Genomic DNA, 57671 nt, shown 5'->3' on the forward strand with positions numbered 1-57671 from the left:
CCACCCCACGGGGCACGGCCGGCCAGGACCTCATGGCTCCGAACCGCCACTGGGCTGCTGTCTTAAGCAAGGCGGCCCTGGACCCACTGCCGGATCCGCACGTCGCGAGTGCGGCCGCGGTCATCGACGGAGTCACGTACTGCTCGTCCATCCTGCCGTGGCGAAGTTCCGGCGGTGAGCCGACGTGGCCCGGCGCGGAACCTCCTCGCAATTTGCATGCGGGGCGGACGAAGTACGCGCTCAAGACGCTGCTCGGCGACCTGCCTAGTGGCGACCTGGTCTGGGGAGGGGACTGGAATCACTCGATGACCGGTCCCGAGAACGCCGGTTCACTCGGTGGGCGCAAGCACCTGCTGGCCGCCGTCGCGGAGCTCGGTCTGCAAGTGCCCACCGCGGACCTACCGCACCGCCTGGATGGGCTGTTGACCATCGACCACGTCGGTGTCCCGGTGTCGTGGAAGGTGGTCGACGCCCGGCGGCTCGATGCGACCGGGCTCAGCGACCACGACTGCTACGTCGTCGACGTCGAGGTGCCGGCGCCGTGAGCACCGACGACGGCGGCCTGCTGCCGCCTAGAGCGCAGTTGCTGACGGGGGACGAGCCGATCCGGGGCACGCCCGCACGGATTCGCGACTTCTGGGCGTGGGTGCTGTCCGACCTGCGCGGCAACACCGTGCGGCCGATGATGGCCGAGTTCCTCGTCGCGCAGGCGCTCGACGCCGTCGGTCGACCGCGCGTCGAGTGGGAGGCGTATGACGTCGTGACGCCGGATGGCATCCGCGTGGAGGTGAAGTCGAGCGCCTACGTGCAGGCGTGGGCGCAGGCCCGTCCGTCGGAGATCAGGTTCGGCGGCCTCAACGGGCGGACCTGGGACGCAGCCGGATATGCCTCTGGGTCGAGCTATAACGCCGATGTCTACGTCTTCGCGTTGGAGACTGCGCCGGACCACGAGTCCTACGACCCGTTGGATCTCGATCAGTGGAAGTTCTGGGTGCTTCCGCGGCGAGCCGTGGAAGGGACCGGCCAGAAGGGCTTGGCGCTGTCCCGCGTCGAGGCCATGGCAGGTGAGCCCGTTCCATACAGCGGCCTCAGAGACGCCGTCCGTGCCGCGGCGGCGATGGCGCAGTCGCCGGTGGAGGGAGTCGACCTGCGAGGCCGCGTCGTGCGCGTGGCAGCGGCGCAGGAGGCACTGCCGGCGGAAGGGGACTGGCCCGCAGCGGCCCGACGTCCCGAGCCACACTTCGTAGCCGAGTGGCCGGCAACCACATACGGGGGACGACCGGGCAATCGACTTTGCGTCGCTCGCTCGCTGCGTTGCTCCATGAGCGCGAGGGGTGGCGAAGCCGCTTCACCGACCGCCCCCTGCTCCTGCCCGAGGATGAGTTGCGGCTCAACGACTGGATGCAGGAGCACCTGGCGCTGAGCTGGGCCGTGCACGAGCAGCCGTGGACCGTCGAGTCGCAGGTGATCGCGGAGCTCAGGCCGCCGCTCAACCAGTCAGCGAACTCCTCCCACCCGCTGTACCGCGTAGTCCAGGAGGCCCGCCGCCGTTGGCGGACAGCTGCGGAAGATGCTGCAACGTAGGCAGACGGCTGGCGTGGCAGGACAGCCGTGTCGGCGCCGGCGACAGCGCGGGAAGTCCTTCCCGCTTCGGATCGCTGCCGCCCTCACCTCGGAACGAGTGGGAAGCATGGCGGTGGCTGCGGCTGTGGTGTTCCGAGAGGGAGAAGTGGCATGGCCTCGACCGAGCGGCGTCCGTTCGGCGCCGCAGAACGTGCTTACGGTCCCCGCCGTGGTCGACGACGTGCAGTACGAGTTCACATCGGTTCAGGCAGTGCGGGGCACTGAAACTAAGACGATCGCGAAGTGGCAGAAGGACGGCTGGCAGATCTTCAGCCGCAACCAGGGCTTGCTGCGCACGGAACTGACCTTCCGCCGCGTCAAGCCAAAGACGGTCGGCACCAGGTTGCTCGCCGCCTTCCGAGGCCTCGAGTCGAGGACGCAGCGGGCTCTACTGGCCGGCGCGTCTGCAATGGTCCTGCTCTTGGTCGCCGTCGGCGTCATCGTTGGCATGCAGAGCGGAGGCAGCGCTACCGAGTCAGCGGCATCAGCGACCGAGGTCGAGGCGGTCGAGCCGAGTAGCGAGCCGGAAGAGGTTTCAACACCCACGTCATCGGCACCCACTTCGTCGGCTTCCGCACCCACGACTCCCGCTCCGGAAGCAACACTCACGGTCGAGAACAACGCTGATCTCGCGGCGCTTGTAGCGCTTCGGGACCCGGGCGCGGCCGAAGTCGGAGAGTTCGCCGCGAAGTATCGCGGGCGAACCATTGAGTTCGACGGAAACATCACAGCCCTCGCGAATCACGGCAGTTACACGACGAGGTATGACCTTCTGATCAACACCGGGGACTACAGCACGACGAGCTCGTTGGGACCCAGCTTCAAATTCGAGGACGTCAACATCACGAACGACCTCCACCTGACGGGCCCGGACATCCCGGACGCCATCGGTGTCGGAGACAACCTTCGAATCATTGCGCGAGTGGTCGAGTACAACAGCAATTCGCAACTCTTCCTTCTCAAGCCGGTATCTACCCAGGTCAGGTGATCGGTCGGTGCGGTGACCCGAACGGGTCTCCAGCTCCTTTCTCGCCGTGGCCTCATACCCGCAGACTCCATGAGACCTGTCAGTGCCGTTTGATTCGATCCAGGGCGAGGCCACATCAAGGCCTAGGACCACGGCCGACGGAGGCAGGCGATGCAGAGACTCGACGGGCGGCTGGTGCTCAGCCCCACTGACCTCACGCATCACCAGGAGTGCGCGCACCTGACCCGGCTCGACCTCGGCGTCACCACGGGGGAGTGGGCGGCCTACTCGCACGAGACCCCGGATGACGTCCAGTTCGTCTTCGACCGCGGGATGGAGCACGAGAAGAAGTACCTCGCCTCGCTCGTGGCTGCCGGGAAGTCCGTTGTCGAAATCGGAGCGGCATACGACTTGGACGGCCGCCGGCGCGCGGAGGCCGAGACCGTGGAGGCGATGCGCAGCGGTGCCGACGTCGTCTACCAGGGGACGTTCTTCGACGGTGCCTGGGGCGGGCAGGCCGACTTCCTGCTGCGGGTGGACAGGCCGTCCCCGGTCTTCGGCGACTGGTCGTACGAGATCGCCGACACCAAGCTCGCGCGGAAGCTCAAGGTCGCCGCGCTGCTGCAGATGGCCACGTACGCCGAGCGCCTGACGGAGCTCCAGGGCGTGGCTCCCGAGCGGCTGATCGTGGTGACCGGCGACGGCGAGGAGCGCCCATGGCGGCTGGTCGACGTCGCCGCCTACGCGCGGCGGGCGCGGGCCCGGCTGGAGGCGTTCGTCGCCGCACCGTCGCCGACCGGCCCGTCGCCGATCGGCTACTGCAACCAGTGCTCGTGGGCCGAGCGGTGCAACGCCGAGCTGCGGGCCGCCGACGACCTCGGTCTGGTTGCGTTCATGCGCGGCGACCAGCGGGACGCGCTGAAGGCCGTCGGCATCTCGACGCTCCGCGAGCTCGCCGAGGCATCCCCGGAGCAGCTGAAGAAGTCCGGCATCGGGGCGGACGCACGTGTGCGGTTGCAGCAGCAGGCGGCCGAGCAGCTGCACGAGCGCCACACCGGCATGCCTTCGCGGACGCTGCTCGCCCCGGTTCCCGGCATGGGCCTGCTGCGGCTGCCGCCGCCGTCGCCGGGCGACCTGTACCTCGACTTCGAGGGCGACCCGTGGTTCGAGGATGGCAAGGGCATCGAGTACCTCGCCGGGCTGGGCGACCGGTCAGACGGCTTCACTCCGCTGTGGGCGCACGACCGGGACGCCGAGCGGCAGATGGTCACCGACCTCATCGACCGGATCGTGGTGGCGGCGCAGGCCGACCCGGGCATGCACGTCTACCACTACGCGCCGTACGAGGTGACCGCGCTCAAGCGACTGACCGGCACCTACGGCGTCCGCGAGGCGGAGCTCGACCAGCTGCTGCGCGAGGAGCGGTTCGTCGACCTCTATCCCGTCGTCCGGCAGTCGATGCGGATCAGCAAGGAGTCGTACTCGATCAAGAAGGTCGAGGCGTTCTACGGGCGGGCGCACGAGGGCTCCGTCGCCAGCGGTCTGGGCAGCGTGCTGGTCTACGAGCAGTGGCTGCTCGACCAGGACCAGCAGAAGCTCGACGACATCGAGTCGTACAACAAGGACGACGTCGACTCCACCCGCGAGCTGCACGACTGGCTGGAGACCCAGCGCGCCGAGCTCGAGGCGCTGCACGGTCCGCTCGCGCGGCCGGCGGTGACCGTGGTTGCGCCGGACGCGAAGGTGACCGAGGCGCAGGCCGCCGAGGAGGAGCTGGCCGCGCGGCTGCGCGACGCAGGGCACGACGTCCTCGGTGACCTGGTCGGCTGGCACCGCCGCGAGGACCGGCCCGACTGGTGGGAGGTCTACCGGCTGCAGGACCTGGACACCGAGGAACTGGAGCGCGACGGGACCGCGCTGGGCGGGCTGACCTACGTCGGTTACCAGGGGCCGGTGAAGAAGAGCCACCTGTACGAGTACTCGTTCCCGGCGCAGGACACCAAGGTGTCGGCCGGCGAAGACGCGCTCGACGTGGACACCGCGAAGCGGGCCGGCACGGTGGTCGAGCTCGACATCGCGACATGTCGACTCGTCCTCAAGACGACCGCCACGGAGCCGCCCCACCTGCGCGGCCTGGGCCCGGCCGGGCCGCTGAACACCGGCGGGCTGCGGGCGGCGATCGCCGCGACCGGCGACGACGTGCTGGCCGGCCGCGACTGCCTGGGCCAGGCGCCGGTGGAGCGACGCGTTCCCGCGGGAACGCGGCTGCGGCCCGGTGAAACGACGACCGACGCGATCCTGCGGCTCGGCCTGGCGCTCGATGGTGAGGTGCTGGCCATCCAGGGCCCGCCCGGAAGCGGCAAGACGACGGCGGCGGCCGCGCTGATCCGGAAGCTGCTGGACGCCAGCAAGAAGGTCGGGGTCACGGCGACCTCGCACGCGGTGATTGGCAACCTCCTCAAAGCGGTGGGGCGGCCGGCGCTGCAGAAGTGCAAGGAGGACCAGCACTGCGGTTCGGACCACGTGGCGTGGTCCGACGACAACGACGACGTGACGCGCCGGCTGACGGGTGGCGACGTTCAGCTGGTGGGCGGGACGGCGTGGTTCTGGACCCGGCAGACGTCCCCGAGGCGGTCGATGTGCTGGTGGTCGACGAGGCGGGGCAGTTCTCGCTGGCCAACGCGGTCGCGGTGGCGCGGGGTGCGCGGTCGATGGTGCTGCTCGGGGATCCCCAGCAGCTGGCACAGCCTTCGCAGGCGGTGCACCCGGGCGGCTCGGGCGCCTCGGCGCTGGAGCACCTGCTGGACGGGCACCCGACGATCCCGGAAGACCGAGGGGTGTTCCTCGACCGGTCCTACCGGATGCACCCGGACCTGACTGCGTTCGTCTCGGAGCTCGCGTATGAGGGCCGACTCGACCCGGCAGATTGCCGTGAGCGGGTGGCGGTGCTGGGGGAGGGGCCGCTGTCGGGCAGTGGGCTGCGAGCGGTGCTGCTCGAGCATCAGCTGACCTGCTCGGACAAGAGCCAGCAGGAGGCCGACGAGGTCGCGCGGCTGTGGCGATCGATCCAGGACTCGACGTGGCGCAATCACCTGGGCGAGGAGGCCCCGATCGGTCCGTCGGACGTGCTGGTGGTGGCGCCGTACAACGCGCAGGTCGCGCTGATCAAGTCGGCGTTGCCGGCGGGTGCCCGCGTGGGGACCGTGGACAAGTTCCAGGGCCAGGAGGCGCCGATCGTCCTCTACTCGATGACCAGCACGAGTGCTGACGAGGCGCCACGAGGCGTATCGTTCCTGTACGACCTGAACCGGCTGAACGTGGCGGTGTCGCGGGCGCAGGCGTTGGCGGTGGTGGTGTTGAGCCCGGAGCTGCTGGACGCGCCGGTGCGGACCCCGGAGCAGCTGCGCCGAGTGAACGCGCTGTGCCGGCTCGTGCAGTCGGCGACCGCCGTCTGACCGGGTCGCGCGGGGCAGCGCAGCGCGTGGTCTGATGCCTGTCAGGTGTTTGTGGCCGGCGTCGGGGCCGGTCCGCTCGGCAGGAAGGTGGGCTCGTGGCCGGATCCGGTGAAGTGCTGCTCGAGGTGGACGGCGGCGTCGCGATCGTGACGCTCAATGCCCCGGACCGGCGCAACGCGCTCACGCCTGGGATGGCCGACGAGCTGATCGCGACCTTCGACGAGGTGGACGCCAAGCCGGAGGTCGGCGCGCTGGTGGTACGGGCGGTCGGCAAGTCGTTCTGCGCGGGCGGCGACATCGCGACGCTGACGAACGCCGGCAAGGACCCGGCGACGCCCGACGCCTACGAGGGCATGGGCAAGATCTACGACTCCTTCTACCGACTGGGGCAGGTGAAGGTGCCGACGGTGGCGGCGGTGCGTGGCTCGGCCGTGGGGGCCGGCATGAACATGCTGCTGGCGGCGGACCTGCGGGTCGTCGCGAAGGACGCCCGGCTGCTGGCAGGCTTCCTCCGGCGCGGCATGCACCCGGGCGGCGGGCACTTCGTGATCCTTTCGCGGCTAATCGGCCGCGAGGCCGCGGCGGCGATGGCGCTGTTCGGCGAGGAGATCAACGGCGACAAGGCCGTCGAGCTCGGTCTGGCCTGGGAGTCCCTGGATGACGCCGCGGTCGAGGGCCGGGCGATCGAGTTGGCTCAGCGCGTGGCCGCCGACCCGGAGCTGGCGCGCGTGGCCGTAGGCAATTTCCGTAGGGAGGTTGTCAACGGGGCCGTAGCGTGGGATGTCGCCATGCAATCCGAGCGTCCAGCCCAGATGTGGTCCATGCGCCGCTCGGCTCGGTAGCTCACCCGACCCGCCTTGGGCCAGCAGGACACCGCGTCCGCCTATCTGCCTCGGGCGGCGAGGCAATCGCTCGGCACTGATGGACTTGCCGCCGGCATGTGCTGTGCTCCGTCAGGGACGGGACTCCGCGCTGCCCTCGTGTCAGCGCGGAGCCCCGTCCCCGGGTGACCAGCGTGGTCAGGCGGCGCCGCTGGCTTCGTTCACCTGGCTGTCGGCCCCGGCTGCGTCCAGAGCGGCGAGCGCCAAATCGAGGGAGCGCCGAATCCCGGTGGAGACCTTGGCGCAGTCCCCCTCGATGGCCAGCCCGCTCTTCTGGATTCCGCTGGCGGCCTTCTTGATGTTGTCGATGACGCTCAGCTGCGCCGTAGCTGCTGCGATGTGCTCTGTCGCCGTCGCGACCTCCGAAGAGCCGGTTCGCGCGCTGACGGCCAGCGCCGCGGTCCTGAGCAACTGCACGACAGTGCGCAGCAGGTCGGGCTGGTCGTGCTCGGGGTCGAACGCCAATACCACCCGACGCGGGCCCAGCACTCTGATGTGCTGCCCGCCGTTCTGCTCTGGGGTGCGGACGACACCGAGCGCGGCCTGCGCGTTGCGGTTCCTCTCTGCCTCGTCCAGGTAGGGCCCCCACGCGCGCGCCGGGGAGTCGCTCATCTCGATCACCAGCCGGGCAGAACTCCCGCTGATGTGCAGTACGCCATCCCCACGCTTGCTTCGCGGCAGCAGTCCGACCGTGGACCCCGTGGGCTCATACTCGTCGCCCAACCCGGCGGCGAACTCGTGCATCAGCTCGCCGATCGAGTCCTCGTAGGCCCGTCCCTTCAGCGGGGTCATCTTCACGACGTTGGACCGCTCCCGGCCAATCTTGACCACGGTTGCCAGCTCGGTAACCGCGGCGGTCAGCTCGGAGTGGTTCTTGTCCAGCCGGGCGGTGACGACTTCCTGCTGCTGTGCAAGTGCGGTGCTCAGCTTTGCCACCGGGGACGTCGGGTCAGCCGGGTCGAACTGCTTGACCGCCTGCCGAAGCAGCGCGTCGGTGGCCGCCCGCGCGGACTCGCTCACCGTGGTGCCAAAGCTGTCCAGCAGGGGCCTCAACCGTTCCACCAGGGCGGGGTTCTCCCCGCCGAGGGTGCGCTGCATCTCCGCGACGATGGCCCTCTGCGCGGCATCCACTGCCGCGGTCAGCTCTCTGCGGCTGCGCTCTTCGGCCTCGGTGATCGATCGCTTGGCCGCTGCGGTCGCCTTGTCCATTGTCTCTACAGCAGCCGACACGGTGCGCTGGGTCAGCTGAGCGGCCTCACCCGTGGCAGAGGCCGTCTTCTCCCCGACCTCCCGCAGCATCGCCTCGACGGCACGGGACTCACCGGAGTGTCCCATCGCCGCCAGGGCCCGCGACCCGAGCACCACGGCCTCGGTCAGGAACACCGACAAGTCGGCGGTTGGGCTTACGTCCTCGACTGCCGGCCCGCGCCGGCCCGTCGTCCAGTGCCGCGCCTCCCGGACCACGACCTCGTCCGTCAGGCACATGGCTCGGATGACGAGCGAGGGCCCGCGTAGGTCCAGGTGGACGTTGGGCTCGTACTGCTCGGGCTGGTTCATGGCGCGGCTCCTAGCAGGTGGGGCCACCCGGCGGGCGACCTGGGCAAACCGTCCAAAACAGCGCCGCACCAGTCGACAAGAATCCCTGATAACCCGGCTTATCGCGATTCATTGGGTGGCCGACGCTGCCCAGTCCGGTACGGTCTCGCCACCGATGCCAGCCAAGGAGGTGCCCGATGTCGACGTCCGACGCAGCGCGCCTGCTCACCCTGCCTGACATCGCGGCCCTGGCCGGCGTGCAACGCCCGGTGGTATCGATGTGGCGTACCCGGACCTCCGTCCGCGGTGTCGCCGTCTCGTTCCCGGCCGCTGTCGACGTCATCGACGGTGTCGAGTACTTCGCGATGGACGCCGTCCTCGCCTATCTGGCCGCCACCGGCCGAGGCCGCAACCCGGAGTCCGCGCTGGACGCCGCGACGTTCACCGCGCCGGTTGATGCCGACCACATTTCGGCGGAGACGCTGCTGACGCTGGCTCTGCTCACCGACGAGGACCTGACCGGCGCCGACCTGACCGCCCTGGCCACCGCAATCGACCCGGACGACGAATTCTTGCTCACCGAGGTACGAGAGGGAGACTGGGCTGCTGAGCTCGCGAGCTACATCGACGAGCTGGTCGCGGCCTCCTTTGGCCCCGAGGACGCGCTGAACCGCCTGGACGGTGGCCGTCTCGCCCGTAGGGTCGGCGCCCGCGGCTGTACCAAGGATCTGGTCGACCTGGTCGCCAGTGTTGCCGCCGCTGGGCGAAGCGACGCCGTCCTCGACCCGAGCGGTGACCCGTTGCTGGACCGAGCGCTGGCGCCGCTCTTCACCGCTCTGCTAGCTGATGACCGTCGGATTCGCCGCCACGCCGCCATCCTGGGTTGGGCCGTAGCGGACGGCGGGACCGCCAGCCCTGTTGTCCGGGTGCGGTCGCTGCTCGGTCAGTCGAGGGACGACGTCCTGGATGCCTTGGACCGCTTGACGGTGAGCCTCGGGCCCGAGGATGTCGCCGTCGCGCTCGGACCCGCGGCGACCATGACCGACGCGCTGACCGGAGAGGCCGAGAAGCTACGCGCCCACACCTTGCGCCCCGGGCCGTTGGTTGCTGCGCTTCGCCTCCCTCGAGGGATGTGGCGCACCGCCCATCGGCAGAGTCCGGCGGTCTGGGTCCTGAGCGGAGGCGACGGTCGCAAGGAGGTTTGTCTGGCAGACCTGGACAACGGCGGCGGTATCGATCTGACCGACCTGTCCGCCGACACCGCTCAGGCGGTGACGCCGATGGGCAGCGGCAGGACCGAGGCCCGCGCCTACCGTTACCTGCGCCCTCGCGAACTCAAGCAGGTGCTGGCCGGTGGCTCGTTGGTGCCGCGCGGCACCCGGGCTCAGCACTTGTCTGTCGAGGACGGAGTGCTGGACCGTGCGTACGCCGCGGCGAGTGTGCTGGTCGAGCCGCTGCCCGAGGTCACGACGTCGCTGACGGCCGGGAGCGAGCGCCCGGTCGTGAGTTCCGTGTCGCTGGGTGAGCTCGTCGCCGCCAAGAGACTCAGGCTGCGTCAGGGGCGCCGGATAGCGCTCGGGGACGGTCACCCCGCCGGCACGGTCGATGTCGTTACCGCTGACGGCAGCCTAGACGGCGTCCTGCTCGACCCATTCGATGCCCGCGTCCGCAGCGGCGGCTGGACGGAGCCAGGCGACGTCGTCTTCCTGGAGAAGCCCCAGCCCCGAGCTGTGGTAGACAGCCGCGGCGGCAACCTGGTTGGTACGCCAAGTCGCATCCTGCGCCTGGCCGAGAACGCGCCGGTCAGTGCACACGTACTGGCCGAGCGGATCAACCAGGCCCGGCCGGGCACTGAGTGGCGGACCTGGGAGGTGCCCGCGCTTCCCCGCGCCGAGGCTGAGTCACTAGGCACCCGGCTGGCCGAGGTCAACCGGTATCGCACCGAACTCCGTCGGCGGGAACAGGCCCTGAACGCCTGGGCCGACGCGCTTGTTACCGGGGTCGCGGCGGGTTCGCTCGCTATCCCCGACGCCACTACAACTCTCGAGAACAGGTGAGCCCCATGCCTCCCCGTGCCAAGCAGTCTTCGGCTCCTTCGACGATGAAGGAGCTCAAGGACACCCTGTGGAAGGCCGCTGACAAACTGCGCGGCTCGTTGTCGGCGCACCAGTACAAGGACGTCATCCTCGGGCTGGTGTTCCTGAAGTACGTGTCCGACGCCTACGACGAGCGGCGCGAGCAGATCCGCGCCGAGGCCGAGGCCGACGGGTGGACCGAGGACCAGATCGCCGGGCTGATCGACGATCGGGACGAGTACCAGGGGTACGGGGTGTTTGTTGTCCCGCCGGTGGCGCGGTGGGCTTACCTGGCGCAGTACGCCAAGGGCAAGCCGGCCGAGGGCCACGAACCCGATCGCACGATCGGTGAGCTGGTCGTGGCGGCGATGGACGCGCTCATGGTGGCCAACGAGAACCTGCGCGGCACGCTGCCCCGGCTCTACAACAACGACAACATCGACCAGCGCCGCCTGGGCGAGCTGATCGACCTGTTCAACAGCGCCAGGTTCAGCCGGCAGGGCGAGCACCGGGCCCGGGACCTGATGGGCGAGGTCTACGAGTATTTCCTGGGCAATTTCGCGCGGGCGGAGGGCAAGCGCGGCGGGGAGTTCTTCACCCCGCCGTCGGTGGTGAAGGTGCTGGTTGAGGTGCTGGAGCCGACCAAGGGCCGGGTCTATGACCCGTGCTGCGGGTCGGGCGGCATGTTCGTGCAGACGACGAAGTTCCTGCGCGAGCACGACGGCGACCCGAGCGAGGTGGCGATCTTCGGTCAGGAGTCCATCGAGGAGACCTGGCGGATGGCCAAGATGAACCTGGCCATCCACGGCATCGAGAACAAGGGCCTCGGTGCGCGGTGGGGTGACACCTTCGCGCGCGACCAACACGGCGATGTGCAGATGGACTACGTGCTCGCCAACCCGCCCTTCAACGTGAAGGACTGGACGCGCAGCACTGACGACCCGCGCTGGGTATATGGGGTGCCGCCGGCGAGCAACGCCAACTACGCGTGGATCCAGCACATCCTGTCCAAGCTGGCGCCGGGCGGTCAGGCCGGCGTGGTGATGGCCAACGGGTCGATGTCCTCGCAGAGCAACGGTGAGGGCGAGATCCGGGCGGCGATTGTCGAGGCCGACTTGGTGTCGTGCATGGTGGCGCTGCCGACGCAGCTGTTCCGCTCGACCGGGATTCCGGTGTGCCTGTGGTTCTTCGCCCGCGACAAGGGCGCCCGCGCAGGCGAGGTGCTGTTCATCGACGCCCGAGAGCTGGGCTACATGGTCGACCGCGCCGAGCGGGCGCTCACCGACGAGGAGATCGTGCGGATCGGCGACACCTTCCACGCCTGGCGCGGCTCGCCATCGGCGGCGACCAAGGGCCTGTCGTACGAGGACGTGCCCGGCTTCTGCCGCTCGGTGCCATTGGCCGAGATCAAGGAAGCCGACTACGCGCTGACACCCGGCCGGTACGTCGGCTCCGCCGCAGCCGAAGACGACGGCGAACCACTCGACGCGAAAATCGAACGGCTGCGCGGCGAGCTCCTGGCCGCCTTCGACGAGTCGAACCGCCTCGAACAGCTCGTCCGCAACCAGCTGGAGCGCCTCCATGCCTGACTGGCTGACTGCCCCCCTACACGAGGTACTCGAGTTTCGAGAGGGCCCGGGAATCATGGCGGTTGATTTCCGCAGCCACGGAGTGCCGCTGATTCGTCTCGCTGGCTTGAAGCGAGGCAGCGACTTGCTCACGGGGTGCAACTATCTCGACCCCGTCGAGGTTGAGCGTCGCTGGAAGCAGTTCCGGGTCAAGGAGGGCGATGTCCTTCTCAGCACGTCGGCCTCACTTGGCGAAGTTGCTGTGGCGGGGAAGAGTCACGAGGGGGCAGTGCCCTATACGGGCATAATCGCTTTCCGCCCCCGGGACGAGCGAATTCTGCCGGAATTCATACCTCACATGCTCACGAACGTCACGTTTGTGCAGCAGATACAGGCCATGGGTGTGGGCTCCGTCATGAAGCACTTCGGTCCATCGCATTTGCGCAAGATGACTGTGACGTTTCCCGCAAGCGTCCGCGACCAGCGGGCGATCGCGGAAGTGCTGGCCGCCCTCGACGACAAGATCGCCGCGAACGCGCTCGTGGCCAACGCGGCCACGTCCTTAGCGGCGGCGCACTACGAGGCGTTGGCAGAAAGGTCGACGGATGTCCGCGCCCTAGGCGAGGTGGCTTCTACGGCGCTCGGCGGAACACCGAGTCGCTCGGTGCCTGAATTCTGGGTCCATGGCACAGTCCCATGGCTGGCGTCAGGGAAAGCAAACGAACCCAGGGTTCTAACGCCTACTGCTTGGATCACGGCAGAGGCGTTGGCTTCTAGTGCCTCCAAAATGATGCCCAAAGGGGCCACGCTGCTCGCGATCACTGGAGCGACTCTTGGTCAGGTTGCCCGGCTCGAGATCGACGCCTGTGGGAATCAGTCCCTCATTGGGATCTGGCACGAGGATCAAGGGATGAATGATTGGTTGTACTTCGCCGTCCAGCAGCAACTTCCTGAGCTGCTGAAGCATGCAACCGGCGCAGCGCAGCAGCATGTCAACAAGCAAAATGTCGAGCGGCTGCTAGTCCCATTACCCGCAACTGACGTTCTCGAGTTGTGGGGCCAAGTCGCCCGGCCTCTTCTGGACACAGCTGCAGCAATGGATCAGCAGGCGTTACACCTGGCGCAAACGCGGGACGAACTGCTGCCCCTGCTGATGTGTGATCGGATCACCGTCCGCGGTGTCGAAGACAGCGCGGCGGCCATGACATGACCCGGACCGACCGCCCGCTGGATCCCAGTACGCCTGACCCCACGGTCGCAAGCCCTCGATAGGGCGCCTTATCGGCCAATGAATGCCTGCGCCGCGAGCTCGCAAGGCACGATCAGAACAGACACCGCTACCGTCCACGGGGAGCCGAAATGACCTTCAGCGAGTCTGACTGGGAGATCATCGCGATCGAGCAGTTCGCCGAGCACGGCTGGGCCCCGCTCAGCGGCGCCGCCATCGCGCCGGGCACGGAGGACGGCCGGTCTAGCTGGGCCGACCTCTTCTGCCGGGGGCGCCTGCTGGCCGCGGTCCATCGGCTCAATCCGCACGTGCCGCTGGAGTACCGCGAGCAGGCCGTCGCCGACATCCTGGCGCCGAAGTCGGCGGATGCGATCGCCGAGAACTACCGGATGCACCAGATCATGGTGGGCGGCTTCCGTGGTCTGACCTACACCGACTCCGCCGGTGTCGAGCAGAACCCAACCATCCGGGTGGTTGGCCATCGGGTCGAGGACAACGACTACTTCGTCGCGTCACAGGTCACCATTCGCGATCACGACATCGAACGACGATTCGACGTCGTCGGTTACCTGAACGGCATCCCCGTCCTGATTGTCGAACTCAAGCGGGCCGACGGCGACCTGTCCCAGGCTTACGGCCAGCTGGCCACCTACCTGCGCGAGTTCCCGTTGGCCTTCCGTGGCTGCGCGCTCACCATCATCAGCGACGGTCTGACCGCGGCGTACGGCACGCCGTTCACGCCCCTCAACCACTACGCACCATGGAACGTCGACGATGACGGAGCCGTCGTCGCCACAGGCAGCAACCCGGCGGATGTCGACGTCCAGATCGCCCTCGATGTGCTGATCGCCGGGCTGGGAAACCAGGAGCGGTTCGGGCAGCTGCTGCGCAACTTCATCGCCTTCGACGAGCTCGGGGACGGTTGGCTCAAGCGGGTCGCCAAGCCGCACCAGTACTTCGCCGTCACTAAGGCCGTCGGGAGCACGGTGGACGCTGTGCGGACCGACGGACGGGCCGGCGTTGTCTGGCACACGCAGGGCTCAGGCAAGTCGATGGAGATGGAGCTCTACGCCCACGCTGTGGCGGACCATCCGGCGCTGGGCAACCCCACCCTTGTCGTCGTAACCGACCGAACCGAACTCGACGACCAGTTGTTCACCGGTTTCGCCGTTTCACGGCTGCTCCGCGAAAGCCCCGTACAAGTCAGCAGCCGCGAGGAACTGCGTACCGCACTCGCCGATCGCAACACCGGCGGCATCTACTTCACCACGCTGCAGAAGTTCGGCCGCACCGATGCCGAGCGTTCCGGCGGGCAGGCCCATCCACTGCTGTCGGACCGGCGGAACATCATCGTGATCGTCGACGAGGCGCACCGCAGCCACTACGACGACCTCGACGGTTTTGCCCGGCACATTCGTGACGCCCTTCCGCACGCCACGTTCATCGCTTTCACCGGAACCCCGATCGCACTCGCTGACCGCAACACGGCGGAGGTGTTCGGGCCGGTCATCGACACCTACGACCTGACCCGTGCAGTCGCCGATGGCGCGACCGTGCCGGTCATGTTCGAGCCCCGGTTGATCACCGTTGAGCGCACCGAGGACCTCACTGCAGAGCAGCTCGACGCCGCCGCCGACGAGGCGACCACGGGCCTGGACGATGTCGAGCGCGCCCGAGTCGAATCCGCCGTCGCCGTCCTGAATGCTGTGTACGGCGCGCCCGCACGGTTGAAGGCGCTGGCGGCTGACATCGTCGAGCACTGGGAGCGCCGTCGAGAAGCTGTCCGGCCGTTCCTCGGTTGGTCCGGACGGGCCATGATCGTCGGAGCCACCCGTGAGATCTGTGCCCGGCTCTATGACGAGATCGTCGCGCTCAAGCCCGAGTGGGAGTCCGACGCGCTCGATGCCGGCGTGATCAAGGTCGTGTACTCCGGGACGGCAAGCGACCAGCCCCCGATCTCCAACCACGTGCGGCGGCAGTCCCAGAACAAGGTCATCCAGGCCCGGCTCAAGGAGGAGTCTGGCGCAGATCCGCTCGAGCTGGTGATCGTGCAGAACATGATGCTGACCGGCTTCGACGCACCACCGCTGCACACCCTCTATCTGGATCGCCCGCTCCGTGGAGCGCTGCTCATGCAGACTCTCGCCCGGGTCAACCGCACCTTCCGGGCCAAGGACGCCGGCCTGCTGGTCGCCTACGCACCGATCACCCAGAACCTCGCCGCCGCGCTGGCCGAGTACACGGAGCGGGACCAGGATGAGAAGCCGGTCGGCCGCGATGTCGCCGAGTCCGTGCAGCTGACCCGCGATCTGATCGGCCAGCTGGACGACCTGTGCGCCGGGTTCGATTGGCGCTCCAAGCTCACTGGCGACGCCCGGAGCTACCGCGATGCCCTGCTCGGACTCACCAACTGGGTTCGCTCACCCACGACACCCGGCAATCAGGTCGGCGACAACGAGAAGCCACTCGTCGACAGGTTCAGGGAGCTGACCAACAACCTGTCCCGAGCCTGGGCGCTGTCCGCCGGCGGGACGAACCTCCCGGAGTTGCGCGCCCCTGCGCAGTTCTACGAGGAGGTGCGGGTGTGGATGGGCAAGTTCGACGCCGCTGCCCGCCAGGCCGAGGGTCGCCCCGTGCCGGCGGAGATCGAGCTGATGCTGGCCGGGCTCGTCGCGTCGGCGACGGTCACCGGAGAGATCGTGGACATCTACGAGGCGGCCGGGATGGAGCGGCCCAAGCTGACCGATCTGACCCCTGAGTACACGGCCTCGGTGCAGCAGGCACCAAACCCGCACCTGGCCATCGAGGCTCTGCGTGACCTGCTGGTCAGTGAGTCGGCCATGGTCACGCAGCACAACCTCGTGCGTCAGCGGGCGTTCTCGGCCCGGCTTCAGGAGCTGATGAATAAGTACACCAACCAGCAGTTGACGTCGGCCGAGATCATCGCGGCGATGATCGAGATGGCCCGCGATGTCGCGGCGGAGGCTGCGCGTGGCGCCACCTTCGATCCGCCGCTGAGCTCGGACGAGCTGGCCTTCTACGACGCGGTCAACACCAATGAGTCGGCCGTCGAGTTGCACGGCCACGACGTCCTCGCACAGATCGCTCGTGAACTCGTTGCGGTCATGCGTCGCGACGTCAAGACCGACTGGACGGTGCGTGACGACGTCCGGGCAAAGCTTCGGTCGTCCATCAAGCGGCTGTTGATCAGCTACAAGTACCCGCCGGACCAGCAGCCTGAGGCTATTCGGTTGGTGATCGAGCAGATGGAGGCGATGGCTCCGCGATTCGCCGGCTGAGCGAAGTCATGAATGACAGCGTTCCGGGCATTCCGTGACGCCACCACAAGTCGGATTCTGCGCGTCCGCGTCCGCGTGCGCCACGACAACTTGCCTAGGCCGGGGACGCAGGTCGAGACATGAGGCTCCTTCGGGGTCGGTATACCGGAGTCCGTGGACCAAGAGCGACTCGGGCGAGCTGGGGCGGTGACCCACTCCTCGGAATGAGTCGCATCCGACGAGAGTGATCCGGGTCGCCTTCTGTGATTTCCTGAGCGCAGTCTGTAAACGGGGAGCGAAGAGGATTGTTCGGGTACACGGCGGAGCAGGTCAGGGCGAGTTGCGGGTACCACCCCGAAGTCGCCGACGCTGCCGCTCTCGCTGCAGCTGTTCCTGGTGTCCAAGCGCTCTTTGTCGGGCCCGCCCGGCTGGAGCACCGAGACATCTTCGGCGAGGTCCGCCAACTCGCGGACCCCGAAGTGGAACTGCCCGAAGGCGTGTACTGGTTCTCTGAACCCGCGCAGACCCGCGCCATGGTCGTGTCGCGGGGGGCGTCAGCCGGTATGAGCCAGTTCGTAGAGAACAGCACGCTCCCCGACGACCACTCCTTGCGGGACGCAGAGGCATGGATGGACCACCTCTGGGCCCTAGGAGCTGACGTCCCTGCCCCGAAATTTGCGATCAACGACGACGCAGTCGTCATCAGTACCGGCCGCGACCACCCGGTCCGAGGCCGCCGCTTCTCCGCCGGAAAGTGGATCTACGAACTCCGCGTAGATGGGCGGATGGTCAGCTTTGGCGAGGACATGCTGACCGGCCTGCACTTCAGTGACACAGTGCACGACTGGATCAAGCAGTCGCCCGATACTGCTCGTCGGCTGAGTGCGACCCTGACGAGAGAGAAGCTCGCCGGCGCCTTCACCGACACCCTCTTCTCGTTCCGGGCTACGCGCACCATCTTCCGGGCCTACCAGTTCCGCCCGGTCATCCGCATGCTCGAATCGGGCAAGTCCCGCATCCTCATCGCTGACGAGGTGGGCCTCGGAAAGACCATCGAGGCGGGCCTCGTGTGGACGGAGCTCGAGGCGCGGAAGTCCGCTGACCGGGTGCTCGTCGTCTGCCCGGCGTCGCTGGTGGCCAAGTGGCGCCGGGAGATGGAGGACAGGTTCGGATTCCAGCTCGTCGAGCTATCGGGCTCAACCGCCACGGACTTCGAGCAGCGAGCGCGGGAACAGCGGCTCCCACGCCGGTTCGCGTACGTCGTCAGCCTCGAGCGGTTCCGCATGTGGGAGTCGATGGACGAGTTGTCCAGCCTGATAGGGCCATTGAGCCTGGCCATCGTCGACGAGGCGCACAACATGCGGAACGCGAGCACGGCGTCCCACCAGGCAGGCGCGCTGCTCAGCGACTGGGCTGAAGCGCTGGTCCTGCTCACGGCGACCCCGATCAACCTGCGCAACGAGGACCTCTACAACCTCCTGGAGCTCCTTGCGCCGGGCGACTTCGGTGACGTGGGGTCGTTGGAGCTGCAACTGGCGCCCAACGTCGTCCTGAATCGCGTCGGTAGCCTCCTCACAGCGCCCGGCGCGTCCGGCGCGGCTCGGCAGCGCGCCCTGGACGAGATGCGTTCCCTTTCCATGGGACGCCCGCTCATCAGGCGGAGCGAATTCGCGTCACTGCGCGAGCTGGTCGGCCGTGACCAGTTGAGTGCACGGCAGATCGTGCAGGCACGCCGGTACCTGAACGAGCTCAACGTCCTTTCCTCGGTCTTCACCCGCACCCGACGTATGGAGGTGGATGAGAAAAAGGCAGTGCGGCAGGCCACGGACGCCCAAGTGGTGTGGACACCGGCGGAGTCCCGGTTCTACGACGAGTACGTCACGTGGTGCCGGAACCGAGCCGCGGCCGCTGGTCAGCCGGCCGGCTTCGCGATGCAAATGCCACTTCGTCTGGCCTCGGCCTGCCTTCCGGCCGCCAGAGATGCCGTCCTGCGGTGGAGCACTCCGGAGGAGGTCACCGACGAGGACTCGACCGCCGTCCCGCTAGCCACCGCGAAGCCGCCGATACTCCGACCCCACGTCGAACTGTTGAAGGCAGCGGAGGCGATCGCCGGTGTCGACAGCAAGTTCGACACTGTGGTCCCAAAGCTGCTGGAGGTCATCGACTCTGGGCGTCAAGCCCTTCTCTTCACCTTCTCTCGGCCGACGCTCGCTTACCTCGAAGCTCGCCTTCGCGACCGCTGCCGGGTCGCAGTCCTCCACGGTGGGATCGACCGCGACCGCAGGAACCAGGTCATTGCCGACTTCCGTGCTGGTCTGTACGACCTCGTGCTTGCCAACAAGGTGGCCAGCGAGGGCTTGGACTTCGAGTTCTGCTCCGTGATCGTGAACTACGACTTGCCGTGGAATCCAATGGAGGTCGAGCAGCGCATCGGACGGATCGACCGTATCGGGCAAGCGGAGGAGAGGATCTCGATCCTCAACGTGTGGTGCCGTGCCGCGCTGGACGACCGCATCAAGCAGCGACTTCTCGACCGGATCGGCGTCTTCGAGGGGAGCATCGGCGCGCTGGAACCGATCGTCACAGGTCAGCTCAAGGCACTCCAGGACGTCGTCTTCGACTTCGAATTGAGCGACGAGCAGCGGGCGGCCAAAGCGGACTACGCGCTCGCCGCGATCGAGGAGCAGCGCAGCAGTCTCGAGGATCTGGCGACGGCGACACCGTTCTTGCTCGGCGCGTCGACGGATGACGTCGCCGGTCTAGAGCGGAACCTCATCGCCTCCGGGCGGTATGTCGGCGCCGCAGAACTCCGGCACCTTCTCGAGGACTGGGCCACGCTGTGCCAGGCGCCCTCTCCGGTTGTGGTGGACGGTGGCGCGGGGCTGCGCTTCCGCGGTAACCGCGACATGGCCGACCGGCTGTACCGCCTGGTCGTCGATGAACGGCTGAGCCGCGAAGAGGCGGCTCCTTACGAGCGCGCGCTCCGGAACGAGGAGGAGCTGCACCTGGTGCTGGACCAGGAGACCGCGCGGACGAGCCAGACGATGGATCTGCTGTCGGCGCGGCACCCGCTCGTGCTGGCCGCTGCCAACGTGCCTGAACACCGTCGAGCCCGCTTTGCCGTTGTTCGGGTGACGGCTCAGGGAGAGCTGCCCCCGGGCACCTTCGTCGTCCAGCTCGCGGTGGCGCGATGGCAAGCCCCCCGCCCCGGGCAGGAGATCTGGGGGACCGCAGTCAACGCAGAGGGCCGTCTCGTGGGGGACGAGTACGTGGACGCGCTGCTCGCACGGCTGGCGGCCGGAGAGCTGGCAGAGGGGCGCCAGCCGTTGCCTCAGTCGCTCGACAGGTGCGTACACACCTTGCAGGAGCTGATGGACGACCGCATGCTGCGCGAGAACGAGCGCCGGCGAAACGAGATCTCCTCGCTGATCGAGTCCCGCCGAGTCCTGCTGGAGAATCAGCACGAGAGGGCGCGTGCGTCGATTCGGGCCCGCCGTCGGACCGCCCTTGAGCGCGGGAAGACGCGAGGTGTCCAGCTCTTCGACAGTCAGCTGGCGCGCCGCGAAGAGGCCCACCGGCAGACGATGCGCGACCTCGACAGGACCGCGGCGCCGGACGTGAGCGTCTCGCCGCTCGCCGTGTGCGTGCTCGAGGTGAGCGAGTGAGCGCTCAAGACCCGGCTGTGTTGGCCGACGAGCGGGCCCGCAACAAGCGGTACGTGCAGACGCTCACGGACAAGGCCAACCGGGCGGTACGGACAGCGAAGCCACGTGTTTCGGTACCGGTCCGGGGCAGAAAGGGTGTCCCTCAGCTCGAACGCCCGGTCCCGCAACCCTTCGTCGGGCGCATGGCGCTGGCCAAACCTCACGAACTGCTCGACACCGACGACGTCTACATCGGGCAATGGTTCGCCCGCGAGCGAGACTTCGTCGTCATCAGCTGGGCCGCGCCTGCGGCCGATGCGTTCTACGGCCATGGAGCAGACGCGGACCTGCTAGGTGACGTCCAAGTCACCCGTGCGTTCACGGCGCGCGGCGACGACATCGTGGGCTATGACGACGAACGCCGGGACTCGGGCGAAGGTGAGACCGCTTTCGACCGCAAAGTTGCTCTGGTGGTACCGCGACCGCCACAGAGAGCCGTAAGGGCGCAGAGCAACGGCGGACAACCGGCGGTGCCTGCGCCTCGGGGGGCATCCAGCTTCAAGCCACCCCAGCCGCGGAGCGCGGAACCCGAGCCCGGCGGAGCCGTGACGAGGGCGATCGCGAAGCCGAGCGGTCCCCGCCCCTCGGATGCGGCGGCCTTGAGGCACAAGAATGCGCTGCTCCGAACGCTGGCCCAACCTCGCCGGGCAGGCTTGGACCAGGTCCTCGCCACACTGCAGCCACGCCAGCACGACCTCGTCAAGTGGGATGCCGCCCGGCCGCTCGTGGTGCAAGGGCATCCTGGCGCTGGGAAGACGATCGTCGCCGTCCACCGAGCTGCCTACCTGGTCCATCCGGACCGAGAAGGCGCAGCGATCAGGGGGCAGGTGCTCCTCCTCGGCCCTACCGACAACTACGTGCAGCACACGGCGCGTGCGGTCCACGATCTGGCGCCCCGGGGCGGCGTCATCGTGCGCAGCCTCGACCAGGTGTTCAGGAGGCTGATCCCGGAGCTGGATGTTCGGGGTGGGGCTGGGGATGGCCGTCCTGAGACGTATCGGGACTTCGACCTGGGGCTGGTCGAGCTGGTCGAGTCGGCTACCGACATGGTGCGCAGGCGCGGCGCGCTCGCCGGCGTCCAGACGAGGACAGAAGCCGCCCGCGTCATCTACCAGGAGATGGTCGGTAAGGCGCTCGTTGCCCCATCGGATTGGGTCCCGTACTTGCGGTCGCTTCCCGACTGGGGCACGGCGCTTCGCACCCAGCGCCTGTGGCCGCTGCTGGCCTACTGCGCGCTTGCGTCCGGGATGCACCGCTTCGCGCCGCCAGGGCACGTCATCGTCGACGAGGCGCAAGACGTGCGACCGATCGAATGGCGGATCTTGCGCCACTTGGTGCGCGAGGAGGCCGGCTGGACCCTCGTCGGTGACATGAACCAGCGCCGCTCGGACCACAGCAGCATGTCCTGGCAGCAGAGTCTCGAGCTTCTGGAGCTCCCCACCGACACGCACGTCGAGGACTACAGGAGCGTCTTCCGTTCGACGTCGGCCATCCACCGGTTCGCGAGCTTCCTCCTACCTCGTCACGAGCGGGACCGCATGACCGTGCAGGAAGAGGGGAGCAAGCCGGTCACCTGGAGGGTTCGTCCGGCCGACGTGGCGGCGGCCGCTGTCACAGAGGGAGCCAAGCTGGCGCGAGACCACCGAGGCGGGACGGTGGCCGTGATCGGCGTGGGGGTGGGCCCCATCCGGTCGGCATTCGCGATGCAAGGCTGGCGGGCTCGCGCTGCGGGGAGCGACGAGTTCTCGGACGGGGAACTGACGGTGCGGGTGCTCGCGGCGGATGCGGCACGGGGATTGGAGTTCGACGGCGTCGTCGTGGTCGAGCCAAGCGACTTCCCGAAGAACTTGGGCCGCCACGGGCTCTTGTACACCAGCCTGACCCGAGCCAACCGCTCTCTAGCAGTGGTCCATTCGAAGGCGCTGCCCGACGAGCTGCGTCGCGCCCCGGCCGACCGGCTCGACCAGTAAGGCTCCCAGTCGGATCGTCGCCATCTGGTGCCGGTGACCTCGCGAGGCTGCCGAGCAAGCAGACGCCTCAGAAGCCTCGGACGAGGAAACGGAGCGTGGCGGTTCCTCTCTGTCGGTGGGCCGTGGCAGTCTGCGGCGGCGGTGAAGCAACTGGTGCGAAGGAGCTGTTGATTGTCTGCGGTGCTCGTATTCCTGCACGGGGTCGGCGATGGCGATCCGACCGGATCCTGGCTCAAGGCGCTGAACGACGGCCTTGTGGAGGCAGGGTACGAGCCGCTCGACAAGTCGCAGACAATTGCGCCGCGGTATAGCGACCTACTGGAGACCGACGGGATCCGTGCCTCGTTGCCGGCGCGGACGTATTCGGCAAAGGACGAGGACGCTCGCCGACGGGACTACGAACGCCGGCAAGCGCGGGTGAGTCGGCTCATCGGCCACGATCCTGACGCCTGGGCAACTGGGCTCGAGGCGGTGCCCGAGGTCGTCGTCGACGTGGTGCAGAGGACCATCGTCGACCGGCGGCTCGCCCAACTCGGCCAGGTCGATCGGTACATCGACAACGAGGGGCTTCGCGGCGCGATCCTCCGTCGCGTCCTGGAAGCGCTCCCCGCTGAGGGCGAGATCGTGATCGTCGGTCACAGCCTCGGATCGGTTGTGGCGATCGACCTGCTCGACCACCTGCCGCCGACCCTGCGGGTGCGGCGCTTGATCACTCTGGGAAGCCCGGCAGGGTCGAGCTTCATTCACAACAAGTGCGAGAGGCTCCTGAAGCGCTTCCCGTACGGCATCGTCGAGGACTGGGCCAATGTCTATGGGCGCGGAGACGTCGTGACGGCAGGGCGAGGCCTCGCCGGCACTTTCCCCGCCGCACAGGACTTCGTCGTCGCGGTCGGGCCGAGGCACTACGCGAAGGCGTACTTCGAGCACCCGTCGGTCCGCACCCTCGTCGGCGAGGCGATGCACGGGTTCCAGGACAAGAGCGTCGTGCCGGTCGAGCGCAGCGTCGAACTGCGCATCCCGGCGCCGGTCGAGCAGGCGGTCTTCTTCCTCGCGTTCGCGCACCACGTCCGCCGCAAGATCGACGACCGCAAGGTTGCCGAGCGCTACGAGCAGGCACTTTCCCTCGTGCAGGAGGACATGGCCAATCGGCTCAAGGTGATGCTGGTCAACGAGGGGAGGCCGGTTCCACCCCTCGTCGACACCTTGGGTGACGGGAAGCCGCCGCGTTCGCACCGTGACTGGGACCTGGATTCGGCGATCGATCCCCTGGTCCTCTGCGCGCTGTCCAACCTGGTGCAGCCCTACGACATCAACCCTGGCAAGGCCCCCACCGCGGCGCTTCGGGACATGGCTATCGAGGTCGGCATCCAGCCCGAAAGCGGGACGACGATCGGGAAGGCGATCCAGGAAGTCCGGGGAGTCCTCGAGGCCAGCTCCGGAGTCCCTTGGACGCGCATCGCCGTCGGTCTCGGGGGCGTCGCTCTCCTCGCGGCCGGCCCTCTGGGCATCGCCCTCGCAGCGCCCGTCGGGTTGTCGGGAGCGGCCGCGATCACCAGCGCTCTTGCCACCTTCGGGCCAGGAGGCATGGTGGGTGGAATCGCCCTGCTGGGCGGGCTGGCGTCGACAGGAGCTGCCGTCACCACTGGGGCGGTGGCCGCGGGGGCGGGTGACGCCCCCCTCGAGCAGATCGTCATCGACCTCACCGCCCGCATCTCCGCCGCCCGCGCCCGCCAGTTGCTGGATCTGTCGATCGATCCGATCCTCTGGTTCCACGTCGTCGCGCTTGAGGCAGAGCTAGCAGCCGAACTCAATCGACTCGAGCCGTTGAGCGACAGCAACTCACCACGGCTCAAGGACCTGCGCCGCAAGCGTGATGTCGTTCGTCGTGCGCTCTCATACATGACGTCGAAGAACATGCAGCCTCGGCAACTGGAGTCGGGCATAGAGGCAGAGCCGGCTGCCTGATGTCTGGACTGGCGTGGCTCGACTTCTCCGCCGAAGACCAGAGGCGCACCCGCGAGATCCTCCGCTTGTTCGAGGAGACGGAGAGCCGGGACGAACTGGGCATCGGCCAGGTGCGCGACGCCTTCTCCGACCTCCTCTTCCCCGGGACGTCGGTGCTGCTCACCCGGGCTCGGTACTTCTTGATCGTGCCCTGGTGCGCTCAACATGCCGAAAAGACCGCGCATCGGGCGAACCCGCTCACGATGGATGCCGTCGAGCGAAGTGCACTGGTGGCCCTTAAGGCGTCCGCACCGGACGAGCTGGGGATCATCGGCGCACGAGCAGGCGCGGCGGTGAAGAACCTGCCTTCTGTGATCTATGCGAATGCGTTGGAGACGTACGGCATCGCCCGCAGTCCTGTCGAGTTCGTCGCCGATGACGAGGAGCAGGGCGAACACGTCACTCGGCAAGCCCTGGGTAGCTGGGTGTCCTCCTTGCCGCCCGCGCCCGTCGGCTTCCCGAAGACCGTCGAAGGAGGGGTGCGCCTCACCCGTGAGGAGGCCGCGTGGCTGTCGGAGCAGATCGCGTCGAGCACTCCCGGCAGTTACTTCACCCACCTGCTGCAATCCAGGCTTCCTGTCGACGACGTCGACTGGCCGTGGACCCACCCGGCTCTCGCGACGGCTGCACCGCAGACGCGTGTTCTCGTCCACGACGCCGAGCTGTTCTCGCTGGCCATGCATGGCGCCGCGCTCCTCTACAACCTCCTCATCGCCGAGTGGTACGAGAAGGAGGAGCTGACCCGCGTACCGGAGCCGGTGCAGACGTACCGCGAAGCGCTCGACGTCTGGGAAGTAGAGGTGGCGTCGCACTCGCGCCGCAGTTCGTGGGACACGAGTGCGATGTGGCAGCGCGTCATCGAGCAGAACCCACGCATCACGGCGAACGTGCGAGCGCGTCGGTTCATCAGCGACTGGCTCGACGCCTTCGTCCATGAGGAGCTCCGAGAAGTGGCGGACAGCAAAGCGCTGCGTCTCTTGGTCGCTGAGCGCGAGCGTGCGGTGAAGGGAGCGCAGTCGAGACTTCGCAACGAGAAGCTCTTGCGGAATTGGGCCGGCGCGTCGGGCAGCCGACGATTGGCCTACCGATGGGGCAACGTCGCCACGCTGATCCGCGACATCCACGTAGGTCTGGGGGAGACCAGTGCTGGAGCCTGACGGTCGCACGCTGCTGCTGGATGCACTTCGGGCGCCGGACGGTTACGAACTCGACTACGCGGTTGCCACGACGTTCACGCTGCACCTCGACACCGCTCTGTCCGTGCCCCTCTCGTTCCTGCCGCGCCGGCTGGCCGAGTCGGGCGACCCGATCGCGCTCATGGAAGCAGTCCGTTCCGCAGCCGATCGGCTCGACGTCTTCCACCAGGCTGGCATGGTGTCGATGCCGCCGTCGCGGTCGCCGATCTTCTCCTTCCTCGAGCCGGTCCTCCACGCCGTACGCCGCCCAAAGGCCGGCCACCTCTTTCATCCGAAGCTGTGGTTGCTCCGCTACACCGCGCCGGAGAGCGATGACGTCCACATGCGGCTCCTCGTCCCCAGCCGCAATCTCACGGCGGATCGGAGCTGGGACCTCTGCCTGCAGCTCGACGGCTGGATCGGTAACCAGCCGAACGCCCGGAACAAGCCGCTCGTAGACCTGATCCGCGTCCTTCCCGGGATGAGCCTGACGGCGCTGCCACGGGAGCGCGCCACTCGACTGGAGGGACTCACCGACGACCTCCGCCGCACCCAGTGGGAATTCCCGGAGAACGTCGACGAGGTGTCCTTCGACGTCCTGGGGCTCGGGAAGCGGCTTCCGGACGACTTCTTCGTGGGCGACAACCACGTCGTCATCTCGCCGTTCTGCACGGAGGCGGGCCTCGCGACCGTCTCAGGTGGTCGCCGGGCCACCCTGATCAGCCGGCAGGAAACCTTGGATGCCCTTCCGTCAGGCACGCTCGCCGAGCACAAGGCGTTCGTGCTCGACCCGCTCACCAGCGAGGTGGTGGACCGAGGCGAAGATGCGGGGCCGACGGCCACGGGACTCAGCGGCTTGCACGCCAAGTGCTACGTCCTCACCTACAACCGGAGGGCGTGGATCCGCGTGGGATCGCCCAACGCGACGGAGGCGGCCTTCGGCGGCAACGTCGAGCTACTGGTCTCTCTGGTCGGCTCGGCCGCCAAGCTCGGCGTCGCCGGGTTGACGGCTGAGGACGGCGGTCTGCGAAGCATCCTCAGTGAGTACTCGCCACAACCGGCAGTCGAGGAGGATGACGTCGGGAAGCGACTCGACCACCTGCTCATCGACCTGGCGTCGCAACCCTTCACCGCCACGGTGGAGAACGAAGGTGAGCGGTACCGAGTCGTCCTCGATGGGCCGGTCGTCGTCGCCGCACCGCAGGGCACGCGCATCACCGTCGGACTAGTGACGGTTCCGCAGCTCACCGCCGACGTCCCGGCCGGGGAAGCCGTCCGAGCCACCTTCCGCCCGCTCAGCATCGACGACATCTGCGCCTTCGTGGTGATCACCGCAACCGCGGGCGATGTCACGGCGACCGCCGTCGTCCTGGCCGACTTGATCGGCGCTCCCGCCGACCGCCTCGACGAGATCGTCGCCCGGCAGGTGGACTCCCCGGAGAAGTTCCTACACTTCCTCGCCCTGCTGCTGGGGATGGGACAGCCCGCCTGGGCACTGGCTTCCGGTCAAGGCGCTGGTGCCCAACAGCGGCCCGGCTCGACGTTCGAGGCGCCGGGCCTCCTGGAGCTGCTCATGCGCGCCCTCGTCGAGCACCCCGAGCGGCTCGACGACCTCGCGCGCCTGGTCGAGAGGCTCCAGCAAGGGGCCGGAGCCACGGTCCTGCCGCCGGGCTTCAGCGAGGTCTGGACCGTGGTCGACGCCGTCCGCAGGGAGATCGCCGCGTGACACGCTTCGACGCCGCCCCGGTGCTGGCCGGGCTGAAGGACTTCCAGCGCGCCACCGTGGAGCACGTCACCCGGAGGTTCTTCGTTGATCCCTCGCCGACGCGGCGGTTCCTGGTCGCGGACGAGACAGGCCTCGGCAAGAGCGTGGTGGCTCGCGGGGTCATCGCCAAGACGTTGGAACACCTTCAGGACGACGACTCGGTCGATCGGATCGACATCGTCTACATCTGCTCCAACGCCGACATCGCGCGGCAGAACCTGGCCCGCTTGGAGGTCACGGGGAGCCGAGCCACTCAGATGTCGACCCGGCTCACGATGCTCGCTCGGCATTCCGCGACGTTGAAGGCCACGGCACCTGACGCACTCGACAAGCCGGTGAACCTGGTGGCATTCACCCCCGGCACCAGCTTCGAGAGCGGTTGGCGCACCGGGCAGGCGGAGGAACGGGCATTGATCTTCCTCCTGCTGGAGCAGGAGTGGGGCCTGTCCGGCTGGGGGCGACGCAGCGCTCTGCGCGCGCTCCAGGCGACCACGCGGTCGTTCCACCGCTTCCAGGACGTCGTCTCCTGGGTGCGCGCTTCACTAAAGGGCGACCTCGATCCTGTGATCGCAGCATCCTTCGCCGAAGCGCTGAGAGTGACGGGGGTGGAGGAGCGCGCACGGCGGCTCTTCGACGACATCGGTCGCAGGGAGCAGTTACCCCACGATCTCAAGGAAAGGTCGACGAAGCTGATCGGGGAGTTGCGCAGCGCGCTAGCGAAGGCCTCGATCGATTCGCTGCAGCCCGACCTAGTCATCCTCGACGAGTTCCAGCGCTTCCGGAATCTGCTCTCCGTCGAAGACGGCGGAGAAAGCGCCGAGCTGGCCCGCGAGCTCTTCGACCACGGCCAGTCCAAGGTCCTTCTCCTGTCCGCGACGCCGTACAAGCCCTTCACCCTCGACCAGGAGACGATCACGGCGGGGGAGAGCCACCACAAAGACTTCCTGGAGACCCTGCGGTTCCTGAACGGTGATCCGGACTGGCTCAAGACAGTGCAGGACGCTTTGACGGCTTACCGCGGCGCACTGACCCGCGGTCGCTCGGCCGCCGATGCGGCGGCACGTGTCCGCGAGCTGCTGACCACCGTCATGACTCGGGCCGAGCGCCCTCGGCTACGCGCCGGCGAAATGGTGCAGGAGCGACGTCTGGACATCACCCACCTGCAGACCGACGACGTCCGCGGGTATCTTCGGCTCCGCGAGCTCGCCTCAGCGGTCGATGCCAACGCCACGCTCGAGTACTGGAAGTCAGCGCCGTACTTCGTCAACTTCACCGATGGTTACCAGCTCGGAGAGAAGCTGAAGAAGGCGCTGGGCGACGGCGGGGCACATGACCTGCGCACGCTAGTGGCGCGGACGCAGCACATCGACGCGACAGCACTCGCCAGGTTCGGCGAGATCGACATGGGCAATCCCCGGCTCCGGCAGTTGGCCGAGGAGACGGTGGGGCAGGGCTGGTGGCAGCTGCTCTGGCTGCCACCGTCGATGCCGTACTTCCAGCTGGGGGCGCCGTTCGTCGAGCACGCCGGAATCACGAAGCGGCTGGTCTTCTCTTCATGGTCCGCCACGCCCACCGCCATTGCTGGGCTGCTGAGCTACGAGGCCGAGCGCCGGCTCGTCGACGGTCGGCTCCGCGAGAACTCGGCCCCTGCCCGCGCAGCGGTGGCAAGCCGTCTCGACTACCGCGTCGATGGCGAACGTCCCGCCGCGATGAGTGCGCTCGCCTTGTTCTGGCCGCACCCTGCGTTTGCCGAGCTGGGCGACCCGCTCGCTGTCGCGCGGAGCCGTCCTGACGAGACGCTCCGACGCGAAGACGTCGAGGAGAACGTCCACGAACGGCTCGTGAGCCGCGCCCCCGACCACCTTGCTCAGTCGAGCGACCGGGAATCAGCGGCCTGGACGACCGTCTTCGGTTGGCCGGGCGCCGTTCCCGACATGTCTCGAGACGACATGCTCGGGGCGCTGGCCGGGGGAGCGGAGGCTCAGGACGACGTCGACCGCCCGGCCGCCGAGGGCCACACCGGCTTGGCGGCGCATCTTGACCTCGCTCTCGCCACGGCAGTCGGGACGATGACACCGCGTTTGCCGCGCGGGGATGCCCTCCACGACATCGTGCGGATCGCCGTCCATTCCCCAGGCAATATCGCCTGGCGGGCGGTGTCACGGATCCTGCGGGATGGGGACGCCATCAACCCGCGCGAGCACTGGCGCGCAGCGGCGCACCTCGCTGCCCACCTCCGAGGGCTGTTCAACCGGCTGGAGACGACCCTCCTCCTCGACCGCGGCGGGGACGACCACGCCTACTGGCGCCTCGTCCTCGACTACTGTGCCGCCGGCAATCTGCAGGCGGTGCTCGACGAATACCTCCACCACTTGCGGAGCTCCGTCTCGGATGTGCCGCTGAGCGGTCAGGGCCTCATGGCCCTCGTGGACGACGTGGTGCGAGCGGTCGGCCTCCGACCGGCTTCCTACGCGCCTTACTACCCGTTGGACGAGGACGGTCCCCGCCTACGCAGCCGGTTTGCGCTTCGCTACGGCTCACCCCGTGGTGTTGCCACAGACGCCGCCGAGGGGGTCCAGATCCGACAGCAAGATGTCCGGACGGCGTTCAACAGCCCGTTCTGGCCATTCGTGCTGACGACCACTTCGGCCGGTCAGGAGGGCATCGACTTCCACTGGTGGTGCTCGGCGATCGTCCACTGGAACACGCCGGCGAACCCGGTGGACTTCGAACAGCGGGAGGGGCGTGTGCACCGCTTCGGCGGCCACGCTGTCCGTCGGAACGTCGCCGCCGCCCATCGGGCAGACGCCCTGCGCGCTGAGGATGCCGACCTGTGGAAGGCGGCCTACGACGCCGCCGATGCCGCGACGAAGGACCAGGGCGACTTCGTGCCGTACTGGGTCTACGGCGGGGAGGCGAAGATCGAGCGTCACGTCTACCCGTACGCACTGAGTCTCGACGGTCCGCGGTACGAGCGGCTCAAGCGCGACCTCGCGATGTACCGGTTGGCGTTCGGTCAACCGCGGCAGGAGGACCTGTTGAAGCTCCTCGACCGCAGGACCAACGAGGAGATCGACCGCGCCGACGTCATCGATCTGCAGCCGCCGATCTATTGACGGACGCCCGCGATGGCTATACAGCGCCCGCCAGGCGCCGGAGATCATCGGCACGAAGCCGCTGAGCGGGGTCGGCCGCGCCGTTGGTGAAACGGACGCCCTCCTCTGCCAGCACCTCCTCGACCGACTTCGTGAAGCCCGGGTCCGACCAGTTGAAGCCGGGGGAGGGGCGGCCCGTGCTGGCCAGAACGCGGTAGGCGTTCGTGCACTCCGGGCACTTCATCACGTGATTGCCGAGAGGTTGGGCGGCGGTGCCCACCAGCTGAGCCAGGTCGCCATAGGTCGTCCAGCGGCCAGCTGGCACGGCGTCCAGCAGCCGGTGCAGGTAAGACCAGTCCTTACGGCCCGAGCCTCCGTCGGCCAGTTCAGCCAGGTCAGCGCCGGCAGAGGTGACCCACCAAGCAGGACCCCGAACGGCCGCATCAACCCCTGCGGCCTCGAGAAGGATGTGCTTGGCCAGCGTTGTCGGGCGCCATGGCTGCCCATCAGCCGCCCACACCAGAGGCGATACCGGATCGTTGCGCCATGTCGCGCGTCCGCGGGCGGGGTCCTCTGCCACCCAATCGGCGATGGCAGCCCGAGTCTGGGCGGTGGTCCCGTGGGTGGGTTGCAGTGTCAAAGCTTCGCCGTTCGAGAGCAGCTCGGCTTCGACGAGTCGTCGCACCGCGTTGGCTGCCCGGTTCCGCTCAGCCGCCTTCTCCGTGGCGACCCGCGCCTCGGCGCGAGCGGGGGCGAGGGTGAACTCCTCGACCTCGGCCGTGGGGTAAACCTTGGTGAATCCGGCCACCAGTCGGTTGTCGACCCGCCACACCGTCACCGAGACCAGCGAGATGTCGACCCCCATCTCCGATAACCACACCGCCGTGTGGGTCACCTGCCGGGGGAACGAACCCGCGATCAGGACGAGGCGTGGCCGACGGAGGACGTCAGGGTCCAGCTCGCCGCCGACATGCTCGGCGATGCGGTCCGCCGCCTCGGAGGTGGTCATCGGATCGCCGCGACGGGTGCGGTACTGCGCATGCGCCTCGGCCAACGTCTCCAGCGTGAACCGGGATACGAGCGCCGCATAGGTGATGGCTTGCAGGTGGACGTCCCCGCCCGAGTCGTCTCTTTTCAGCTCGGCGACAACGAGCCGGCCGGCGGCGTCCAAACCCAGCACGTCGAGCCGGTCGCGTGTGCGAGTGCCGTCGTGGCCCGACCACCGGTCGAACTCCGACGTCACGATGAGCACGTCATCGCCGAGCACCTGCGGCTGGTCGAGCACCCATTCCTGCAGATGGGCCCGTTCATGGAGGCCCATCTCGGTCAGAGAATGCGTCGCGGCGGGGCGCGCGGTGCTGCCGGCGACCTCGAAGAGCATCGTCACGCCTCCATGCTGGGGCAAACGTGGACCCGCCCGGAAGCTGACGGGGCCTTCCGCGTGTCCCGCTCTCCCCTGGAGGCGGGCCCTTCCTTGCCTGTGCCCTCGAGGGCAGCGACGACCTTGCTGACGACGGCGTGGGGATTCTCGTGCTCCCAGACCCGCAGGACGGTCCACCCAAGCCCGGCCAGCTGCTCGTTGACCGCCGCATCGCGAGCCTTGTTCATGGCGATCTTCCGGGTCCACCAGCCGGCATTGGCCTTCGGGAGGTGGGCATGCTCGGGACAGCCATGCCAGAAGCACCCGTCGATGTAGATCGCGAAACGCGCCCCCACGAACGCGATGTCGATCGTCCTGCGTCGCTGGCCGGGCACCCGGAAGCAAACGCGGTAGCGCAAGCCTCGCGCGTAGAGCAGCCTTCTGACCGCCATCTCGGGCTTGTTGTTGCGTCGACGCAGCTTGCTCATGCGACGGGCAACCGCCGAGCTTCTGGCGCCGGGATGCGGTCCGGGGTCCACGCTCGTTGGGACATCTCTGGTCACGACCGAGCTCATGGGCGGAGACGTACCAGCCACCGCTGACGCTTCGCCGTCCGCGGACCCTGCCGTCTAGAGATCACCCAGCTGCGAGGAATTCGTCGTACCGCTGATCAAGACGGTCGGCGTCGGGACGCGCCGCGCGGTGGCTTGGCACGGTCAGCCGCACGCCGTGCATCGCCTGGATGCCGTGCTTGAGCATCGGCCCATCGATTTCGGTAAGCACGTCGCGTCGCACCTGGACGATGAGATCCGGACGTACCCCGATGATGTTCCGGTCGTACGCCGCATGATGGATCTTGCAAAGGCTTAGCCCGTTAGGCACCACGGGCAGGCCGCCCTCGTCTGAGTCCCTGACGATGTGCGCAGCGTCGAGCAGGTCCGTGTGCTGCAGGCGGCACATGGCGCACTGCTTCTCGTATGCCTGCAGCACCCGGGCGCGGAAAACTGGCTGGTGCAGCCGTGCGCGGACGAGGCGCTCCAGGTATGACCTTCGATCTGGGGTCAACGAGGCCACCAGATCAGGGTCGACGAGCCTTTGACCCTCATCGACGGCTATGAGGAATGCAAGCTCCTCGCGCTGCTCGGCTACCACGTAGACGGGGAACTGGGCTTGGTAGACACCTTTGGCCACGCCGATGAAGTACGCCAGCGGTCGCTCGTCCTGCATCGCGGTACGGAGGGCACGGTTGTCGGAGTGGTTCGGGTCAGTACCGCGGTAGGCGTACTTCACCAAGCCGCCCGGCGCGATGGCGTCCTCATACGGAGGTAGCTGGCTCGGAGGCGTGTAAGTGGTCCGGATCGTGAGGGCCGCCTCCAAGGCCGCGGGCTTCCAGATGCCCGGTTGGACGACAAGCTTCATCGGTTGGCCGGCGACGCTGAACTGGTTGATCTCGGCGGAGGTCACACCCTCGGGATGGAGCGCGCTGACTCGTTCCAGGTGGACGAACATCGCTGCCCGAACCTGCGCGTCGTCCAGCATGTCGCTCCTCGATTCAAAGATCCCGGCCACGCCCGTACGGATCAAGCTATTGGCCGACGAGTCCTGGGCGGCTCACGGCACGCCACGTATCGCCTGGCGGCATCACATCGTGGACGAGACGGCTCGCTCCGGGTGCAGGAAGAGGAGCACCGGGACCGCGTCGTCGCCTGTCGCCGATGTGATGCCGTCGACGTACGCGCGAACCTGCGGGGCGTAGTGCTGAGTACGCGCGGCCACCGCTTCAGCCGGGATGGCGTCCGTCTTGTAGTCGACGATGACCAGCGATCCGTCGTCCTCGCGGTAGACCAGGTCGACGTAGCCCTCCAGCACGGTGCCGTCGTCCTGCACCGTGCCCATGTACATCTCGCGCCAGTGGGGCCGGGTTGCAGCTCGCTGCACCGTCTCGGATGCAAGGGCCGACCGCACGAGATCGGTGACGAGGTCGGCAGCGCCCTCGACCCCTTCGGCGACGCACTGGGCGGTTACAGCCTCTTCTAGGCCGGCGCCGGTAGCGAGGTCGACCGACTGGAGCACCCCGTGCACGGCGCGGCCGATCGCGGTCCCGTACCGACCCTTGGTCCACGCCGGCAACTCGATGTTCAGCGCACCTTTCGCGCCGCCGGCCGTCTCCTCCGAACCCTCAAGCACCACGGAAGGCTCTGTGCCCTCCAACCCCGAAGCCGAGACCGCGGAAGGCTGTCGGCTGGCAGCGCGGACGGACTCCATCGCGGCGCTCCATTCCTCGAAATCCTGCGGGCTCGCCGCCTGCGGGGTCGGGACGGGGGAGAAGGCCCCCGCCGGCGAATCGATGACTGACCACCTCTCCGCAGCCTCCGTCCCGTGACCGTCCTCCGCTAGCAGCTTGGCGCTCGTCACGGTCTTCGATGCCGCCGAGCGGTGCAGCGACACCACGAGGTGGTCCCTGGCCCGCGTCGCCGCGACGTATAGCAGGCGGCGCCGCTCGCGATCGTCCATCTGCTCGTCGATGGGTGCGGCCGCCTCGAAGTCACCGGTCGTGACGCCCTGCTTCAGCGATACGGCGTAGCCGCCCTCGCGGGTCCACAGCACGCGCACCCCGTTGGGTCTGCGCGGCGCCGCGGTCATGCCGCTCATCACCACGATGGGGAACTCCAGGCCCTTGGCGGCGTGCACCGTCATGATGCGCACTGCCTCGGTGTCGGTTTCCGGCAGTGCTGCCTCGACAACCCGGGATGTCTCCTCGCCCTGCTGAGCCGCCCAGGCCAGGTAGGCCCGCAGGCCGCCGTGCTCCGACTCCGACCAGGCGCGTGCCTGATCCACCACGAAGCGCAGCCGGCGCCAGTGATCACGGGCGCGCGGACCCGTGGCGGCGACCTCCAGCATCCGCCGGTCCGCGACGATCGCGGCGAGCACCTCGCTGGGTGCCATCCACCGCGCGGCGTAGTGCAGACGCTGCAGGTAGGCGAGCGAACGGCCGACCGGGTGCTCGGCTGGCTTGTCGTCCAGCGGGGCGATGACGTTGAGCGCTCCGCCAGCCCGCTTCCAGGTCCACAGGTCGTCGTCCCCGCAACCGAACAACGGCGACCGCAAGGCGGTGACCAGCGACAGCTGGTCGCTCGGGTCGGCGACTGCGCGCGCTGCGGCCAGCAAGTCCCGGACCTCCTGCGCCTCGTAGACGAGGGAGCTCGACTCGGCCCGGTACGGGATGCCTGCACGGTCGAGCGCATCCTCGAGAAAGGGAAGGGACGTGCGTGCCGGCACGAGGATCGCCACGTCATCCAGTCGCGCGGCCCGCCACGCGCCGTCTACCTGAACCCGCCACTGCTCATCGATGGCTCGGCGGATCACTCCGGCGACGTCGGCTGCCTCGCGCTCGCGCAGCTCGGCCGCCTTGGGCTTGTCCAGGTGTGCCTCGGCCCCGAGCACGACCACGGGCGGCGACCCAGGCTCCGGTGGCCGGTGCGGGGAAAGAGCCTGAAACGCGGGCTGCCGGTCTTCCTCGAAGGTGATCAGCCGGCCGAACACGTCGTTGACCCAGGAGACGATCGGGTCGACGGTGCGGAAGTTCGTCGTCAGGCTCACGGGCTCTCCGATGACCTGCTGCGAGCGCAGGTAAATCGCGATGTCGGCCCGACGGAAGCGGTAGATCGACTGCTTCGGATCACCCACGACGAACAGCGATCCCGGTGGCACGTCGACGTCCTCCCAGCGCTCCGCGCTGGCCGCGGCGCCGCCCGCGATGCGGACAGCGAGTTCGATTTGGATCGGGTCGGTGTCCTGGAACTCGTCCAGCAGCAGCCGCTGGTAACGCTCCTGGAGCGCTGCCCGCACCAAAGCGCCGTTCTCTCCGCGGAGCAGTTCGCGGGCGAGTACGAGCAAGTCGTGGAACTCGAGCCGACCAGCGGCCCGTCGCTCTTCCGCCGCCTCGAGGACCCGTGCCGCGATCCACCGGCTCAGCGCGCGCAGGGTCGGCTCGAGCACGGCCTTGACCGCGTCGGCGGCCTGCTCCTTCACCTGCAGGCAGTCTTCCTTGAGGGCGTCGAGAACCGCCTTCCCGCCCCAGTTGCCTCCCTGCCCGTAGCTGAACTTCAGGTTGGCTGCCGTCCGAAGCACCTCGAGTTGCTGACCGGGGTCACCTGCGGCGGCGAGCGCGTCAGCCCAGGCGCCGAACTTCTCCAAGTAGGGGAGGAACTTGTCGTCGGAGGACGTGCACTCGTCGGCGCGCGCGACCAGCTCCGTGGTGCGCTGCACCAAATCGTCGATCCCCCGCAGCTCCGCGCGGCCGAGTTCCTCGCCGGTGAGCACCCGGTCGGCTACGAGGTCCCAGTCGGCGGTGAAGAGTTTGGCCAGCGAGCGCAGATGCTTCAGCTCGACGCCGGCAGCCATGGCGAGCAGCAGCGGCTCGGCGATCTCGTCGTCGTCGAGCAACTGTCGTCGCTGCTCGGCCCAGCGCTCCTCGAAGGCGACGGCGGAGCTGAGCTCGTCCGCGACCTCGATGAGCGGCGGAAGCCCCGCTTCGATCGGGTGCTCGGCGAGGATGCGCTGGGCGAACGAGTGCAGCGTGCCGATCGCGGCGCCGTCCAGGTCGTCGAGCGCCTCCTGGGCGCGTTCGCCTTCCTCCTTCTCCAGTGCCTCGCGCAGGCGGTCGCGGAGTTCGGCGCCAGCCTTCTCGGTGAACGTCACCGCGGCGATGCACCGCAGCGGGACGCCGTCTACGATCACCAGTTGTCGGATCCGGTCGACCAGGCTCTTGGTCTTGCCCGACCCGGCGCCGGCCTCGACGAACAGGGTTGCGTCGGTGTCCTCGGTGATCCGCCGCCGCGCCTTGGCGTCGACAAGGCTCGTGCTCATGCAGCACCTCCGTCGGTGTCGGGCAGCGGCTCGATGAGGGCGACCACGTCGGCAAGCCGCGGGTCGGACTTCTTCTGCTCCCAGCGGCGGCGCGCCTCCGCGTGGCCGATGCCGTCTGGATTGCAGTAGGCGCACTGGACGTAGGCGAAATCCGGGTCGACCGGAGACCGGGCCGGGAACAGCCCGCGGCGGATGCCGGTGATGATCGTCTGGAGCGTCTCGGCGTAGGTGCGCTCGACGGCCTCCGTCAGCGGTACCTCGATGCGCCCCTTGTCGCGTCGGACGAACCAGTACGCGGCCTCGACTTCGGCCTCTGGGTCATAGGCGGCCCGCGCCGCGTGCGCATAGACGGGCAGCTGGAGCTTGGTCCCACCTGCGACAGGGTTGGCCTCGTCCAGCTCCTGGAAGTCGCGGGCGCTCCCGCTCTTGATGTCGGTGACGTACAGGCGGCCGTCGACGTCCCGGTCCACCTTGTCTGCGGCCCCCCGCATCAGCACCGTGCCGCCGTCAGGTATCGGGATGGCCACGGGCTCTGCGCCCCGCATGCCGAAGGCCAGCTCGCTGGCGATGACGGCAGCCCGGTGCTCGGCACGCCACTCGTCGTCCGCGATCAGCATGGCCCGCAGGTCGGCCTTGATGCGGCTCAGCGTCTGCTCCCACAGCCGGGGGTGGCCGGTGCGGCCCTCGGCGGCGAAGCGGTCGGCTTCCTCCTGCGCAATCGCGGCCAACCGTTGCTGCTGCGCCTCGGTCCACGGCTCCCCGTAGTCGGGGAGCCGGCCGGCGAACTCGCGCACGAGCCGGTCGAAGCTGTTGTGCATCAACGTCCCGATGTCGGCCGGGCTGATGGTGATCACGTCTTCGGGCAGCTCGATGGGTGCCACCCCGAGCAGCCGCTCGATGAAGTACGCGTGCGGGCACCGGGCGTACTTCTCGAGTGCGGTGGGGGAGATGACCGCAGTCCCGTCCGCGTGGTCGGGCAGGTCATCCACACCGGTGAGGTCGCCGTCATACCGGGTGAACTGAGAGCTGGCGCGCGCCCGCAGCAGTGCGTGCGCCGCCTCGGCCACCGGGTCGGGGGGAGCCGTTCGGGCGTGCGCGGCCTGGGTGCGCCACTCCTGTTCGCTGGCAGGGCGCGGTGTGGTGACCAGCGAGCCGGCGAACGAGGCGGAGGTGAGCATCCAGTCGGTCGGCTGGGCATCCCACTTGGTCGCCGAGAGATCTGGGCGCCCGGAAAGGGCCTTCATCGTCGGCAGCAGCCAGCGGCTGGGCAGGTGCTGGCTCTTCGTCCGTAGGTCGCCGCGCGGGAACGATGCCAGGACATCCGGTGCGGCGGCGAAGGCGGCCAGGAGGTGCCGGTGCTTTTCGTCGAGCCGCTCCCGGTACCCGACGAGTTGGCCTCCAGCCGCCTCGCGAGCACGTTCAGGCAGCAGCGGGTCCTCGCGCAGCCGTCCGGGGAACGTCGCTTCTGCGAGACCGAGCACGAAGACGGCGTCGGCCTCGAGACCGATGGCCGCGGACACGGGGGCGACGAGGACGCCGTCCCCGAATCGTCCGACGCGCGGAAGGGCCGCCTCCAGCTGGCTGGCGACCGTCTCGTGCAGCTCCGTCAAGCCGGCGCGGGCGCCGTCGAAGGAATCAAGGACGGCGACGCCGCGCAGTGCCTGCTCGACGGCCACGGCGGCGTACTGCTCCTCAGGCGGGAGCGCTGTGAGCTCCTCGGCCTGCCCGATGAGCTGGTGCATGAGTTGGAGAGCCCAGTCGCTGAGCTCCCGCCAGCTGGTGAGCCCGCGCGCCGCGGCCAGCCGCTCGCGGAGGTCGGCGACGAAGCTCCTCAGTCGCTCGGCGTTGATGATGCTCGCGTTCAGCCGCGCGACGACGCCGGGGCGCACGTCGTCTCGGGCCTCCTCGTCGGCGAGCCGGTCGCGCTCCTCCTGGAGGAAGACGGTCAGCCGTTTGTCCCAGTCCGGCCCGGAGACAACGCCCGCCGAACGGGACAGCCGTTCCCACCGGGCCACGGGCACGCGCTCACCGTCGCGCGCCCGCATGGGCGCGGTGGCGAGGACGCGGAAGAGGTCACCGCGCGGCACGTCGCGTTCCGGCCCTGTGCCCGCCAGGTCGAGCAGCCCGAGGATCGCGCGGGCGACAGCGCGCTCATGGATGGGGCGGGTGCCCGGGCCGTTGATCGTGATGCCCGCCGCGCCGAGGTGCTCGTGCAGAAGGCGGGCGTACGGGTTCTGGGCTGAGTAGAGGACGACCACTCGGTGGGCGGGGTGCCGGGTCAGCGCCTCGACGACCTCGCGTACGACGCAGCGCACCTCGTCGTCGGCGTCCGAGGCGGTGAGGACCCGGGTGGCCGTAGGGGGACGAGTCGGGGCCGCGGGTGCCGACGCTCCGATGCGGCTCAGCGAGCGGTGCACCGCCGCGTCCGCCTTCGGCTGGCCGGTCAGACCGACGACGTGGACGGTGGAGTCCGCCCCGAGTGCCGCGACGAACGCGGACTCTGCCTGGGTCAAGGACTGCGGGAGGTACAGGACGACGGTGCCGATCTCCGCGGCCTTCTCTGGATGCCTGCGGCAGATCTCTGCCGCCACGTGCAGCAGATCGGTCTGGTCGTACCAACCTGCCGAGAGCTCGGCGACGACCGAGCGGTGGAGGCGCACCAGGTCGCCGCCAAGAGGCTGGACGGCGCCGAGTGCGTCCAGGGCAGCGGCATCCATGTCACGGAGCTCCCGGCCGGCCCGGACCAGCGCCTGCACGGTCGCCGGGTGGTCCTTGACGGAGTGGAAAATCCCGGCGTCCTTCTCCAACGCCGAGCGCCACGCGGCGGCGACCACCGGCCCCGTTGCGGGCCGGCGGTCGTGCAACGAGGGGGCGGCGAGTTGCTCCGCGAGCCGGGCGATGGTCGTCGGGTACAGGGCGGCCACCCCGTGGTGACCGTCGCCCAAGCCGCGGGCGAGAAAGCGTCGCGCCACGATGCCGGCGATGTTGCTCGGCACGAGCACTGTCACCGGCGCCAGTGGATCGCCCTGCTTGGCCTCGCGCACGACGTCGCGAAGCTCCTCGAGCGCCTCCCGCCCGTAACCAGCCATGCCCACCCCCGTGACTCGGACCGGGTCGGACCGTAACAGCGAGGTGTGACACTTCTCGTGCCCCAGCTCACAAATGCGCTCGACGGCCCGGCGTGATCAACGGCGGTGCCTGAAGGCTGAGACCCGGTTCGAGCGTTGCCCCGGCGCGTGAGGACAAGTTGCGTCCTGGGACGGTTGGGGCGGATGCGGGAGGCGTTGGGCTCGGAACCCCGGATATGTCGGCCGGCTGTGGCAGCGTCCGCCGGGCGCCCCCGTTCCGGCGCACCGAGTCCGCAAGTGTGGAGGACGCCCCGTGACAGTTGCCGTCATCGACGTCGAAACAACAGGGCTGTCCCCGCGCACGGACCGCGTCGTCGAGGTGGGCGTGGTGCTTCTCGACGCCCGGGGTGACGTCGAGGCGGAGTTCGAGACGTTGATCAACCCCGGTCGCGACGTTGGGCCAACGGGGCTGCACGGGATCGCCGCCTCCGACGTCGTCGACGCGCCGCCTTTCTCCGAGGTCGCGCCGCATCTGCGCTCACTCTTGGCCGGCCGGGTCGTTGTCGCCCACAACGCCCTGTTCGACCTGCGCTTCCTCGCCCGCGAGTTCGCGCGGTCCGGGTTGCGCTTCGACCTGTTCCCGTCCCTGTGCACCATGCGGCTGGCGCCGTCGTTCTTCGGTTCGGGCACGCGCTCGTTGCAGGCGCTGTGCGGCTTTCTCGACATCCCGCTCGAGCGGGGGCACGCGGCGCTGTACGACGCCCGCGCCACTGCGGAACTGATGCTGTCCATGCTGGCCTCCGACCTCGGCCAGGGTTCCCTGGCAGGAGCCGGCGTCCGTGTCGAGTTTGGTGACGACGGGAGCTACCTTGGCTTCGAGGCCCTCGACGGCGGATGGGCCGATCTCGTCGCGGCCGCCGCCGCCCACGCCGACGACACCCCGGTTGCCCCGTGCCGCAGCCTGCCCCGCGACGCCGCCACTGCGGCGGTGCGCGAGCGTGACGGTTACCTCGGCGGACTCGTCGCCGCGTTGCCGCCGCTGGACGACGCGCCGCCGAGCATGGCTCCCTACCTCACCGTGCTGGATCAGGTTCTCGAGGACCGGTTGGTCAGCGTCACGGAAGCCGATCAACTGATGGCTCTCGCTGAAGAGCTGGGGTGCGGGGGCGACCACGTCTTCGCGGCGCACCGCATCTACCTGGAGGCGCTCGCCACCGCCGCACATGCCGACGGTGTTGTCACCGATGACGAGCGGGCCGACCTCGACCGGGTCGCGGTGCTGCTCGGCATGAGCAGCCGCGACGTCGACCTGGCGCTGTCCGTGGTGCGCAGCGGGGCGCAGGTCTCGCTGCCCCGGCGGGCGGACGTCTTCACGTCCGGAGACAAGGTCGTCTTCACCGGTGCGATGAGCCGCAGCCGGGCCGACCTGGAGCAGGCGGCCCGCGACGCCGGTCTGATTCCGAGCTCGTCGGTCTCGAAGCAGACCGCCGTCCTGGTCTGCGCGGATCCGCACTCTCAGTCGGGCAAGGCCGCCAAGGCCCGCGCACTCGGCGTGCGGGTCATCAGCGAGGCCGTCTTCTGGGAGTCACTTCCGGTCGTAGGCGCACCGGCGTGACGGCGCGCCTCTTCCCGGACGACCCGCGGTTCGGATCCGCCGCCGAGGCGCTCTTCGTCGAGGAGGTGCGCGAGCAGCTGCCGGACGACGTCGTCCTCATCTGCAACCTCCGCTTCAGCGACGGCAGGGAGGACAGGGAAGCGGACCTGATCGTTGCGTGGCCTGGCGTCGGTGTCGCCGTCGTCGAGGTCAAGGGCGGCAGTGTGTCGCTGGACCGAGGGGAGTGGCGGCAGCGCCAGGAGGGCGTCGACCGCGTCATCCACCCGGTCGACCAGGCGGTGGCTTGCAAGTACCTGCTCTGCGACTACTTGGCCAAGCACTCCCGGTGGTCCGGCGGGCGTCCACGCACCGCCCACCTCGTCGCCGCGCCGGCGACGACTCTGCCTGCTGACTTCGTCGCGCCCGGCCTCGCCCGCTGGATGGCACTCGACGTCACCGACGTGCCGCATGCCGCCGCGCGCATCCGGGCGGCGTTGGAGAAGGTCCGCGACGAGCCGGACCCGCCCACCACCGAGGATGTGGAAGAGCTGGTCGACTGCCTGGCGGGGACCGCGATCCCGCAGCAGCACCTCCTGGCCGAACTGGCCGAGCGCGAAGCCGCCTGCGACTTGCTCACCCGAGACCAGGCCAAGGTGCTCGATCTGCTTGGCGAGTACTCCCGCGTGGAGATCCGCGGCGGGGCAGGTTCGGGCAAGACCTGGCTGGCGGTGGAGAAGGCCCGACGGCTCGCGGCGGAAGGGCAGCGGGTCGCGCTCATGTGCTACTCGCGCGGCCTCGCCGAGTTCCTGAAGCGCCGCGTCGAGAAGCTGCCCAAGCGGCAGCGGCCGGCCTACGTCGGCACCTTTCACTACCTCGGCATCGACTGGGGAGTGCCCGCCGGCTCCGACGACGACAGCCGCTATTGGGAGGAGTTCTTGCCCGCCGAGATGGTGAAGCTGGCCGGCGCGCTTCCGGAGGAGCAGCGGTTCGACGCCATCGTCATCGACGAGGGGCAGGACTTCGCGCAGAGCTGGTGGGACGCCGTCGTAGCGGCGCTGCGCGACCCCGAGCGCGGATGCATCTACGTCTTCTCGGACGAAGGGCAGCGCATCTTCGCGCGCCAGGGGCGGCCGACCGTCGACCTCATGCCGATCTCGCTCAACGAGAACCTGCGCAACACCAAGCAGATCGCCGGCACGTTCTCCAGCCTCGCTCCGCAGCAGATGCGGATCCGCGGCTCCTCGGGCGTGCCGGTGCGCTTCGTCCAGTGCTCGCCTGACGAGGCGGTCGATGCTGCCGACGGTGTCGCCGAGGAACTGCTCGACGAGGGCTGGCCACCGGAGGCTCTGGCGTTGCTGACTACGCACCGCCGGCACCCCGTGCAGGTGGAGCGGCAGGCCGAGGGCCAGGACGCGTACTGGGCGACGTATTGGGACAACGACGACCTCTTCTACGGGCATGTGCTCGGGTTCAAGGGGCTCGAGCGGCCGGCCGTCGTCCTGGCGGTCAACGGGTTCCGCGACGAGGCGCGGGCCCGGGAGATGTTGTACGTCGGGTTGTCCCGCGCACGCGACCTGCTCGTCGTCTGTGGTGACCTCGATTTGATCCGACGAGTCGGCGGCGAGGCGGTCGCCCGTCGGCTGACCGCGGGAACTGGAGAGAAAACGTGACCCGCTCGACCACTGATTTGCCCCTTCCGGAGTGGCTCGCAGCCAAGGCCCGAGGCGCATCCGCGGGCGACGTCCTGGGGATGGGTGTGCGGGTGAACCGCGACTGGTGGGTGGCCGCGCTCGGCGACACGCCCTTCGCCGACGAGGTGTTCGAGACCGACGACGGGAGGCTTCGCCGGACGCAGCTCTTCCGGCTCGGAGAGCGGGCCACCGAGTCGCCGGAGGACGCCCGACGGCTGCTGTGGGCAAGCGTGGCGTGGGGGACTGGCCGTCGCCACCGACTGAACCGGGCCCGCCTCAGGTCGGTGCTCGGTCGGCAGGACGACGTCTCGGCGGCGCTGCAGCAGGCCGCCGAAGTCAGCCGCACCGACTCACGGGCCGCGTACCGGCTGATGCGGCCGGGCCGGAACACGGTGCGGTACCTCGGGCCACCGTTCTTCACGAAGTTCCTGTACTTCGCCGGCGGGGGCAGCCCCGCACACCCCTGTCTGGTCCTCGACTCACTGGTGGCCAAGGCGTTACGGCAGGACTGCGGTTGGAATGGGCTGACCGGCCGGTACGTCTGGTCTGCAGACGAATACGCGGCCTACTGCGACCTGCTGACGAGGTGGGCCGACGAGTTGAACGAGGACGGGGGCGACCCGGTGCGTCCAGACCAACTGGAGTACGCCATGTTCGACCATGGGAGGCATTCGTGACGGACCCCGACATCACCTTCGTCGCCTCGGACAACCCGGTCACCCGGCGGGAGCGGCGTCGACAGTCGGCGTACCGGGAGGAGGTGCTGCGGCTGCCGGCCGGCACCGACGCCCGCGGCCGCACGTTCGGCAACTACCTGCCGGCAGGCGATCGTCGAAGCAACTTCCTCAGCGACGAGGCCGCGACGTACGCGGCGGCGCGCGCGGATGTTGTCCGGAACGAGGGCGGCCAACTCGAACAGAACCGGCTGTTCACCAACATGCTGAGCTCGATGCCGCTGGCTTTCAACGTCTTCGGTCACCTTCGCGCTCACCCCGGTGCGGCGCTCGTCCTGCTGTCCAACCTGTCGGGGAGCACCCTTACCGAGCTGGAGACCGTCGTGGTCGGCTCGCGGACCATCGCGGGGATCGAGTGCGAATGGGCTCCGACCCGGCGCGACCACCTCGACGACGGCACGGCCTTCGATGCCGTCGCGGCGGCACGGCAGGCGAACGGCCGACGATTGCTCATCGCGGTCGAGGTCAAGTACATCGACTCGTTCAGTCGAGACCCGGAGAACGCCGAGAAGGACGCCAAGTACCGGAGAATCTGCGAGCGCTTCGGGCTGGCTCCGACCGCCTTCGAAGCGCTCCAAGGGCCGGCCACGCGCCAGCTGCTGCGCAACGTCCTGCTCACCGAGAGCGTGCGACGGGGTGGTGCGGACGCGGCCGAGCCGCTGTTCGATGACGCGGTCACCCTTGTGCTGGCGCGGGACGATGACCCAGCGGCGCGCGGTGCCGTGGATGCGGTGCGGCGCCAACGAGGCGACCTGCAGACCGACGTGGCCTTCGTCGGGCACGGTGAACTCGCCGATGCAGCGGATGCGGTGGAAGCTCTCGTCCCGTGGTCGGCCCGGTTCCGCCGCCGCTATGTCCCACCGGAAGCCCGGCAGTGACGACCTCCGAGCTCACGATCTGGCAGCTCGTCGCCGAGGCGGCTAGAACGCTGCCCGAGCCGTTCAGCCGTCAGGCCTTGATCAGCTGGATCAGCAAGCGGCGCACGGACGTCGAGCTGTCGTCGATCAGCACGCACATCGCCTACGCCGTGGCGGAGACGCCTAACCGCGACCGGCACCCCCTCGGTTCGCGAGAGCCGCTGCTCGAGCGCGTCGACCGAGGCCTCTACCGGCGCTACCGCGGGGGAAGCGCTGCCTCCCCCTCCCGGCCGGCACACGTTCCCGCGGGAACGTCGAGCATCCCGTCTGTCCGCCGGCAGGGCACGGCGCACGTCCTCCTGGTCGGGTGCTCCCGCACCAAGGCGTCCGTCGCCGCCCCGGCCAAGGACCTGTTCCAGGGACCTGGATTCCGACGGGCTCGCCGTACGCGGAGGCGTGCGGTGCGCCGTGGTTCGTGCTGACTGCCAAGTACGGCCTGCTCGCCCCGGATGACGTCGTCGGCCCCTACGACGTCTATCTCACCGATCAGTCAGGGCAGTACCGGGCTGCCTGGGGGGAGTGGGTGGTCGCCCAGCTCGCCGAACGGAGGCTTCTCGCCGGTGTCACCGTCGAGGTGCACGCCAGCGAGGCCTACACCGCTCCGCTGCGCGAGCCACTGCGCCGCCTCGGCGCGACGCTGCACGAGCCGCTCGCCGGCTTGCGGCAGGGCGAACGCCTGGCCTGGTACGGCGCCGCACCCGAGCCGGATGAGGACGACGTCCCTGACGTCGCACCGCTCCTCGACGCGAGCAACAGCGTCCCGCCGGCCCAGTTCCTGGCCGACGGGCGCACCGCCGCTGCCCGACCAGGTCTCTACAGCTGGTGGGTCGACCAGGCCGGTGCGCACGACCTGTCCGCGGGCCTCGGTCATCGGGTCACTCCGGGCCTTGTCTACGCGGGTCGCGCGGGTGGCGTGCGCCCCAACGGCGAGGCGTCGGCCAACACGCTGTGGGGCCGCATCGGCGAGATGCACCTGGGCGGCAACCGGCAGTTCTCCACCTTCCGCCTGACGCTTGCCGCTGCTCTCTCCGAGTCACACGAAGCCCCGGTCGACGAGGCTTCAGTCACCGCTTGGATGCACCGGCATCTGCGCGTTGCTGTCTTGCCACTGCCACCGGAAGCGGTGGCCGCCGGGGAGGCAGCACTACTGCGCCTCGCCGACCCGCCGCTCAATCTCCGCGACGTGCCTGCGACGGAGCTGCGCCGCAGCCTCAGCCGTCGCCGCTCCGCTCTGAACGCTGCATCGAGAGGAACCGCATGACCCCGCCACCCTTGCCGGCCCGGGTGCCGTCCAGCCCCACGGCAGGCCAGCGCTTCCAGGCGGGCGGCTGGTACTACGTGCTCACGATCGCCACCGCCGGCCTCCTGGCAGCGGTGCCGTTCTGGCACGCGGCCAGCCGGCTGCGTCGTCGCGACGTCCGGACGCTCGCGCTCGCCTACACGGCGGCCGACATCTACCTGATCGTCCTGCTGTCGCTCACCCCGCCGCAGCAGCCGGACGGGACGTCAGGAAACGAGACCCTGAGCACCATCGGCGGACTGAGCGCCGTGTTCGTGATCGTCGTCGCCTGCATCCAGCTGCGCTCCTTGCGTCGTCAGGTGTACGGCGGGGCTGGCGTCGTGCCGGTCCACGACGACCCGGTCGTCGCCCGCGCCTTGGCCGGACGAGCTCGACGGGAGGAGAGCCGGCAGCTGCTCGCCCGCGAACCGGGTCTGCAGCGGGAGCTGGGTATCGGCCGGCCCGACCTGCGGAGGGGGTATGACGACGGCGGCTTGATCGACGTCAACACTGCCCCGGCCGAGGTGATCGCGCGCGTGACCGACATCGACCCCGCCCATGCGGAGGCCATCGTGGCGGCGCGCACCGCGCGCGGCGGCACCTGGTTCAACATCGGTGAACTGCTCGTCGACGTGCCGCTGCCGCCATATGCGCAGGAGCAGCTACGCGAGCGGGCGATCTTCTGATGAGCGGCCCCTCGTACCGCCCCGGCGGGGGAGCGTCGGCGCGGCACTCGCAGCCGTGGTGGCTCGTCGTCGGTGGCCTGGCCGTGATCGGACTCGGTGGCGCGGCGGTGGGTGGGTTCAGCGACCAACCGGCGTCGTCCTCGCCCGCAGCGGCCTCGTCGTCGCCAGAGACGAGAGCGGTCACCGAGGCGCCGTCGACGACCTCCAGTCGTCCCGTGCCCACGACCACGTCGTCGGCAGCTCCGACCGTTCCGCCGACGACAGCTCCGCCCACGACGACGGCGACCGGTGTGGACTTCGTGATGCCGAACCTGGTCGGCTCGGACCTGCAGTCGGCGCAGGACGCGGTGCAGGAGCTCGACGTGTTCTACAGCGTGTCGCACGACCTGCTGGGCAGCCGGAACCAGGTGATCGACTCGAACTGGATCGTCTGCGACCAGAACGTCGCTCCCGGCCAGCGCGTCACTGGCGACGTCGAAGGGCAGATCGACTTCGGCGTGGTCAAGCGCGAAGAGCGCTGCCCGTAGGAAGCGGTCCTCGATCCTGCTGACGCGTCGGTCGCGTCCGGCCTGGTAGGAACAGGAGTCCGGCGGACGTGCACCGATGCTGGATGGAGGACGACGACCCGGGCCGGCTCTGGCTGCGGGGGCGGTGAACCTGACCAGCAGGTGTGACATCCGTGAGCTGTGGAAACCCGGATCGCGGGCGCGTTCGTCCTGCCAGGGTGGCTCGATGCTGACCGACTCCCCCCTCCTGCCACGCCGACCGCAGCGGTCCGAGCAGCCGGGCCGCATGCCGCCCGCCGGCCCGCTCCGGCTCGGGTCGATCGCCTTCCCCGCTGGACGGGCAGTGATCCCACGCGAGACGGCCGGCGTACCGCAGCAGTCGGTCGTGTGGATCACGGACGACGAGATCCCCGCGCCGGGTCAGGCGTGGGCCGCCCTCGCCGCGCAATTCCCGTCCACGGGGCTCTGGCCGCTGCTGCTCTCCGGCCTGTACGACGGTTCCGGGCGGCCGTGGTCCAGCGGAGAGCTGGAGCCGGTCTCCGAAGCGGCGATCGGCGAGCTCGATGCCGAAGCAGTCCTCCAGGACGGTTGGTCCGGGTGGCTGGTGCCGATCCGCAACCCGTGGCCACCCGGCACCGGACCGCTGGCACCGTTCAATCCCGCCTTCCCGGACTGGCCCCGGCACAGCTGCCGTCGCAAGCGGACCTGGCCGCCGAGACATCCGGCAGCGCTCGGCTCGGGCTCGTGGCCTGCCGGCGACCCGTCGACGCCGTCGGTCTGATGGGCTGGTGCGGGGCGATCAACTACCGGCGGCCGGCCGAGGTCTCGGTCGTGCTTCGGTCCTGGGAGGACCGGCTCGGCGTCATCCCAGTCGCGCTGGGCTTCGCTTCGCTCACGTTGCTCGTCACCTGTCCGCCCACGAGCCAGGACGACGCCCTGCACGTCGCGGCCGAGGTCGCCGCGCTCTGCCCGGACGCGCTGTGGCAGCCCGAGTCGCTGCCGCCGTACGTGGAACGCCCCTGCACCCTCGAGGCGCTGGCCGCCGACCTCGTCAAACAGCCAATCTGGCGGTTGTGGTGGGACTGACCGGTGAGCCCCCGCGCCAACAGGCGTCCACGCGGCGCCGCTGCACGGCCGCGAGAGAGGCGCGAAATGTACATTCGGTACATGTCCGAGCCGGTTGAGAAGAGCATCTCCGACGCGCGCCGCGAGCTGCCGGCCGTCATTGATGCAGCTCGCCGCACTCACGAGCCGGTCTGGATCAGCCGCCACGGGAGGCGCATCGCAGCGATCATCGACGCCGAGCAACTCGAGCGTCTGCAGGCCCTGGCGGAGGACATGGCGGACGTGCTCGACGCGGAGGCGGCACGCGCCGAGATGCGCAAGACGGCTGAGGAGCCCGTGCCCTGGGAGCAGGTCAAGGCGGACCTCGGGCTGACGTGAGGTACGCCGTCCGGCTCGCACCTGCTGCAGTTCGTCAGCTCCGCAGCCTCGATCCAGCCGGACGTCGCCGCGTCCAGGCCGCCATCGATCTGCTGGCGAATGACCCGCGGCCGCCGTCTGCGCGTCGGCTCGTCGGCGGCGCGGGGGAGTGGCGGGTCCGCACGGGGGACTTCCGCATCATCTACGAGATCCACGACGCGGAGCTCGTCGTCCTCGTCGTCAAGGTCGGGCACCGGAGGGACGTCTACGAGCGGCGTTGACTCGTTGTCCGGTCACGCGTAGGAGCGGCCGGATCGCGAGTCGCTCGAGCGCCTCCGCGCAGCGGGGGTCGTTCGTCCACGAGGCGATCCAGGAGCTCCCGCCCAAGCAGGGTCCTGACTAGGGTCGGGCGGCACCGACGTCGTCCACACCTGGAGGTTTCGTGCCGTCCGCCGACCGCTCGCAGCCGCCGAGCGGAAAGCCGATGACACGCGCCTCCCGGCTCGCCGCGGAAGCCATCCGCCGCCGCTGGGGCCTACCGCCCGCGACCACGCAGGTCAGCGCTCTACGCGACGTCGACGTCCCCATGCGCGACGGCGCCGTCCTGAAGGCCGACGTCTACCTGCCCGACACCGGTCAGCAGCACCCCACCGTCCTGCTCCGTTCCCCGTACCGGCGCAGCGGCGCGTTCGCCGCCCTGTTCGCGCTGCCCTACGCCCGCCGCGGCTACGCCGTGGTGCTGCAGAGCGTCCGCGGCACGTTCGGCTCCGAGGGCGAGTTCACTCCCGTCGTCAACGAGGCGCGCGACGGTCAGGACACCGTCACCTGGCTGCGCGACCAAACGTGGTTCGACGGCCGGCTGGCCACGCTCGGCCCCAGCTATCTCGGCTACACCCAGTGGGCGCTCGCCCTCGATCCGCCGCCCGAGCTGCAGGCGATGGTCGTCCACATCGGCCCGCACGACCTCGCCGCGGCCGGCCTGCTCGACGGCGCCTTCCAGCTGCAGAACGTCGCCACCTGGACCGAGCTCGTCGCCCACCAGGAGCTGCTCGGCCCGGTCCGCGGCGCCACCCGCATGTTCACCGCCGAGCGACGGCTGTCTCCGCACCTGCACGAGCTCCCGGTGAGCGGCCTGCCCGAGCGGCTCGGTGGCAATCCTGTGCCGTGGTTCGACGAGTGGCTCGAGCACGTCGAGCTCTCGGACCCCTACTGGGAGCGTTACCGCGCCACCGACGCCGTCCACTCGAGCACCGTGCCCACCCTGCTGGTCAGCGGCTGGCAGGACTGGTTCGTCGAGCAGACGCTCTACCAGTACGCGGCCCTGCGTGACCGTGGCGTCGACGTCGCGCTCACCATGGGCCCCTGGACGCACCTGGGCATCGACCCCAAGGTGACCACCGGCGAGAGCCTGGCCTGGCTCGCCACCCACCTGCCGGTTGACGGCGGTGCGCCGCCGCGCGAGCGCGCCGACCGCGTCCGCATCTACGTCACCGGCGTCGAGAAGTGGCGGTGGCTGCCCGACTGGCCACCGGCCGAGCGCACCGACCGCACCTGGTTCCTCGCCCCGGGCGGCTGCCTGGCCGACGAACCCGAGCCCGACGGCGGGACGACGAACTTCCGCTACGACCCCATGAACCCGACCCCGTCGGTCGGCGGGCGGGTGCTGAGCTTCCGCGCCGGCCGTCGCGACAACCGCCGGCTGGAGCTGCGCGACGACGTCCGCACCTTCACCACCGCGCCGCTCGAGGAGCCCGTCGAGCTCCTCGGCGGCGCGCGCATCACGCTCTGCCTGGCCTCCGACAACCCCTACGCCGATGTCTTCCTGCGGCTGTGCGACGTCGACAACCGCGGCCGCTCCATCAACGTCACCGACCGGCTGGTCCGGCTCGACCCGGCCGACGGCGAGACGGCGACGACGGGGGAGCGCCGCATCGAGGCGACGCTGCCCGACACCGCGCACCGGTTCCTCGCCGGCCACCGCATCCGGCTGCAGGTCTCCGGCGGCGCGCACCCGCGCTACGCCCGCAACCTCGGCACCGGCGAGCCGCCCGGCCACGCCACGCGCGGCGTTCCGACGAACCACGTCATCGGGCACTCCGCGGCGTCGCCGTCGGCGATCACCCTGCCGGTCTGCTGAGCTGCCGAACCCTCGGTCACGGCCGCTCACTCGCGGCAGAGGATCGCCGGACGACGGCCGGCCGCCCGCCTCCCGCAGGACCCGCAGGACCCGCAGCCTTCTCCGCCCCGCCGCCCGCTGCCAGCGTGATCGGGCTCGACGCCACGGCACACACTCCGGTTCGACGAGCTCCCCGGCCGCGGCGCGAGCCCGACGAGTTGGAGGAGAGCCGTGAAGTTCCTTCTCGCATGGAAGAACCGTTCCGCCGGCTCCGCCGAGGAGAGCCTGGCAGCGGCCAAGCGGTCGCTCGAGCTCTTCAGCAAGTGGCAGCCGAGCACGACCGTGCACCAGTTCGTCCTGACCGCGGACGCGGAGGGTGGCTACGCCATCGGTGAGACCGACGACGCCGCCGCGATCGCCCGCGACTGCGCCATCTTCACCCCGTTCCTCCAGTTCGAGGTGATCCCCGTGGTCGACGTCCAGGAGGGGGTGGCGATCCTCCAGCAGGGGATCGACTTCAACGAGAGCAACTGACGGCGGAGTGCCGCCCTCGACCGCACCTGCGGTCGAGGGCGGGTTCTCAGCGGCCGGCGGGAACCGGCTCGACCGGGGCACCGACCTCCGCCGGAGCAGCAGTCCGCACCGCGGCCGCGGCGGCCGGCGCGAAGCCGGCGATCAACGCCACCATCCAGAGCCCGGTGCTCCACGGCGTCGAGCCGACGACCAGGAACACCAGGGTGCCGGCCAGGACCGAGCCCATCGCCCACGTCGGGATCACCCGTGCCCGCCGCAGCCCGACCGCCTGGGGCACGGCAGCCAGCCAGCCCACGAGGAACGGGACGAAGAGCGCCAGGGTGAACGGCTGCTCCTCCAGGGCCATCATCAGCTCACCGGTCCACGGCTGGCCGGCGAACTCCGCGGCCGCCAGGTTGGTGGCGTAGTAGCCCTGCAGGTGCACCATGTGGCCGAGCACGCCCAGGGTCCCGAGCACCGCACCCGCCCACGCCCACCGCGGTGAGCCGCCCACCGACAGCCGCCAGATGGTCACCAGCGCGGGCACCAGCAGCAGCGCCCCCGCATAGGTCAGCGCCCCGGCCGCGGTGTACGCCCCCGACGCGGCCGCGACCTGCTCGAGGTACTCCGCGGCCTGCTCGGCCCCGTACTCGCCCTCCACCATCCTGGCGGACGCCGACGTGTCGACCTCCGCCATGCGCAGCTGATCGCCCAGCCCGATCAGCAGCGGCGCCGAGACGATGCTGCCCGCGCCGAACCACGTCGCCTTCCGTCCCATGACGGCCTCCCTCGTCCTGGCCCGGCGGGCGGTCCGCCGGTGCAGCACGAAGGCTGTCCGCGGCGGCGCACGTCGCGCGTCCGCCACGAAGCACCGACCTGCTTCGCGGATCGGTGGACCCACGGGTCCGACCGCAGGGGGATCCCAGGAGCCGGGCGCACGCCCTACGGTTCCCGGCGTGGGCCGGATCCGGGGCTGGGGCGCAGAGATCGCGATCGCGCTCGCCTGCGGGATCTGGGCGGTCGGGTTCCTGGCTGACCCGGTGCAGGCGCTCGTCCTCGGGCCCGCGACGGCAGCGACCGTCGTCCCGTTCCGTCGCCGGCCACTGGTCGCCGGGCTGGCGCTGATCGTTCTCCAGGGGATCGCCTGGGCGGTGGATCTTCCACCGGACAGCGTGGCGCTGCTCCCGCCGCTGCTCGTGGTCGTCTTCGCCCTCCGTCGGTACGACGCCGGCCGGTGGGGCCTCGCCCTGCTGCCCGCGATCGTGGCGACGGTCGTCGTCCGCGAGCCGGGCCTCCCGGACCTGCTCTTCGTCGGAGTCGTCGTCGGCGGCACGGCCGCGTTCGGCGCGGCGATCCGCCGGCGGGAGCAGGAGGCGCGCACCGCCCAGGACGCCGCCGCAGAGCTCGGCGCTCGGGACCCGGCCGAGCTCGCCGCGCGCGTGGTCGCGGAGGAGCGCTCCCGGCTGGCCGGCGAGACGCTCGACGTCGTCCGCCAGGCGGTCCGGACGATGCGCGGGCACGCGGCTGCCGCCGAGCAGTCCCTCTCCGTCGCGGATCTGGAGGCCGTCGGCAGCGAGGGACGGCGGGCGGTCGGCGAGTTGCGGCGGCTGCTCGGCCTGCTGCGTGAGGTGCCCGAGCCGCGGTCGCCGGAGGAACCGCCCCCGACGCCCACCAGGGCCCGCTGGGTGGACGTCGGCACCGCGCTGGCGCTGGCCGCCCTGGCCGCGGGCGAGGCGCTCACGCTGACCGAGGCCGGAGAGATCCCGGAGACCGGCGTCCTCGGGGTGCTGCTCGTGGCGGTGATCGGTGGCTCTGTGGCACTGCGCCGGGTGGACGCCGGCCTCGCCTGCCTGCTCGCCGCGCTCGCCCCGGTGGTGTCGCTGGCCGAGGGGTTCCCGCTGCCCGCCGGCATGGCCACCATGGTGGCGTGGGCGCTGCTGTCCTGGTCCGCCGGCACGGACGGCCGCCCGCGGACCCTCGCCGCGCTGGCCGTGCTGGCCGCGACCACCAGCGCTGAGGCTTACCGGTTCACGCCGGGCAACGTGCCCATCACCGTGGCGACGTTCGCCGTGCCCGCCGTCGCCGGGTTGCTGTGGATCTCCCGCGACCGGGTCGGCCGGGCGGCCGAGGCCGCCGCCACCACTCTCGAGGCCGCCCAGCGGTCGGCGTCCGAGCAGGCGGTCCGGGCGGAGCGGCAGCGGCTCGCGCGCGAACTGCACGACGTGGTCAGCCACGCGATCTCGGTCATGGTCGTCCAGGCCGGGGCGGCGCTCGCCCTGCGCGGCAGCGACCCCGACCGGGCGCGGCAGGCGGTCCGGGCGGTGACGGACGCCGGCGCCCGGACGCTGGCCGAGCTCGACGTGCTCTTCGGCCTGCTCGACGCGGGAGCCGCCGGCGTGGCCGGCCATGCCCTGCCCGCCCGGCCGCCGACCCTCGGTCGGGCACTGGGGGAGCTCGCCGCCCGTATCGAGGGCGCCGGCGTCACCGTGCGGTTGCGCGTCCCGGACGACCTGCGCACCGACGACGACGTCGCGGAGACGATCCACCGCATCGCGCAGGAGACGCTCACCAACGCCGTCCGGTACGCGCCGGGCAGCTGCGTGGAGGTGACGGTCGGCCGCGACGGCGACCGGCTCACGATCACCGTGGCCGACGACGGCCCACGCACCCCGCCGCTCGCGCCGCCGTCGTCCGGCTTCGGGCTGGTCGGGCTGAGCGAGCGGGTGCGGGCGCTCGGCGGCGACCTCGTGGCCGCACCGCAGCCGGACGCCGGGTTCCGGGTGACGGCGACCCTGCCGGCGCCGGTCGGGACGCGGCGATGATCCGGCTGGTGGTCGCCGACGACCAGGACCTCGTGCGCGGCGGGCTCGCCGCGATCCTCGCCGCCGAACCGGACATCGACGTGGTGGGGGAGGCGGCCTCCGGTGCCGAAGCGGTGCGGGAGGTCGTCGCCCGCGAGGCCGACGTCGTCCTCATGGACGTCGAGATGCCCGGCAGCGACGGCATCGCCGCGACCGAGGCGGTGCTCGCGGCCCGGCCGCAGTGCCGGGTGCTGGTGCTGACCACGTTCGACCTCGACGAGTACGTCGCCGGCGCGCTCCGCGCCGGGGCCAGCGGATTCCTGCTGAAGACCACCGCTCCGGCGGAGCTGGCCGCCGCGATCCGTGCCTGCGTCGGAGGCGAGCTGCTGTTCTCCCCGACGGTGACCCGCCGCCTGGTCGAGGCCTACCTCAGCGGACCGGCCGCGCGCACCGGCTCCGCCGACCGGCTGCGGTCGCTCACCGACCGGGAGACCGACGTACTGACCGCCATGGCGCAGGGCCTCAACAACGCCGAGATCGCGGCGCGGCTGTACCTCGGGGAGGCGACGGTGAAGACGCACGTCACCCGGATCCTGGCCAAGCTCGGCGTCCGGGACCGGGTGCAGGCCGTCGTGCTCGCCTACCAGTGCGGGCTTCCGCCGGCGCCCTGACGGGACCCGGACCTCACACCCGCCGAAGTCTGGACCCGACTGGCACGCTGCGGAACGTGCGCCCTGGTCTTGCCGAGCTGCTCGACGCCCTGCGCCGTACCCGCCGCCCCCGGCTGCTGCGGCTGATCGAGGACGCCGGGCTGGACGCCGGAGCTCCCGCTCTCGAGCCCGACGTCGTCGAGCCCTACCGGTGGTTCCTCGCCCGCCTCGGTGACGGCGTGAAGCTCACCGGCGCCGGTCACCTGCCTCCGGCGTTGGTCAGCGAGACGATGCGCTCGCTCGGCTGGGACGCCGACTGGTTCGGCACGGCCAACCGGGAGGTGCACACGGTTCCGGTCGCCGAGCTGCGCGAATCCGCCCGCCGGCTCGGTCTCGTCCGCGTCTACCGCGGGCGGTTGCTGCCCACCACGGTCGGCCGGCGGCTCGCCGACGATCCGGCGAGCCTGTGGCATCACATCGCGACCCGGCTGCCGATGGCGCGCGACGACGTCGACCGCACCGCCGGCCTGCTCTGGCTGCTCGCGGTCGCCGCCGGTTCCCGGCAACCCGAGGTCGCCGTCGCGGAAGGCCTGACCGCGCTCGACTACGTGTTGGGCGTCGACGAGCCCATCGACCGCTGGACCGCTTTCTCGGTGGTCCGGGACACCACCTGGGTCGTCTTCGAGCGGCTCGGCCTCCTCGGCCGGCACAGCTATCCGCCGGACCCGCCGACGCCGTCCGCGGTGGCACTGGCCCGCGCCGCCCTGCTGCACGAGGAACCGCCCGCACCCGTCAAGCGGGTGCCCGCCGTCGAGCTCGCCGTCACCCTCCGGGACGTCGACCCGCCGGTGGAGCGGCGCATCGTCGTGCCCGAACGGGCCACGCTGACCGACCTGCACGCCCTGCTCCAGGCCGCCATGGGGTGGCAGGACGCGCACCTGTGGCAGTTCGAGCTCGACGGTGTCAGCTACGGCGACGTCGAGGACATGGACGACCTCGAGGACCCGCGGTCGGCGTCGGTCGGTTCGATCCGCGACGGCACCGTCTTCCGCTACGACTACGACTTCGGTGACGGCTGGGAGCACGACGTCCGCGTCGTGGACCACCGCACCGCCGAGGCGCCGACCTGCCTCGACGGGGCCCGCGCCTGCCCGCCGGAGGACTGCGGCGGTGCGCCCGGGTACGAGCGCCTCCTGGAGGTGCTCGCCGACCCTGCCCACCCCGACCACGCCGACCTCCTGGACTGGCTCGGCGGCCGGATCGATCCCGAGGCGTTCGACGCTGCCGAGGCGACCCAGCGCATGCGGCGGGCCCGGCCCGGCCGACGCAGCTGACAGCGGTCGACGTCGATGGCCGGAGGACGGCGGGCAACCCGCGCCGCCGTCCTCGGTGGCTGTCAGAAGGGGATGTCGGGCGTCCGCGGGACCGGTCGGCTGCTCGCGAGGGTGGCGAGCGCGTCCTCGTAGCGCTGCCGGCCGGTCCGTCGCGGCGGCGCCTGGGCGCGGGTGTCGCCGTCGTCGGTGCCGAACGCCGGCGGGTAGGTCGTGATCGTCAGCCCGCTGGGCAGCGTCCACACCAGGCCGCCGTCGGGGTTGCGGTGCAGGCTCCAGCCCGGCGCCTGGTGCGAGAGCCGGTGGTGGTGCTCGCACAGGCAGGCCAGGTTGTCGTGAGCCGTCTCGCCGTGCGGGTGCGGCACCTGGTGGTCGAGGTCGCAGCACCGCGCGCGCAGCCGGCAGCCCGGGAAGCGGCATCGTCGGTCCCGCAACCGGACGAAGCGGTGCAGAGGATCGGTGGGTCGGTAGGCATCCGTGGCGCCCGGTGGTCCCAGCCCCCGGCCGGCGGCGGCCGCCGCGCGCAGTTCGGTGCTGTCGGTGAGCGCGAGCAGGGAACCGGTGAGCTGGTCGACCACCGCGATCCGCGGCCGCTCGGCGAGCGCGGTGTCGATCAGCCGGCGGGTGTCCAGCAGGCGGGTGAGCGCCGCTCGGGTCGTCGCCGCCTCCGCATCATCCGTGCCCGAAGGCCGTCCTCGTGCGGCTGCCAGGGCGGTCAGCAGCTCGTCCGCCGCGGCCAGCTCCTCGTCGCGCAGCGCGGCGAGCCGCGCCTCGTGCTCGTCCTCGGCGGCGCGGTCCTCGGCGGTTCTGTCGGCGGTGGGTGAACCGGAGCCGGCAGTGGCGGAGTCGGCCTCGGCGGTCTCTCGTTCGGCCGATCCGGAAGCGGCTCGGTCGGCGGCGCCTGCGGGCTTCCGTCGGGGCAGCAGACCGAACTGGCGCACCAACTCCCGTACCTGCGCCGCGGAGACCAGGTCGCCCTCGAGCTCACCGGGTTCGTCGGCACCCGGGCCGTCCCCGGTGACGGTGTCCACGCCCGCGACGAGGGTGAGCACCACCCGCACCACCGGGTGGTCGGCGTGCGGCCGCAGGATGAGGTCGGCGAGACAGTCGGCCATCCGCTGCTCGTGGGTGCGCGGATCCGGGTTGCCGGCCTCGTCGAACGCGCACGCCTTGGCGTACTGGCTCAATGCCTCGCGGCAGGCTCGCCCGACCGGCGTCGACAGCAGCGTGGCCAGCGTGGACATGCCGTCGTCGCGGGCGTCCAACCGGACGTGCCGGTCGCGCACCGCCTTCGCCAGCCGGTCGGCGGCCGCGGCGGCGTCGATCCGGGCGACCGCCCGCCGTACCGAAGCCCGCAGCGCGGCCGTGGTCTGGCGCGAGGCCCGCGGCAGGACCGCAGCTTCGATCTCCGCGCGCTTGGCCGGATCGGCCACCTGTCCGGCGACCTCCACCATCACCCTCGCGTGCGCCGGAGAGATGTCGCCTGCCTCGAGGGCGGCGAGGGTGGCCGGCAGGCCTTCCGCCAGGGTCACCGCGTCGACCAGCATCTGGGAGGCCGTGCGAGCGGACACCTTCAGCGTGGCCGCGGCCTCGTCGACGGCCCATTCGCTGACCTCGGTGAGTGCGTCCGGCCGGGCCGCGCGCGACGCCTCGGACGCCGCGCCCCGCTCACCGGGTGCGCGGTCGAACATCGCCGCCGGGCGGCTGCGAGCGAAGGCGGCCAAGGCCCGGACGCGCCGCGCCTCGCTCCGGGACAGCTGCTTCGCGGCGGCCAGTGCGTCGTCCAGGTGCGCTGCTCCCGAGGTCAGCA

Annotated in this window: 41 protein-coding genes and 1 pseudogene (1 of these 42 running past the window's edge); 34 read left to right on the forward strand and 8 right to left on the reverse strand. The window is 69.8% G+C overall.

Annotated features, from left to right (window positions below; genetic code table 11):
- The first annotated feature begins 212 nt into the window (after positions 1 to 212).
- The 7 genes and pseudogenes from A6V29_RS07660 (at position 213) to A6V29_RS07680 (ending at position 6887) form a co-directional block, all read left to right on the forward strand.
- A complete protein-coding gene (locus tag A6V29_RS07660) occupies positions 213 to 545 on the forward strand; it encodes a hypothetical protein (RefSeq protein WP_137159756.1) in 333 nt (110 codons plus the stop codon).
- A gap of 101 nt (positions 546 to 646) precedes the next feature.
- Positions 647 to 1000: pseudogene (locus A6V29_RS22135) on the forward strand (hypothetical protein); the annotation flags it as partial.
- Positions 1001 to 1251: 251 nt separating this feature from the next.
- Positions 1252 to 1584 carry a GIY-YIG nuclease family protein gene (locus A6V29_RS22140; protein WP_502700078.1) on the forward strand — a complete coding sequence of 111 codons (333 nt, stop codon included), beginning with the start codon at positions 1252 to 1254 and terminating at the stop codon, positions 1582 to 1584.
- A gap of 208 nt (positions 1585 to 1792) precedes the next feature.
- Positions 1793 to 2611: a DUF4839 domain-containing protein gene (locus A6V29_RS07670; protein ID WP_170977745.1), complete on the forward strand. Its 819-nt coding sequence runs from the start codon at positions 1793 to 1795 to the stop codon at positions 2609 to 2611.
- A 150-nt stretch (positions 2612 to 2761) separates the two neighbouring features.
- Positions 2762 to 5467 (forward strand): TM0106 family RecB-like putative nuclease, encoded by a 2706-nt coding sequence (locus A6V29_RS07675; protein ID WP_249933098.1) that lies wholly within the window; start codon positions 2762 to 2764, stop codon positions 5465 to 5467.
- Positions 5428 to 6045: a DEAD/DEAH box helicase gene (locus A6V29_RS21545; protein ID WP_249933099.1), complete on the forward strand. Its 618-nt coding sequence runs from the start codon at positions 5428 to 5430 to the stop codon at positions 6043 to 6045. Before A6V29_RS07675 ends, A6V29_RS21545 begins: the two co-directional genes overlap by 40 nt.
- Before the next feature lie 95 nt (positions 6046 to 6140).
- The gene (locus A6V29_RS07680) at positions 6141 to 6887 is read left to right on the forward strand and encodes an enoyl-CoA hydratase/isomerase family protein (RefSeq protein ID WP_137159759.1); all 747 of its coding nucleotides are present in this window, start codon (positions 6141 to 6143) and stop codon (positions 6885 to 6887) included.
- A 177-nt stretch (positions 6888 to 7064) separates the two neighbouring features.
- Here the strand turns inward: A6V29_RS07680 and A6V29_RS07685 are convergent, their stop codons facing one another.
- On the reverse strand, positions 7065 to 8483 hold the full coding sequence (locus A6V29_RS07685) for a Fis family transcriptional regulator (protein WP_137159760.1): 1419 nt from the start codon (positions 8481 to 8483) through the stop codon (positions 7065 to 7067).
- Between the two features lie 176 nt (positions 8484 to 8659).
- Between A6V29_RS07685 and A6V29_RS07690 the strand changes: the two genes are divergently transcribed.
- The 10 genes from A6V29_RS07690 (at position 8660) to A6V29_RS07735 (ending at position 30345) form a co-directional block, all read left to right on the forward strand.
- On the forward strand, positions 8660 to 10519 hold the full coding sequence (locus tag A6V29_RS07690; protein ID WP_137159761.1) for a hypothetical protein: 1860 nt from the start codon (positions 8660 to 8662) through the stop codon (positions 10517 to 10519).
- Positions 10520 to 10563: 44 nt separating this feature from the next.
- Complete coding sequence (locus A6V29_RS07695) at positions 10564 to 12126, forward strand: class I SAM-dependent DNA methyltransferase (protein WP_212719119.1); 1563 nt, start codon at positions 10564 to 10566, stop codon at positions 12124 to 12126.
- A complete protein-coding gene (locus A6V29_RS07700) occupies positions 12119 to 13315 on the forward strand; it encodes a restriction endonuclease subunit S (RefSeq protein ID WP_137159763.1) in 1197 nt (398 codons plus the stop codon). The genes A6V29_RS07695 and A6V29_RS07700 overlap by 8 nt, the downstream gene beginning before the upstream one ends.
- Before the next feature lie 149 nt (positions 13316 to 13464).
- The gene (locus A6V29_RS07705; protein ID WP_137159764.1) at positions 13465 to 16632 is read left to right on the forward strand and encodes a type I restriction endonuclease subunit R; all 3168 of its coding nucleotides are present in this window, start codon (positions 13465 to 13467) and stop codon (positions 16630 to 16632) included.
- Positions 16633 to 17090: 458 nt separating this feature from the next.
- Positions 17091 to 20276: a DEAD/DEAH box helicase gene (locus tag A6V29_RS07710; protein WP_137159765.1), complete on the forward strand. Its 3186-nt coding sequence runs from the start codon at positions 17091 to 17093 to the stop codon at positions 20274 to 20276.
- The gene (locus A6V29_RS07715) at positions 20273 to 22285 is read left to right on the forward strand and encodes a UvrD-helicase domain-containing protein (RefSeq protein WP_137159766.1); all 2013 of its coding nucleotides are present in this window, start codon (positions 20273 to 20275) and stop codon (positions 22283 to 22285) included. The genes A6V29_RS07710 and A6V29_RS07715 overlap by 4 nt, the downstream gene beginning before the upstream one ends.
- A 180-nt stretch (positions 22286 to 22465) precedes the next feature.
- Entirely contained in the window at positions 22466 to 24250 is a 1785-nt protein-coding gene (locus A6V29_RS07720; RefSeq protein ID WP_170977746.1) for a lipase family alpha/beta hydrolase, read from the forward strand.
- The gene (locus A6V29_RS07725; RefSeq protein ID WP_137159768.1) at positions 24250 to 25446 is read left to right on the forward strand and encodes a DUF6361 family protein; all 1197 of its coding nucleotides are present in this window, start codon (positions 24250 to 24252) and stop codon (positions 25444 to 25446) included. The genes A6V29_RS07720 and A6V29_RS07725 overlap by 1 nt, the downstream gene beginning before the upstream one ends.
- Positions 25433 to 27190: a phospholipase D family protein gene (locus tag A6V29_RS07730; protein ID WP_137159769.1), complete on the forward strand. Its 1758-nt coding sequence runs from the start codon at positions 25433 to 25435 to the stop codon at positions 27188 to 27190. The genes A6V29_RS07725 and A6V29_RS07730 overlap by 14 nt, the downstream gene beginning before the upstream one ends.
- Positions 27187 to 30345 carry a helicase-related protein gene (locus tag A6V29_RS07735; RefSeq protein ID WP_137159770.1) on the forward strand — a complete coding sequence of 1053 codons (3159 nt, stop codon included), beginning with the start codon at positions 27187 to 27189 and terminating at the stop codon, positions 30343 to 30345. The genes A6V29_RS07730 and A6V29_RS07735 overlap by 4 nt, the downstream gene beginning before the upstream one ends.
- A 16-nt stretch (positions 30346 to 30361) precedes the next feature.
- On the opposite strand, the gene A6V29_RS07740 is transcribed toward A6V29_RS07735, so the two are convergent.
- The 5 genes from A6V29_RS07740 to A6V29_RS07760 form a co-directional block, all read right to left on the reverse strand.
- Positions 30362 to 31705: an MGMT family protein gene (locus A6V29_RS07740; protein ID WP_249933108.1), complete on the reverse strand. Its 1344-nt coding sequence runs from the start codon at positions 31703 to 31705 to the stop codon at positions 30362 to 30364.
- A 2-nt stretch (positions 31706 to 31707) separates the two neighbouring features.
- Positions 31708 to 32172 (reverse strand): very short patch repair endonuclease, encoded by a 465-nt coding sequence (locus tag A6V29_RS07745; protein WP_137159772.1) that lies wholly within the window; start codon positions 32170 to 32172, stop codon positions 31708 to 31710.
- 148 nt (positions 32173 to 32320) lie between these two features.
- The gene (locus tag A6V29_RS07750) at positions 32321 to 33223 is read right to left on the reverse strand and encodes an HNH endonuclease (protein ID WP_137159773.1); all 903 of its coding nucleotides are present in this window, start codon (positions 33221 to 33223) and stop codon (positions 32321 to 32323) included.
- Positions 33224 to 33325: 102 nt separating this feature from the next.
- Positions 33326 to 36553, reverse strand: a complete 3228-nt coding sequence (locus tag A6V29_RS07755; protein ID WP_137159774.1) for a UvrD-helicase domain-containing protein — start codon at positions 36551 to 36553, stop codon at positions 33326 to 33328.
- Positions 36550 to 39642: a PD-(D/E)XK nuclease family protein gene (locus A6V29_RS07760; RefSeq protein ID WP_137159775.1), complete on the reverse strand. Its 3093-nt coding sequence runs from the start codon at positions 39640 to 39642 to the stop codon at positions 36550 to 36552. The genes A6V29_RS07755 and A6V29_RS07760 overlap by 4 nt, the downstream gene beginning before the upstream one ends.
- Before the next feature lie 292 nt (positions 39643 to 39934).
- Between A6V29_RS07760 and A6V29_RS07765 the strand changes: the two genes are divergently transcribed.
- The 14 genes from A6V29_RS07765 (at position 39935) to A6V29_RS07820 (ending at position 51100) form a co-directional block, all read left to right on the forward strand.
- Positions 39935 to 41236 (forward strand): 3'-5' exonuclease, encoded by a 1302-nt coding sequence (locus tag A6V29_RS07765; RefSeq protein WP_137159776.1) that lies wholly within the window; start codon positions 39935 to 39937, stop codon positions 41234 to 41236.
- Complete coding sequence (locus A6V29_RS07770; RefSeq protein WP_137159777.1) at positions 41233 to 42885, forward strand: nuclease-related domain-containing DEAD/DEAH box helicase; 1653 nt, start codon at positions 41233 to 41235, stop codon at positions 42883 to 42885. Before A6V29_RS07765 ends, A6V29_RS07770 begins: the two co-directional genes overlap by 4 nt.
- An 80-nt stretch (positions 42886 to 42965) precedes the next feature.
- Entirely contained in the window at positions 42966 to 43583 is a 618-nt protein-coding gene (locus A6V29_RS07775; RefSeq protein ID WP_349642943.1) for an 8-oxoguanine DNA glycosylase OGG fold protein, read from the forward strand.
- Positions 43580 to 44518: a PGN_0703 family putative restriction endonuclease gene (locus A6V29_RS07780; RefSeq protein ID WP_137159779.1), complete on the forward strand. Its 939-nt coding sequence runs from the start codon at positions 43580 to 43582 to the stop codon at positions 44516 to 44518. Before A6V29_RS07775 ends, A6V29_RS07780 begins: the two co-directional genes overlap by 4 nt.
- Entirely contained in the window at positions 44515 to 44979 is a 465-nt protein-coding gene (locus A6V29_RS22145; protein ID WP_502700079.1) for a DUF7669 domain-containing protein, read from the forward strand. Before A6V29_RS07780 ends, A6V29_RS22145 begins: the two co-directional genes overlap by 4 nt.
- The gene (locus A6V29_RS07785) at positions 44865 to 45818 is read left to right on the forward strand and encodes a DUF6884 domain-containing protein (RefSeq protein WP_349642942.1); all 954 of its coding nucleotides are present in this window, start codon (positions 44865 to 44867) and stop codon (positions 45816 to 45818) included. The genes A6V29_RS22145 and A6V29_RS07785 overlap by 115 nt, the downstream gene beginning before the upstream one ends.
- Positions 45815 to 46522: a type II secretion system protein GspK gene (locus A6V29_RS07790; RefSeq protein ID WP_137159781.1), complete on the forward strand. Its 708-nt coding sequence runs from the start codon at positions 45815 to 45817 to the stop codon at positions 46520 to 46522. The genes A6V29_RS07785 and A6V29_RS07790 overlap by 4 nt, the downstream gene beginning before the upstream one ends.
- A 290-nt stretch (positions 46523 to 46812) precedes the next feature.
- On the forward strand, positions 46813 to 47049 hold the full coding sequence (locus A6V29_RS07795) for a PASTA domain-containing protein (protein ID WP_137159782.1): 237 nt from the start codon (positions 46813 to 46815) through the stop codon (positions 47047 to 47049).
- A 364-nt stretch (positions 47050 to 47413) separates the two neighbouring features.
- Positions 47414 to 47809 carry a hypothetical protein gene (locus A6V29_RS20715; RefSeq protein WP_170977747.1) on the forward strand — a complete coding sequence of 132 codons (396 nt, stop codon included), beginning with the start codon at positions 47414 to 47416 and terminating at the stop codon, positions 47807 to 47809.
- Positions 47809 to 48114 carry a DUF4253 domain-containing protein gene (locus A6V29_RS20720; RefSeq protein ID WP_249933100.1) on the forward strand — a complete coding sequence of 102 codons (306 nt, stop codon included), beginning with the start codon at positions 47809 to 47811 and terminating at the stop codon, positions 48112 to 48114. Before A6V29_RS20715 ends, A6V29_RS20720 begins: the two co-directional genes overlap by 1 nt.
- Positions 48115 to 48195: 81 nt before the next feature.
- Positions 48196 to 48471 carry a type II toxin-antitoxin system Phd/YefM family antitoxin gene (locus tag A6V29_RS07805; protein ID WP_137159784.1) on the forward strand — a complete coding sequence of 92 codons (276 nt, stop codon included), beginning with the start codon at positions 48196 to 48198 and terminating at the stop codon, positions 48469 to 48471.
- Positions 48468 to 48731 (forward strand): type II toxin-antitoxin system RelE family toxin, encoded by a 264-nt coding sequence (locus tag A6V29_RS07810; RefSeq protein WP_137159785.1) that lies wholly within the window; start codon positions 48468 to 48470, stop codon positions 48729 to 48731. Before A6V29_RS07805 ends, A6V29_RS07810 begins: the two co-directional genes overlap by 4 nt.
- 203 nt (positions 48732 to 48934) lie before the next feature.
- Positions 48935 to 50587, forward strand: coding sequence for a CocE/NonD family hydrolase (locus A6V29_RS07815; protein ID WP_137159786.1), 1653 nt, complete (start codon positions 48935 to 48937; stop codon positions 50585 to 50587).
- A 210-nt stretch (positions 50588 to 50797) separates the two neighbouring features.
- The gene (locus tag A6V29_RS07820; RefSeq protein WP_137159787.1) at positions 50798 to 51100 is read left to right on the forward strand and encodes a DUF3303 domain-containing protein; all 303 of its coding nucleotides are present in this window, start codon (positions 50798 to 50800) and stop codon (positions 51098 to 51100) included.
- 46 nt (positions 51101 to 51146) lie between these two features.
- On the opposite strand, the gene A6V29_RS07825 is transcribed toward A6V29_RS07820, so the two are convergent.
- Complete coding sequence (locus tag A6V29_RS07825; RefSeq protein ID WP_137159788.1) at positions 51147 to 51857, reverse strand: hypothetical protein; 711 nt, start codon at positions 51855 to 51857, stop codon at positions 51147 to 51149.
- A gap of 178 nt (positions 51858 to 52035) precedes the next feature.
- Between A6V29_RS07825 and A6V29_RS07830 the strand changes: the two genes are divergently transcribed.
- From A6V29_RS07830 to A6V29_RS21225, 3 genes are read left to right on the forward strand one after another with little or no spacing between them, the layout of a single operon-like run.
- On the forward strand, positions 52036 to 53901 hold the full coding sequence (locus tag A6V29_RS07830) for a sensor histidine kinase (RefSeq protein WP_137159789.1): 1866 nt from the start codon (positions 52036 to 52038) through the stop codon (positions 53899 to 53901).
- Positions 53898 to 54551 carry a response regulator gene (locus A6V29_RS07835; protein WP_137159790.1) on the forward strand — a complete coding sequence of 218 codons (654 nt, stop codon included), beginning with the start codon at positions 53898 to 53900 and terminating at the stop codon, positions 54549 to 54551. Before A6V29_RS07830 ends, A6V29_RS07835 begins: the two co-directional genes overlap by 4 nt.
- 56 nt (positions 54552 to 54607) lie before the next feature.
- Positions 54608 to 55864 (forward strand): plasmid pRiA4b ORF-3 family protein, encoded by a 1257-nt coding sequence (locus A6V29_RS21225; protein WP_212719122.1) that lies wholly within the window; start codon positions 54608 to 54610, stop codon positions 55862 to 55864.
- Between the two features lie 62 nt (positions 55865 to 55926).
- On the opposite strand, the gene A6V29_RS07845 is transcribed toward A6V29_RS21225, so the two are convergent.
- On the reverse strand, positions 55927 to 57671 hold the 3' portion of the coding sequence (locus A6V29_RS07845; RefSeq protein WP_137159791.1) for an HNH endonuclease signature motif containing protein. It continues 148 nt past the right edge of the window; 1745 of the gene's 1893 nt are visible here — the last part of the coding sequence; the start codon falls outside the window, past its right edge — the gene reads right to left on this strand; the stop codon is at positions 55927 to 55929.

It is taken from the genome of Blastococcus sp. CCUG 61487 (assembly GCF_005222955.1).
Lineage (GTDB): Bacteria > Actinomycetota > Actinomycetes > Mycobacteriales > Geodermatophilaceae > Blastococcus.

What these genes read in the sequence shown, in the direction of transcription:
- A6V29_RS07675 (WP_249933098.1), top strand. Translation starts at nt 2,762, where the DNA reads ATGCAGAGACTCGACGGGCGGCTGGTGCTCAGCCCCACTGACCTCACG.
- A6V29_RS07685 (WP_137159760.1), bottom strand. Translation starts at nt 8,483, where the DNA reads ATGAACCAGCCCGAGCAGTACGAGCCCAACGTCCACCTGGACCTACGC.
- A6V29_RS07690 (WP_137159761.1), top strand. Translation starts at nt 8,660, where the DNA reads ATGTCGACGTCCGACGCAGCGCGCCTGCTCACCCTGCCTGACATCGCG.
- A6V29_RS07695 (WP_212719119.1), top strand. Translation starts at nt 10,564, where the DNA reads ATGAAGGAGCTCAAGGACACCCTGTGGAAGGCCGCTGACAAACTGCGC.
- A6V29_RS07700 (WP_137159763.1), top strand. Translation starts at nt 12,119, where the DNA reads ATGCCTGACTGGCTGACTGCCCCCCTACACGAGGTACTCGAGTTTCGA.
- A6V29_RS07705 (WP_137159764.1), top strand. Translation starts at nt 13,465, where the DNA reads ATGACCTTCAGCGAGTCTGACTGGGAGATCATCGCGATCGAGCAGTTC.
- A6V29_RS07725 (WP_137159768.1), top strand. Translation starts at nt 24,250, where the DNA reads ATGTCTGGACTGGCGTGGCTCGACTTCTCCGCCGAAGACCAGAGGCGC.
- A6V29_RS07740 (WP_249933108.1), bottom strand. Translation starts at nt 31,705, where the DNA reads ATGCTCTTCGAGGTCGCCGGCAGCACCGCGCGCCCCGCCGCGACGCAT.
- A6V29_RS07745 (WP_137159772.1), bottom strand. Translation starts at nt 32,172, where the DNA reads ATGAGCAAGCTGCGTCGACGCAACAACAAGCCCGAGATGGCGGTCAGA.
- A6V29_RS07750 (WP_137159773.1), bottom strand. Translation starts at nt 33,223, where the DNA reads ATGCTGGACGACGCGCAGGTTCGGGCAGCGATGTTCGTCCACCTGGAA.
- A6V29_RS07755 (WP_137159774.1), bottom strand. Translation starts at nt 36,553, where the DNA reads ATGAGCACGAGCCTTGTCGACGCCAAGGCGCGGCGGCGGATCACCGAG.
- A6V29_RS07760 (WP_137159775.1), bottom strand. Translation starts at nt 39,642, where the DNA reads ATGGCTGGTTACGGGCGGGAGGCGCTCGAGGAGCTTCGCGACGTCGTG.
- A6V29_RS07775 (WP_349642943.1), top strand. Translation starts at nt 42,966, where the DNA reads ATGGGTGTGCGGGTGAACCGCGACTGGTGGGTGGCCGCGCTCGGCGAC.
- A6V29_RS07790 (WP_137159781.1), top strand. Translation starts at nt 45,815, where the DNA reads ATGACCCCGCCACCCTTGCCGGCCCGGGTGCCGTCCAGCCCCACGGCA.
- A6V29_RS20720 (WP_249933100.1), top strand. Translation starts at nt 47,809, where the DNA reads ATGGGCTGGTGCGGGGCGATCAACTACCGGCGGCCGGCCGAGGTCTCG.
- A6V29_RS07805 (WP_137159784.1), top strand. Translation starts at nt 48,196, where the DNA reads ATGTCCGAGCCGGTTGAGAAGAGCATCTCCGACGCGCGCCGCGAGCTG.
- A6V29_RS07815 (WP_137159786.1), top strand. Translation starts at nt 48,935, where the DNA reads ATGACACGCGCCTCCCGGCTCGCCGCGGAAGCCATCCGCCGCCGCTGG.
- A6V29_RS07825 (WP_137159788.1), bottom strand. Translation starts at nt 51,857, where the DNA reads ATGGGACGGAAGGCGACGTGGTTCGGCGCGGGCAGCATCGTCTCGGCG.
- A6V29_RS07835 (WP_137159790.1), top strand. Translation starts at nt 53,898, where the DNA reads ATGATCCGGCTGGTGGTCGCCGACGACCAGGACCTCGTGCGCGGCGGG.